The following is a 57,671-nucleotide window of genomic DNA, read 5'->3' as shown; positions in this document are numbered from 1 at the left end:
AAAGATGCCAACGCGGGCAGGAAAGTCAAGAGGCGACCCGCCCGAGAATCATCTCTCTCCGCCAAGTTTTATCAGCACCCTCGCACAGGAGCAGAACAATGGCCAAAAAGAAAATCAACTCCTTGGAGGGGCTCAAGGAACTGAAGTTCGGCAAGGAAGACAAGAAGCAGCCCAAGCATCAACGCGCCCTGCAGAAGGTCCGCGAGCGGCTGGGATTGTCCGACGATGCGGAAACGTCCGGCAAAGCCCCCGCAGAGGAGGCCCCGGTCCAGCAACAGGACGAGGAGAATCTTTTTTTCAGCGCCATGCAGGGCGTGGATCCCCTTCAGGAAAACGCAGGCAGACAGATCGCCCCGCTGCCCAAGCCTCCGGAGCCTCCGGCGTCCTCTCTCGACGAGGAGGCCAGGAATTACCTCGATCAGTTCGTGCGCGGCGAGGTGGACTTCGAGCTGGAATTCACCGAGGAGTATCTCTACGGCTTCGTGCGCGGGCTCGACTCCAAGACCTTCAACCAGCTCAAGGCAGGCACCCTGAGCACCGAGGGGCACCTCGACCTGCACGGCATGAACGCCGAGCAGGCCTATGAAGCCATGCTCTTCTTCCTCAAGGAGTCCTATCTCCAGGGACGGCGCTGCGTGCTGCTGGTCACGGGCCGGGGAATCAACTCTCCCGGCGGGCAGAGCGTCCTGCGCCGCTCCATGCAGACCTGGCTGACCCGCGAACCGCTCAAGCGCGTGGTGCTGGCCTTCTGCACGGCCCGGGCCGCGGACGGCGGCGCAGGAGCCATCTATGTGCTGCTCCGCAAGCAGAAGAAGTCCCAGGGCAAGGTTCAGTGGGATCGGAACAACTCTTTCGACGAGCCGGTCTGACCCGAAACCGCTGGAACGGGGGACGTCCTTCCGGAAATATGAAAAAACTTCCGGGAAATCGTTGACAACCATCCGGCCCGCAGGTAGTACACCCTTCGCTTCGACGGGATGTAGCGCAGTCTGGGAGCGCACCTGAATGGGGTTCAGGGGGTCGGAGGTTCAAATCCTCTCATCCCGACCACGAAGAAGATCAAGGGCTGATCGGCATCACGCTGACCAGCCCTTTTTCATTGCCCTCCCCTCATCCTCCGGCGTCCCCGTCGGCACCCTTTCCTTCAAAGCCAACGGCCGCTTCCGCTCTCGTCTTTCCAATCTCCCGATAACGCGGTACACTGGTTCCAGTTTCAATAAGCTGTTGAAAACAGGTGCCGTCCATGCCGGAAAAACAATGCGCGAACGAATCGCTCGAAGACGAGCTGAAGGCTGCCAAAGCCCGCCTTCTGGAACTTGAAGCCGCGCTGGCGGATACCCCCCCTCAAGATCCGTCGTCCCCCGCCCCTCCCGACACTGCCGGCAAGCGCGGGGACTACCTGCGCTGCCTGCTCCGTTCCATCCCTGATCTCGTCTGGCTCAAGGATTTGGACGGGGTCTACCTGATGTGCAACTCCTCCTTTGAAAGCTTCTACGGTGCCAGGGAATCCGAGATCGTCGGCAAGACGGACTACGATTTCGTGGATCACGACCTTGCGGACTTTTTCCGCCAGAACGACCGCAAGGCCATGGAATCGGACGCCCCTCGGACGAACGAAGAATGGCTGACCTTTTCGGACACGGGCTACCGCGGCCTTTTCGAAACCGTGAAAAGCCCCATGCGCGACACGCAGGGCAACCTGATAGGCATCCTCGGCATCGCCCGCGACATCACGGATCGCAAGCGGGCGGAGGAAGCCCTGGAACAGCGCATGGTCTCGCTGACCCTGCCGCTGGACAACGCCGAGGGCATCACATTCGAAGAATTGTTCAACATGGCGGACATCCAGCGACTCCAGGACGAATTCGCCGAAGCCATGGGAGTTGCTTCCCTGATTACCCGCCCGGACGGCAACCCATCACCAAGCCCAGCGGCTTCTGCACCTTCTGCCATCTGATCCGATCCACGGGGAAGGGCCTGGAGAACTGCTTCAAATCCGACGCCGAGATCGGTCGGTATTCCAAAAATGGTCCCAGGGCGCGCCCCTGCCTGAGCGGAGGGCTTTGGGACGCGGGCGCAGGCATCACCGTCGGAGGCAGACACATCGCCAGCTGGCTCGTAGGCCAAGTCCGGGACTCGAATCAGAGCGAGGCTTCCATCCGCAAGTACGCCCGTGAGATCGGAGCGGACGAGGAAGCCGTGGTGCAAGCCTTTCAAGATGTTCCGGCCATGTCCGAGGAAAAGTTCTCCATGGTGGCGCAGGTGCTTTTCACCCTGGCCAACCAGCTTTCCGAGACCGCCTACCAGAACGTGCAGCAGGCCCGCTTCATCTACGAGCGCCAGCAAGTGGAAAAAATGCTCATCGAGATGAAGGACAAGGCCGAAGCCGCCAACAAATCCAAATCGGAATTCCTGGCCAATATGAGCCATGAGATCCGGACTCCGCTGAACGGGGTGCTCGGAATGCTCCACCTGCTCAAGGAAACCAGCCCCACGAGCGAGCAACGGCACCTCCTCGACGCGGCCATGACCTCGGCCAAACGACTGACGCGGCTGCTCTCGGACATTCTCGACCTTTCCAAGGTCGAGGCGGGCAAGTTGCAGCTCGTGGATTCGCGCTTCAGCATCTCCAGTCTCAGAGATTCGATCCTGGATCTTTTCCAGTTCCCGGCCAGGGAAAACCATAACGAGCTGGATTTCCCGCTCCCGCAGGAGCTCCCGGAAACACTCGTAGGCGACGAAACCCGCTTGCGGCAGATTCTGTTCAATCTCGTCGGCAACGCCGTGAAATTCACGCAATCCGGGCGGGTCTCGATCGAGGTCGATGCGCTCGCACGCAGACCGGATTCCCGCGTGCAAATCCTCTTCACGGTCAGGGACACCGGCATAGGCATCACGGACGAACAATTGCAGCTCATTTTCGAGCCCTTTGTCCAGGCGGACGGCTCCCACACGAGAAGATTTCAAGGCGCCGGGCTGGGCTTGCCCATCGTCCGAAAGCTGGTGCAACTCATGGACGGCGAACTGGCCATCGACAACACCGAAGGTTCGGGAACCACCGCCTATCTGAGCCTGCCTTTCGGCATCGCGCACGAAGACATCGCGGATATTCCCAAACTCGACATGCGGAATCAACCTGACGGCCGCAAGTTTCGCGTGCTCATCGCCGAGGACGACCAGGTCAGCATGCTCTACGGCAAAAAGACCCTGCAACGGCTCGGCCACGAGGTCAGCACGGCGTCCAACGGCAAGGAAGCGCTCCAGCGCCTGGCCGAAAAAGACTTCGACCTGGTGCTCATGGACATTCAGATGCCGGTCATGAACGGAATGGAAGCGGCCGCTGCCATCCGCACTTCTGAAGAAATCGGCTCCAACGCCCGCATCCCGATCATTGCCATGACCGCCTACGCCATGACCGGAGACAAGGAATCATTCCTCTCCGCGGGGATGAACGGCTACATCGCCAAACCCATGGAAGCCTCCGAACTCCAGGCCGCTCTGGCCAAGGTCATGTCGGCTTCCAACTGAGCATTCCCGCTCCCGACGCCCTCCCCGATCGAGGCGGCAACATGCCGCCGTATTTGGAATTGACACCCTTGCCGGGCCGGTATAAAAGACTTCTCCCGCAACGGCACCAGCCCGAAGCGGACGTCACCGCCTTCATAGCTCAGTAGGTAGAGCGCGTCCTTGGTAAGGACGAGGTCAGCAGTTCAATTCTGCTTGAAGGCTCCAGAAAGCATGGGGACCGCTCGCCGGTCCCCTTTTTCGTTTCCGCCTATTCACCCCGTCGGGGGAACCCACCCCAACCATAGACTCTGTTGACAGAAGAAAAGTGCGCGGGTAACGTTTATGAATGGGAATCCCGATCAGTTCCGTTACAGGTTTCCACAAACCTCTCGCCTACGCGTTACTGCTCTGGGCAGTTCTGCTCTTCACTCCCGTTCCAATGCATGCCGAAACCCGTCACAACGTGCTGCTCATCAACAGCTACCACCAGGACTACATTTGGGTGCGGCGCCATAACGAGGCCTTGCGGCGCGGGCTTGCTCCGAACGTGGATCTGACCGTATTCGACATGGATACCAGACGGATCCCCGTCGAACAGCATCCTGAACGCATCCGCCTCGCCCTGGAGGCCTTTGCCGAGGTCAAGCCCGAACTTGTCATCCTCAGCGACGACAAAGCCCTCAAGTATCTCGGAGAGACAATCACCTCGCAAGGCACCCCGGTCGTCTACCTGGGAGTCAACGCCAATCCCAGAGAGTATTTTCCAAGCAATACAAAGCTCGCCACCGGGGTTCTGGAACGCCCCCTGCTCAAAAGATCCATCGCCTTCATCAAGGAGGTCATGGGGGACGACTTCAAACGCTGCCTCGTGCTCTTCGACGACAGCAACATTTCGCAGGTCGTATTCCATGAGGTGTTCAACGACAAAAACGAACATACGATTCTCGGCGTGCAGACGGACTTTCTTCTGACGAACGACTGGAACAGGTGGATCGAATCCGCCTCCAACGCCAAAAGCAACGGATACGACGCCGTCATTACGGGTATTTGTTACACCTTGCGAGAGAAGGACGGCGCAATTCTCGACGGCGACGAAGTAATACGCCGGACCGCGGCAGCCTGCGAGGTGCCGAATTTTGGTTTTTGGGAAAACAGCATCGGACCAAAGGGAGCGATTGGGGGACTCGTTTTCACTGCGGCACCCCAGGGGAGCTTGGCCGCCTCCATCGTCATGCGCATTCTGAACGGGACACCCGTCGCCTCAATTCCGCCCTGCACAGCCGAACATGGCGTATTTCTCTTCAGTCGATCAGGGCTCGACAAATGGGGCTTGAAGCTGACAAAACGCATCGCGGAAGAAGCCCGGTTTACAGATTGATATCCCTTTTATACCCCCCTATTCTCAGACCTTCGACGGATTGCGCGAACGGTTCCATGTGGAGTATCAGTCGGAGCAGGCTCGCGCCTCAGAGTCGGAGTTCGTCCCAAAAACAAGCTGGCGATCGCACCTTACCGAATAAATGATCAGATTAATTAAAAATCTCCCCATGCGGGCAAAACTCGGCATCGTGGTCGCCATCCTCATGCTGGCCTTCGCTGTGGGACTCGGCGTCCAATACGAAATCATGCGTTCCAACGTCGTGCAGGAAATCGACAATGAACTCCGCAGCTCCACGACCCTGGTTACGGGCATGGTGGAAGCCGCGGCCGACGCATCCATCCGCAACTACCTCCGGGCCGTGGCCGAATCGAACCTCCAGACGCTCACCCGCCTGCACGAACGCGAACTCCAGGGAGAATTGACGGAGCAGCAAGCCAAGCAGGACGCAAGGCGCATCCTCGTCGGCCAGCACATCGCCGATACGGGCTACATCTATTGCGTCAACTCCAATGGGCTCGTAACCGTGCACCCGAAACCGGGAGTGCAGGGTACGAACGTATCCGACGCCGAGTTCGTGCAGCGGCAGATGCAGCGCAAGGAAGGATATCTCGAATACAAGTGGAAGAACCCGGACGACCCGACTCCCCGGGACAAGGTTCTCTACATGGTCTATTTCGCGCCCTGGGACTGGATCATTTCCGTCACCTCCTACAAGAGCGAATTCGTCAAGCTCATCTCCGTGGAAGACTTCCGCGAGCGCATCGAATCCATCAAGCTGGGCGACAGCGGGTACGCCTTTGTCCTTGCCGAAAACGGAGACATCATCATCCACCCCTTCCTCAGCGGCAACATCTTCAACCTCGAGGACGCCAGCAAAGGGGAACTCTCCGCAGGCTTCCGGGCCAGCAACAGCGGAAAGCTGACCTACCTGTGGCAAAATCCAGGCGAAGAGGAACCCAGGGAGAAGGTGGTGATTTTCAACCGCATCCCCAGATACGGCTGGATCGTGGGCAGCTCCGGCTATCTCGACGAGTTCTACGCCCCGGTGAACCGCATCCGCACCCTGCTTTTCGTATCGCTCGCGGTCGCGCTGCTGCTTTCCCTGCCTCTTGTCCTGATCCTGAGCCGATCCATAACCCAGCCGCTCTCCCAATTGATAACCGCCCTGGCAACCTGCAACGCCGAAGAAGGGCGCATGGTCCGGGTCTCCTGGGACAGCAAGGACGAGATCGGAACGCTCGCCAAGCACTTCAACAGCTTCATGGATCGCATCGAGGCCGCCGCCCAGGAACTGAGCGCCGAGGTTCAGGAACGCAAAAACGCCGAAGAGCAATTGCTGCTCTTCAAGAAAATCTATGAGAACGCCATCGAAGGCATCTCCCTGACCACCCCGGACGGCGTCATCGTGGCGGTCAACCCGGCCTTCACGCACATCACGGGATATGAAGAACAGGAAGTGCTCGGCCATAAGCCCAGCGTGCTCAAATCCGATCGGCACGACCAATCCTTCTACGCACGCATGTGGGACAACCTTGAAAAGGAAGGCGCGTGGTCCGGAGAAGTGTGGAATCGGCGCAAGAACGGCGAAATATATCCGGAATGGCTGAGTCTCAACAGCATTCGCGACTCCGCTGGAGAAGTGACGCACTACATGGCCGTCTTCCACGACATTTCGGCCATGAAGATGCAGGAAGACCAGATCCGCTTCCTGGCCTACCACGACGCCCTGACCAGCCTGCCCAACCGCTCCCTGCTCATGGACCGGGTGGAAGTGGCCATCACCCATTGCAAGCGGCAGAACTCCCGTCTGGCCATCCTGTTCATCGATCTGGACAACTTCAAGAACGTCAACGACAGCCTCGGCCACGCCCTGGGCGACACCATGCTCGTGGAATTCGTGCGCCGCGTGCAGCAGGTGGTGCGCGACACGGACACTCTCGCCCGGCTCGGCGGCGATGAATTCGTGATCATGGCCCAGGACATTTCCAGCGAATCCTCAGTGATCTATCTGGCCGAGAGAATCATGTCCTGCCTGGAAACGCCCTTCAACCTCGAAGGCCGGGAATTCTACGCCACGGCAAGCATGGGCATCACCATCTTCCCCCATGACGGCTCCACCCCGGGAGAGCTGATCAAGAACGCCGACCTGGCCATGTATTGGGCCAAGGACGCCGGGAAAAACCGCTACCATCTCTACACGGGCGAGATGAACGAGCAGGTGACGCGACGGCTTCAGCTGGAGGCCGATCTCCGGCGCGCCATGGAGCGCGACGAAATCACCGTCTACTTCCAGCCCCGCATCGCGCTTCCGGACGAAAGCTGCGCCGGAGTCGAAGCCCTGGCGCGCTGGGTTCTGCCGAGCGGCGAAGTCATCCCCCCATCGGAGTTCATTCCCCTGGCCGAGGAAACCGGATTGATCGTTCCGCTTGGGCTGACCATCCTCGAGAAGGCCCTGCGAGCGGTTATGGAACTCCATTCCCAGGGCAGGCGTCTGGATCTATCCGTAAACCTTTCGCCCAAGCAGTTCATGCAGGCGGACCTGTTGGATCAGGTCGAAGCCATTCTCCAGCGGACGGGCTACCCGGCCCAATATCTGGAATTCGAGATCACCGAGACCGTGATCATGAAACACCTCGAAACCTCCCTGGGCAACCTGCACCGCCTTTCCCGACGCGGGATCCGTCTGGCCATCGACGATTTCGGCACGGGCTATTCCTCGCTCTACTATCTCAAGCGGCTGCCCATCGACGTGCTCAAGATCGACCGTTCCTTCATCCAGGACATCACGGTGGATCCGAACGACGCCAAGCTCGTGGAGACCATCATCCTCCTGGCCAAGAACTTCGGACTGACCCTGGTGGCCGAAGGCGTTGAAGACAAGGAGCAGCTGCAATTCCTGGAGCGCCTCGGCTGCGACCAGATCCAGGGCTATTATTTCAGCAAGCCCCTGACCTTTGACGACCTGCGCGGCTACCTCGGGCTGCCCGCCTGAAGCTCCCTGTCCGGCGCGGCGTCCGCTCCTCCCGCTTCGCTGCGGTCTTGCGGGCGCCGCGCCGACAAGCCGGACTCAAGACCTGAAATACGGCTCCAAACCGCCGAACACGGGGTGGCCGCCTTCGTGGCGGCGAACCTCGATGACGTCGTGCAGCTTCTCCACCTGCTTGACCACCTGATCCAGCCTCTCATCCTCGTTGACCATCAGCCAGGCGCGGCTGCTGCTCCCGTCTCCCGTGGGCATGCAGGCGATCCCTTCGACATTGTAGGCGCGGCGGGCGAACAACCCGCAAATGTGCGTCATCACGCCCGGATGGTTCCGCACCGCCAGTTCGAGCACGGCGCAACATTTGCCGCCGTCGGAAGACATTGTCTCATGCGCAGGCATCGGCATATTCCTCTCCTTTGAGCATTTCCTTGTTCGCCGCGCCCGGAGGCACGATGGGATAGACGTTCTGGGCGGCGTCCACCGTGGCGTGAATCAGACAGGGACCGGGATGGTCAAAGGCCCGCGCCATTTCTGCGGCGGGATCGGCGCTCGTGTCCAGGTTCACCGCCCGCATTCCGAATCCTTCGGCGATGCGCACGAAATCCACGCAACAGCCGTAGCTGGAGGCGAAAAGATTCCCCTCGTAGAACAACTCCTGCTGCTGCCGCACCAATCCGAGCGCGTTGTTGTTCATCAGCACGATCTTCACGTTGGCGTGCTGCTCCACGGCAGTGGCCATTTCCTGAATGTTCATGAGCAGACTGCCGTCACCGCTGAAACAGATCACGGGCAAATCGGGCCGGGCCATGGAAGCGCCGATGGCGGCGGGCAGGCCGAAGCCCATGGTCCCCAGGCCGCCGGAAGTCAGCCAGCGGCGGGGGGTGCGAAACGGATATGCCTGGGCCGTGCGCATCTGGTGCTGGCCCACGTCCGTGGCCACCACGGCCTCCGGTCCGGCCAGCCGGGCGGCCTCGAAGATCAGACCGTAAGCGGAGCGAACTTCCTTGGCGTCGCCCAGACGCATGGGCTGCTCCTGCTTGAGCGCCTGCACCCGATCCAGCCATTCCTGATTCGGACGATCCTCCACAAGGGGCAGGAGTCCCTGGAGCGCCTGCCCCACATCCCCCACAAGAGCTTGCTGCGCCGGACGAATCTTGCCAAGCTCGGCAGGATCGATGTCCATGTGCACGACCTTGGCTCCGGGACAGAACTGCTCGACCTTGCCCGTGGCGCGGTCGTCGAAGCGCACGCCGGCCGCGATGAGCAGGTCGCACTCCTCCAGCGCCAGATTGGCGCAGGGAGCGGCGTGCATGCCGAGCATGCCCAGGGACAGCGGGTGGTCGGAAGGAATTGCCCCCAGCCCCATCAGCGTCATGACCGTGGGTATTCCGCCTTTCTCCGCAAACGCGCGCGCCGCTCCGGCTGCCCCGGCCTGAATCACTCCTCCGCCGAGATAGAGCATGGGCCGTTTTGAGGAATTGATCATCTCCGCGGCACGGATCAGATCCCCGGCGGGCATGTCGCGCGGGGTCGCGGGGAGTCCGGGTTCGGGCCAGCTCGCAAAAGCGACTTCAGCGCACTGCACGTCCTTGGGAACGTCCACGAGCACGGGGCCGGGCCGTCCGGAAGCCGCGATGCGGAACGCTTCGGGAATCACCGTCAACAACTCCTCGACGGAGCGGACCAGAAAATTGTGCTTGGTGGCCGGGATGCTCATGCCGTAGATGTCCACCTCCTGAAAGGCGTCCGTCCCGATCATGGAGCGGGGAACCTGCCCTGTTATGCAGATCACGGGGACCGAGTCGAGCTTGGCGTCGGCCAGGGCCGTGAGCGTGTTGGTCGCGCCAGGGCCGGAAGTGGCGAAAAACACCTGGGGCTTGCCTGTGACGCGGGCCATGCCCTGGGCCATGAACCCCGCGCCCTGTTCGTGCCTCGCCAGGACATGGCGAATCACGGGACTGCGTGAAAGCGCGTCGTAGAGCGGCAGATTGGCCCCGCCGGGAATGCCGGGAATGGTCTGAATGCCCTGTCGTTCCAACAGGCGGATGAGGACTTCCGCGCCGGTCATGCGAAACATGTTCGCCTCCTTGGGTTGCCCCTGGGTGCGCTGGCCGGCTGGGATGGATTGCGCTTCGCGCTCATGAAAAATCCCCTGCCGGCTCGCGCCGGCAGGGGATTGTGGGTACAATGATTCTTACGATCCCGCTACGACGCGACAGCCTCGACTACGCGTACTACTACGCCGAGAACGGCGGAGATCGAAAGTAGCATGGTCAGTCTGTCGCGATGCATGATCCTGAATCCTTTGCTGAAGGTCGTTGCGAAAAAATTATGCCCATGCCTCGGCCTTGTCAACATGAAATCCGATTTTAAAGGCTCATGCGACCGATCAGTGATTTTTTCGTTCGATGAACGTCACAAAAGCGGAAAAGTCTGTTTTTTCCTGGACGAGACATTTCCACCTTCCTTATAATGACCCATTAACGAATCATTTTCGGGAGAAATTGGAAAACATGACTCGAATGCGGTTACTGCTGCTTCTTATGATTGCCCTTTCCGCCGCTGCCCAGCCTTGCGCCGCCCAGGAGCCCGCCGCCCTGCCCGTCGGCAAATACGACGTGATCGGCTGGAATCCGGACGAATCGACCCCGATGCCCTCCTATTCCGGCAATGCCACGATCTGGCGAGTCGGGAAAACCTACCTCTTTGAGGCGGACATGGACGGAGAGCGCTACACGGGAGTGGGCCTCTTCGACGAGACCAGCAAGACCCTCGCGCTCCAGTTCAACGGCACCGACGGAAACGGACTGACCCTGCTCCGCTTCACGGACGGCAAGTTCGAAGGCAATTGGGTCTTCGGAGAGAGGCCGTCCCTGGTCGGCCGGGAGATATGGACGCGGCGCGAATGATCGGCCCATAGGGCATCGGCCTTTTCTGGCGCTTCAGCGGGCGGACCGCTCCAGCACTTCGCGCAGCAGGATCAATTCCTTGGCCAAGGCCTTGAGGTGCTCGAACAGCGAATAGAGATTCGCCACGGCGTCCAGCGGGTATCCCTTCGGCGCGCCGTGATCCCGCAATTCCTGCAAATGTTCCTCGACTCGGTGCAGATATGGACGGATATCGGGGGCGCGGCCGGTTTCGGGCCTGCCGGAGAGATCCCCGGCAATATGGTCCAGCGTGTCGTTCATGGCTTTTGCCAACGCTTCCAGGTCGTCGCGTACCTCTTGATGATACCCGCCTGACGGCAAGGCCCTCGTCAGTCGGTCCAGTGCCCGCGCGTGCCCCACGAGCCGGTCCACGGCGTCCACAAAACGTGCGAGCAGCATGGCTCTGCGTCCGGTGAACGGGGACGCCTCGCGCCGGGCCTTGTCCAGCAGCTCTCTATTCCCTCGCGTCAAGGCCAGCAGCCCGTCCAGCTTCTTGCGCTCCACGGCCGGACCGCCGACAAGCAGATGCTCCAGTGCCGTGCGGTAGAGCGAAGCCGCTTCCAGCAATTGCAACGCAAGCTCGTTGCGCAGAATTCCCACGGCGTGCGCGGGCCAGAGAAGTCCGGAAACCAGCACTGCGGAAAAAACGCCCACCGCTATTTCCAGGAATCGGTCCGTGCCTACGGCCAGTGGAGTATGATGCGCCGAAGTGCCGAGAACGACGATGCAGACCGTGATGCCCGCGATGCGGAAGCTTTCCCGCAGCCCCGGCACGCTGGAGCAGGTCAGGATGACGACGAACAACCCCGCGGCCAGAAGGGCCGGAGAGGGGGGAGACATCCAGAGACAGGCGATGCCCACGCCCGCGCCGATGAAGGTTCCGGTCAGCCGCCAGAGCCCGGCCCGGATGGAGCCGCCGAGGTCGGCCTGCATGACGATGACTGCGGAGATGGCCGCCCAATAGCCATATTCCAGACCGATCCAGCTGGACACGAACAGCGAGAGATATGCGGCCAGCGCCGTCTTGAAGGCGTGGCGAAACATCTGCGGCTTGGGGAGCAGTTTCTCCAGGGCGATCACGCCGCCTCCTTGCCCGCTCCGAACGCGGCGAACAACCGCGCGGCCTCGAACTGGGCGTCGTGCCGGATTTCATTGATTTCGTCGAAGTTCTTCCAAAGCATATCCACAACTCCCCTGTCCAGCGCGGAAGCGGCAAGCCCCTCCAGCACGCCCAGAGCGTCGGCACGGTTCATGCCGTTTCTGTACGGCCTGTCTTCCGTCACGGCCGTAAACACGTCGGCGACGGCCACGATGCGGCTGCCCATGGAAAGATCCCATTTCCCCAGCCCGAACGGATAGCCTTTTCCATCCAGCCGTTCATGGTGCTCGCCCGCCCATTTCGCAACGGACTCCAGCCCCTGAAGATCAGCAAGCACCTGGTGGGTGTATAGGGCGTGATCGCGCATGAGTTCCCATTCGCGGTCATCCAGCGCGCCGGGCTTGTCCAAAACCTCGGCAGGCACGGCCAGCTTGCCGAGATCATGAAGGTTTCCCGCAATGTGCATGAAGAGTTGCTCCCTGTCGCCAAATCCGACCAGGCGCGCCAGCGCCACGGCCGTCGCGGCCACGCCGCTGGAATGGGTGGCAGTGAAGCGGCTGCGGAAGTCGATGATCTGGGAAAAGAGCCGCGAAAGATCCAAGACCTCCTCCACCCCCAGCCGCTCCTGCTCCAGCCGCTCCGGCGCGGGGGTGCAAAGCGCCTTGTTCGGCTGTTCCGCCCCCAGCCAGAAAGCGTCGCCGGGACGATGGTCCAGGAAGGCTTCCACGAGCCTGGGGTCGAGCGCCAGCCCGGACTGGGATTGAATGCGCGAGCGGATGTGCTCTATCTGGATGGACAAGGGGGCACCCCGCTCAATGAGCACATCGATGCGGTCCGCCAGCGAGAGGATGTTCGCTTCCGCGGGACTGTCAGGATTCCTGGCGAGCTCCCGGTAAGGGGTATGGTGCAGGCGGACATAGCGGGCCACCCGGCGCAGCCGCTGGTAAGGGCGAAGCAGCCGATACCCCGCTTCGGCATGGGCCATGCCGTCATGTTCGAATTGCAGGGCGTCCAGTCGGCTCTTCAGCGAAAGCGCGCCCGCGTCATGCAGCAGACCGGCGACAAGCAGGTCGCGCTGCACCTCCGCGGACAAGCCCACGTCTCCGGCCAATTGGGCCGCCAAATACCCCACACGCACGTGATGGTTGACCACGGCTCGGCTGATGAGATCCATGGCTCTCGAAAGACAGCGAATGAAATCTATATATGAAACGTCGTTCAGGGACGGCATGATCTGCTCCTGGGCTTCCGCGATTCCGGCGACGGGCGGCGGACGGCTTGCATATCCTCGGCCCGCGCCGTTGTCAAAACACCTTTCCCTGCGCCGCGCCTTGCGTGCACAGACCCCACCCTCCCCGCTGCCCCTTCCGCGGACATCGACAGCGCCGCCGGGGGCGAAATCATCCGCCCAAGATCATGCCGCCCGCTGGACAGGGTCTGCCGTTGCCGATATGTTCTACAAGACCAGTCCGGCATCATTTTCCCCGACGCTGCGAAGCTGTTTCGGAAAGAGGACACGGGGTGGAAACGTATTCGCAACACATGGGCGAGGGGACCGGCTGATGAAAGGATTGTTCCGCAACATCTTGAAGCTCGACAAGATCATCCTCCCTGCCACCGGCTTCTTGATCACGTTCCTTCTGCTCCTGCTCTACATTCAGCAACCACTGTTTCTGCGATTCATCAATTACAAAATATACGACGTTTTTCTCCGGGAACATGCCAGCACCCGCATCCATGAACTCCCCGTCATCGTCGACATAGACGAAAACAGCCTCAAGGAAATCGGCCAATGGCCCTGGCCGCGATATCGCATCGCCCTCCTGCTGGACAAGATCCATCAGGCGGGCGCGCTCGCCGTGGGCCTGGACATCCTCTTCGCCGAACCGGACCGGACCTCGCCCGCACTGATCATGGACGACATCACCCGGACCTTCGGAGAATATCTTCAAAAGCGGCCCGGCTTCACGGGCCTCCCGGACATCCTCGCCGACAACGACGCGCTCTTTGCCCAGACCCTGGCCACCGGCCCCTTCGTACTCGGCTACACCTTCCTGTTTCCCGAAGACGCCCTGCGCGGCATGAGCGGCATGCCAGCCGACTCCTGCCACCTGCACCCGACAAGCCTGGCGACCAAGAGCCTGACTCCCGGCCTTGCGATGGGCACGGACCAGCTTCTGGCCACGGCCAGCGGCGTCGTCTGTCCGCTGCCCGCTCTTGCCGAAGCCGCTCCCGCCTCCGGATTCTTCACCACGGACACCGATCCGGACGGCGTGATCCGCCAGGTGCCGCTGCTGATCAATTTCAACGGCCGGGTCTACCCCAGCCTGGCCCTGGCCACCCTGCTCCAGGCCCTGGGCAAGAAAACCGTGCTGCTCGGCTACTCGAAACGCGGCACGGAAGTGCTGCGCGCGGCAGGAACCGACATTCCGCTGAAAAGGGCAGGCAGCTTCCTGGTCAACTACAGAGGCAAGGAAGGCACCTACCCCTACATCAGCGCCGGAGACATCCTGCGCGACGTCCCCGCCGCGCTCGAAGCGCTGAAAGGGAAAATAGTCTTCATCGGCACCTCGGCCGCAGGGCTGCGCGACATCCGGACCACGCCCTTCTCCCAAAACTACCCCGGCGTGGAAACCCACGCCACCATCGTCGACAACATCCTCAGCCGGGATTTCATCCACATCCCGCCCTGGGCTCCGGGGCTGGAAGCACTGGCCCTGGTTATTGCCGGCATCCTGACCACGCTGCTGCTCACCTGGGCGCGGGCCGCATGGCTCGCCCTCCCCCTGTTCGGCTCAGCCGTAGGCATTTGGACAGGATCCTCGTATCTCTTCGGGCAGTCCAAATATTTCGTTTCCCCGCTCTACCCGCTTCTGGGGCTGGCTCTGACCTTCATGACCATGACGGCCATCAAGTTCTGGAAAGAGGAAAAGCAGAAGAAATTCATCCACGGCGCTTTCTCGCATTACCTGGCTCCCGCCGTCATCGACCAGATCGTCAGGTCGCCCGAATCCCTGACCCTGGAAGGACAGGAAAAAGAAGTCACCATTCTTTTTTCGGACGTCCGCAACTTCACGTCCCTGTCCGAGCGGCTCACGCCTACTCAGGTCACGGCCCTGCTCCACGACTACCTTACGCCCATGACCAGGATCATCACCAGCCGCAACGGAACCCTGGACAAATTCATCGGCGATGCGGTCATGGCCTTCTGGAACGCTCCGCTGGACGTCCCCGGCCACCAGCGCCTCGCACTGCTTTCGGCTCTGGACCAGCTCCAAAAGCTGGAGGAGCTGAACGCGCTGTTCCAGGAAAAATTCGGACTCACCATCCGCATCGGCATCGGCGTGCATTGCGGCGTCGTCCGCGTGGGCAACATGGGGTCCGCGGACCTTTTCGACTACACCCTCATCGGCGACAGCGTGAATCTGGCCTCCCGACTGGAAGGACTGACCAAGTACTATGGCCAGCCCCTGGTGGTCAGCGAGGCCATCGCCGAAGCCTGCGGCGACGAGTTCCGCTTTCAGGAGCTGGACAAAGTCCGCGTCAAGGGCAAGGTCAAGCCCATTACGATCTATACGGCCATGACGAGGGAGGACGCCGCGAAGCGCGCCGTCGAGCTGGAGAGATATGCCGAAGGCCTGGAGCGGTATCGGGCCTTGCGCTTCCAGGAAGCGGAGAACGTCTTTTCCGAATTGCGGGAGCACCATGCCGACCTGCTCCTGTACGCGCTCTATCAGGAACGCTGCCGCGACCTGCTCCGCGAGCCGCCCCGGGAAGACTGGGACGGGGTGTTCACCCACAAGTCCAAATAGCTCGGAGCGGAGAGGGACTAGCCCGACTGGGGCAGGAAGGTGCCTTCCCGCAGAAAGAGCTCGGCTTCCTCCGCAGGAACCGGCGGCGAATACAGGAAGCCCTGGCCCAGTTCGCAATTCAGCTCGCGCAGCAGAGCCGCCTGCTCCTCGAGCTCGATGCCCTCGGCCACGACCACCATGCGCAGGCTGTGCGCCAGCGTGATGATCGCCCGCACGATCTCGGCGTTCTCCGTGGAATCGAGAATGCGCCGGACGAAACTGAGGTCCACCTTGAGCTGGTCCAGCGGAAACTTCTGCAGATAGCTCATGGAAGAATAGCCCGTGCCGAAGTCGTCCATGGAGAGCTGAATGCCCTCCTCCTTGAAGCTCTGAAGACGCAGGAGCGAGGTTTCCACGTCGTCCATGACCGTGGATTCCGTGATTTCGAGCTTGAGGCAGCCGGGGTTCAGGCGGGATTTGCGCAGTGCTTCGATGACGTCGCCCACGAGATCGTTGTTTCGGAATTGTCGGGCAGAGATGTTCACGGAAAGCTGAAGATTCTTCGCTTCGGGAAACGTACGCGCCCAGCGGGCCATGGTCCGAGTGGATTCCTCCAGGATCTGTCGGCCCAGGTCGATGATCAGGCCGGTTTCCTCGGCAAGCGGGATGAACTCGCCCGGACTGACGATGCCGCGCTCGGGATGATTCCAGCGCGCCAGCGCCTCGAAGCCCACCAAACCGCCGCCGTTGAGCGAAACGATGGGCTGGTAGTAGACTCGAAACTCCTGCTGGAGCACGGCCTTGCGCAGATCGTTCTCAAGATGCATCAGGTCCACGGCCTGCTGGAGCATGCGGTCATTATAGATGTCGAAACGGTCCCGTCCCGACTCCTTGGCCCGATACATGGCGATGTTGGCCTTCTGGAGCAGGTCGCCGGAACGGTCTTCGGGCTGGGCGTCGAGAACGACGCCGATGCTGACCGTGGTCTGGACCCGGTGCCCTTCGAGCAGGAAGGGTTCACGCAATGAATCGAGCACGCGGCGGATCACGGTGAAGGCTTCCCGGGGAGCGTCCAGTTCCTCAAGCAGCAGGACGAATTCATCGCCGCCGAATCGGGCCACGGTGTCCATGCCGCGCACGCACTGCCGCAGCCGCTTGCTGACTTCCACGAGCAGGCCGTCGCCGAAAATATGGCCCAGGCTGTCGTTGACCACCTTGAAACGGTCGAGGTCGAGAAAGACAACGGCAAAATGATAGTCGGGATGTCGGCGGAAACGCTCCATGACCCTGGCGACGCGGTCCATGAGCAGATTGCGGTTGGCCAGATCGGTCAGGGGGTCGTGCAGGGCCTGATGCCGCAGCTGGATCTCCATCTTCTTGCGTTCCGTGATGTCGCGCAGGGAACAGCGCAGCCCCAGGGAGTGCCCGTTTTTCTTGCGGACATCGAACTTGACCTGGCTGATCCAGCGCTCCGCGCCGTCCTTGCGGCGGATGCGGAAGTCGAAGGAGTCCCCGTCCACGCGCATTTCGTCCGCCATGAAATGCCGCCAGGACTCGTAATCCTCCTCGACGATGATGCCGCGGAAGAAATCGCCTCCCGCGGCGACGTCCTCGGCGGAATACCCGCTGATGCGCTCGCAGGAGGGGCTCGTGTACAGGATGTCGCTTTCGGGAGAAAACCAGATTTCCCAGTCGTAGTTGTAGTCGGCGACGGTGCGGTAGCGCTCCTCGGATGCCTTCAGTTCCATGCGCTGGCAATACAGTTCCAGGAAGACGCGGACCTTGCTCTGAAGGATTTCCGGCTCCACCGGCTTGAAGAGATAGTCCACGGCGCCGAGTTCGTAGCCTTTGAAGACGTGCCTCTGTTCCTTGCTGATGGCGGTCACGAAGATGATCGGAATGTCCTCGGTCCCGTCGCGTGAACGGAGCTGCTCCGCCGTTTGGAACCCGTCGATTCCAGGCATCATCACGTCGAGCAGGACAAGCGCGAAATCGTGTTCCGCGACAAGGGCAAGGGCGTCCTCGCCGGAAAGGGCGAGATGAATCTCCGCACCGAGGTTGCGAAGCATCCCCTCCAAGACCTTCAGGTTTACGCGATCGTCATCTACGATGAGGATTTTAGCTTTTCCGTACATAATTCCGTCAGATGCCAGAGGTGATCGACTTCATTCCCGACACGACCGAGTCTCAAAGAATGGTAGCACAATAGGTGGTTTTGGCAAAGCAATCAACCAACCAATGGTCGTATTTTCTCCCTCTTCATTGACAGCCGCCGGAGGCGTCACTAGATGGGTTGCAACCGCCGCCGAGACTTGTCGGCAGCGCCATCCCGCCCGGATGCGGCGTATCTCCACTCCAGAGGACAGCAATGACCCACGAAAAATATGAATCCTTGAGACGGACGCTGAATGAATGCCACGAGTGGCCGTGCAATTTCGTATTCAAATTCATCGGCACCAGGGATAACGCCGAGCAGGCGGCAGCCCTTTTCCCGGACGAAGCCGTGTCGCTGCGCCCGTCGAGAACAGGAAAATATATCGGCGTCACAGCGGAAATCACCGTTGCCAGCGCCGAGGACGTTTTCGAAATCTACGCCAAGGCCAAGCTCATCGAAGGCTTGATCTGCCTGTAGACGGGACACCGCGTCCGGGGATTTTCCCGTGCGCCGCCGCGCGCTGAAGAAAGCGACGGAGAGAGGGCCCGAAGGCCCTCAGTCCATCATTCTGGAGGTAGGGAAAGGCTGGAGGTATTCTTAACTTAGCATCCTCCGTGCCAAAACAGCCTCAAAAGCTGAAACCGGCGTAAACAGCGGCAAAAAGGCCGTTCCGAAGAACGCCGCCGCTCTGCCCACCTTCGAGCGATCGACCTTTTCGTCCTTATTTTCTACATTTTTGCAATCCCTCTTCACAGTATTGTGCAGCCCCCCGCGTCTAAGCGCGCCTCAACCTTGACTTCCTGGGCCGCTTGCACCAATCTGTTCACCGCCTTTCGCGACGCTCCGCCGCAATCAACGCCTTTGGAGGATCTGCTTCACCATGAGCGATTATAAATCGACCCTGCTGCTGCCCAAGACCACCTTCCCCATGAAGGCCAACCTCCGCCAACGCGAGCCCGAAACCCTGGCCGCCTGGGAGGAAAACAACACCTACGGCAAGATGACCTCCGCCAACGACGGCGGGGAGCGCTTCGTGCTGCACGACGGTCCGCCATACGCCAACGGCCATATTCACATGGGCACGGCCATGAACAAGGTTCTCAAGGACATCGTGGTCAAGTCGCGAAACATGCAGGGCCTGAAGGCCGAGTACGTTCCCGGCTGGGACTGCCACGGCCTGCCTATTGAGCACAAGGTCGAGCAGGAACTGAAGAAGAAGGGAAAGACCGACCTGCCCACCACGGTCATTCGCCGCCTCTGCCGCGAATATGCGGCCAAGTGGCTGGATGTTCAGCGCAACGAGTTCAAGCGGCTCGGCGTGTTCGGCGTCTGGGACGACCCCTACATGACCATGAAGCCCGCCTACGAGGCGGCCACGGCCCGCGAGCTGGGCCGGTTCATGGCCGAGGGTTCCGTGGTGCGCGGCAAGAAGCCCGTGCACTGGTGCTGCGACTGCCGCACTGCCCTGGCCGAGGCCGAGGTGGAATACGAGGACCATACCTCGCCCTCCATCTACGTGCGCTTCCCCCTGACCGATCCCAAGGTCGCGGAGCTTTGCTCCGGCGCGACCCCCGAATCCGCTTACGTGGTCATCTGGACCACCACTCCCTGGACCATCCCGGACAACATGGCCGTGGCCGTGCACCCCGATTTCGAATACGTCTTCGTACGCGCCGCCGGAAGCGTCTACGTCCTTGCCGAGGAACTGCTCGAGGAATGTGCCGGGCTGTTCGGCTGGGAAGAGCACGAGATCCTGACCAGGATCAAAGGCTCCCAGCTGGAAGGCCTCGAAGCCCGGCACCCGATCTACGACCGTCCCTCGCCCATCGTCCTGGCGGACTACGTCACCCTGGACTCCGGTTCGGGCTGCGTCCATACCGCTCCCGGCCATGGGCGCGAAGACTTCGAAACCGGCCAGCGCTACGGGCTGGAAATCTATTCGCCCATGGACGACGGCGGCGTCTTCCGCAAAGAGGTGGAATTTTTCGCGGGAATGGACGTCTGGCAGGCCAACCCCGAAGTGATCAAAAAGCTTCAGGAACTCGGCAACCTGCTGGCCTCCAAGTCCATCAGCCACTCCTATCCGCACTGCTGGCGCTGCAAGAAGCCCGTCATCTTCCGGGCCACCACCCAGTGGTTCATCTCCATGGCGGCCAACGACCTGCGCAAGCGCTCCCTGGCGGCCATCCGCAACGACGTGCGCTGGATTCCCGCCTGGGGCGAGGAACGCATCCACGGCATGATCGAAAAACGCCCGGACTGGTGCATCTCGCGCCAGCGCAACTGGGGCGTGCCCATCGTGGCCCTGATCTGCGAGGAATGCGACGAGGCCTGGCACGATCCGGACTGGGTCTTCAAGATCGTGGACCGCTTCGCCGCGCATGAGCATGGCTGCGACTACTGGTTCGACGCGCCCATGGAGGAGATCCTCGAGGGCGTGCCCGCCTGCCCCAAATGCGGCGCCAGCAAATGGAAACGCGAATCCGACATCCTCGACGTCTGGTTCGACTCCGGCACCAGCTACGCCGCGGTCTGCGAGCAGCGCGAGGACGTGGGCTACCCCGCCGACCTCTACCTCGAAGGCTCCGACCAGCACCGCGGCTGGTTCCACAGCTCGCTGCTGGCCAGCATGGGCACGCGGGGCAAGCCGCCCTACAAGGCCGTGCTGACCCACGGCTACGTGGTCGACGGAGACGGGCGCAAGATGTCCAAGTCCATCGGCAACGTCATCGCCCCGCAGGAGATCATCGACAAATACGGCGCGGAAATCCTGCGCATGTGGGTCTCCGCCTCCAACTACCAGGAAGACGTCCGCATCTCCGACGAGACGCTGGACCGGCTGGTGGACGCCTATCGGCGCATCCGCAACACCTGCAAGTTCCTGCTTTCCGTGCTCTCGGACTTCTCTCCGGAAAAGGCCGTGCCCGTGAAGAAGCTCCTGCCGCCGGACCGCTTCCTGCTCGACGTCATGGCCCGCCGCCACGACGAGATGCAGCAGGCCTACACCGATTACGAATTCCACAAGGTCTACCACGGGCTGCACAATACCTGCGTGGTGGAGCTTTCCTCCTTCTGGCTGGACATCGTCAAGGACCGCCTCTACTGCGAGGGCGAGGACAGCCTGCCCCGCCGCAGCGCCCAGACCGTTGCCTGGCAGGCGCTCCTGACCTTGATCCGGAACATGGCGCCGATCCTCTCCTTCACCGCCGAGGAAACCTTCTCCCACCTCCCCGAAGCGCTCAAGCCGGCGCTGCCCACGGTCTTCGCCCTGCGCTTCGATCCGCTCCTGGCGGAAATCTCGGACCAGGAGCGCGCCCGCTGGGAACTGCTGCTCACGCTGCGCGGCGAGGTCACCAAGGCCATCGAGCCCAAGCGCAAGGACGGCCTCGTGGGCAAATCCCTGGACGCCAAGGTCACCCTGCACGGCCCCCGCGACCTGCTCGCGAAGCTGGACGGGCTGGACCTGCTGGAGTTCTTCATCGTTTCCGAAGCCGTGCTCGCCCCGGATTCCGACGCTCCGGCCGACGCCTACGCCTCCGAGGAGATCGAAGGACTGTCCATTGCCGTGGATCGGGCCGCCGGCGAGAAATGCCAGCGCTGCTGGCGCTACGACGCCAACCTGGGCACGCACCAGGATCACCCCGAGACCTGCCCGCGCTGCACGCGGGTGCTCACCGAGGCCTAAGTGAAGGCGCGTTTCCTCAAAGCGTTCGCCTGGGCCGCCCTGATCCTGGTTCCGGACCAGATCACCAAATGGATCGTGCAGGACGCGTTCACGCTCTGGGAAAGCCGGGAAGTGATTCCCGGCTTCTTCAACCTGACCCTGGTCCACAACATGGGCGCGGCCTTCGGGTTCCTGAACACCAGCGATATCGACTGGCAGACCCCATTCTTTGTGGGAGTCACGTTCCTCGCCGTGGCGTTCATCCTTTACATGATCAAGGAGGAAGGCCAGGACGGATTGATGAACTGCGGACTGGGCCTGGTCCTTGGCGGCGCCCTGGGCAACCTCGTGGATCGGCTCAGCCATCGCTACGTCATCGACTTCCTGGATTTCCACCTTGGCGGCTGGCACTGGCCCGCCTTCAACGTGGCCGACTGCGGCATCACCGTGGGCGCCTGCGCCATCATTCTGTCTTACTGGAACAAGCAGAACGATGTATCCGACGCTGATTGATTTCGGCCCGCTCGCGGTCCACACCTACGGCCTGTTCGTGGCCATGGCCTTTCTCGCGGCCATTTGGTGGGCATCCCGCGAAGCCCGCCTCGCGGGCCTCGACGCTGAAATCGTACCGGACGTGGCCCTGCTGATCCTCATTTCGGCCGTTGTCGGCGCGCGGCTGCTCTGGGTGCTTCTCGACCTGCCCCACTACCTGGAGCATCCCCTCGAAGCGCTGATGTTCTGGAAAGGCGGGCTGGTCTTTTCCGGCGGGCTGGTCCTGGCCGTGCTCCTCGGCTGGTGGGCCATGCGCCGCAAGCGCCAGCCCATTCTGCGCTGGTGCGACGCCTCGGCCCCGGCCATCGCCCTGGGCCAGGCCATCGGCCGTCTCGGCTGCCTGGGCGCGGGCTGCTGCTACGGCCGCCCTGCGGACCTGCCCTGGAGCGTCACCTTCCGCAGCCCGCAGGCCCTGGCTCCGCTGGACATTCCCCTGCACCCGACCCAGCTCTATCATTCCCTGGCCTCGCTGCTCTGCTTTGCGCTGCTTGTGGCCGCGCGGGGCAGGCTCCCGCGTGCGGGCCAGCGCATGGGCCTGTATCTGACCGTATTTCCGCTGCTTCGCTTTATCATCGAATTCGACAGAGACGACTACCGCGGCTTTGCCGGACCGTTCAGCGTCACCCAGATCATGGCCATGGCCTTTTTCTGCGTCGGCGTCTGGCTGCTCGCCCGCAACCCCAAGGGAGAAAAGGCATGACATCCGAAATGACCAGCCAGCAATGGCTCATCCTCTTCGGCGTGGTGGGGGCTTTCGCCGCGCTGAGCATCTACTCCATATGGGACGCCTTCCACAGGAATTTCAAGACCACGGGAGAAAAGATGGCCTGGGTCCAGCTCGCGGTCCTGGTTCCCTTTTTGGGTGGACTCGCGTATCTCTTCTTTGGAAAACGCAGAGGAGAAAAAAACCGATGAAACGATCCGCACTCGCCTTTGTCGTCTTGCTCGTCGCCAGCCTGGCGATGCTTTCGGGCTGCGCCACCAAATCCCAGGTGGAGACGCTTGAAATGCAGGCCCGGCGGGATCGCGAGGAGTCGCGTAAGATATTCAAGCAGATGGAGGAGGAACTCCAAAGCCGCATCGAGCAGACCAGCAATCCGGTCCGCGAAAAGCAGGCCGACATCTGGGTCGAAATCAACGCCCTGCGGGCCGACATGTCCGCCATGCAGGGACAGCTGGACGACATCAACCAGCGCCTGGACCAGCTTTCCGGTTCCGGGGACGCGGCTTCGTCGCTTCCCTCCCTCGCCCTGGACATGAAGGCCGTCAAGTTCGCCCTTGAGCACCAGATGGCCATTGATCTCGAAAAAATCCGCCAGCAGCTCGCGCCCCAGGGCTCGGCTCCGCTCGCGGCAGCCGCCAACGCCGCAGGCATTGCGGGCGGCGAATCCGGCCTGACCCCGGCGGAAAAAGCCGAACAGGCCGTCACCCAGGCCGACCAGGCCCAGAATGCGCCCGCAGCGCCGAACAACGGCGTCGCGTCGGCGGCACCCGACCAGACCCGGCAGGCCGACGCGCTTGACCCGGCCCAGGCCCTCTACGACAAGGCCTACGCCGCCTTCGGCGAACGCAAGTATGAGGATGCCCGGCGTCTCTGGGCCGAGTTCGTGACCACCTTCCCGGACCACTTCCTGGTGTCCAACGCCGTCTTCTGGCAGGGGGAGTGCTACTACCAGCTTGAAGATTATAAACGCGCCGTTCTGGCCTACCAGGACGTGATCAAGAAGTTCCCGAAGAGCTCCAAGTTCAAGTATTCCCTGCTCAAGCAAGGCATTTCCTTCTACAAGATGGGCCGCGAGGATCTCGGCAAGGTGGTTCTGCAGGATCTCATCGACAAGTACCCCTCGACCCCGGAGGCGGCGCGCGCCCGGCAATACATGCAGGGCGGATGAGGCCGACGGCCTTGCGTCGGCCGCGAGGCCGTGACATAAGAAAATAGGGATTCAATCCAATGAAAGAAGTCATCAAGGGTTTTCGAAAAATAGTGTACCTCTCGTTTCCGCCCGAGGTGTCCGGCAGGCCCGTGGTCTGCAACCTTGCGCGCCGGTTCGACCTGAGCTTCAACATCCTCAAGGCCGAAATCAGCCCCCGCCAGGACGGCGCCATGACCCTGGAAATCAGCGGTCTGGAGGAGGATTTCGAGAAAGGCATCAACTATCTCAAGGAAAACGGGGTGCGCATCACCCCGGTCGCCCAGAAGATTTTCCGCGACGACGACGCCTGCATGCATTGCGGCCTGTGCACGGCCATGTGCGCTACCGGTGCCCTCTATCTCGACAAGGCCACCCGCCGCATCTGTTTCGACGTGGACAAGTGCTCGGCCTGCGGCATGTGCACCAGGGTCTGCCCGGTGCGCGCCATGACCGTGGACCTGGACGACAACGGAGGTATGGAGTAGTCCGCGCATGGCTGACCGGCCCGCATACTCGCGCGTCAACGTTCGCTTGCGCGCCCACGCGCGCCGATCGGATGATCCGGCAAAACCGGCGATTTTTCGCTGGACCGACAGGCCCGCCGCAGCCATGACGGAGACGGAGCTCGCCGAAGCCCAAGTCCCGCAGCCGCTGGCGCGGTTTCTCATGGCGCTGGACAGCAAGCTGGACATGCTCATCGGGATGCAGGGGGGAGCGTCCGTACGCGAAGATTATCCCTTGCGCCTTGAAGTCAGGGATATTTCAGGTTCGGGCCTCGGATTTCAGGCCGCGGATCATTTCAACGAGGGGGAAGTCCTGGAAATCGTGCTGGTTTTGTCCGACGCCCCGCCGCGCTATGTCGCGGCGACGGGCAAGGTCGTTGGGAGCGGCCCGGACGGCATCGCGCGATTCGAATTCACCACCATCCGCGAGGATGACCGCGAAACCGTGGTGCAGTTCGTTTTCCAGGAGGAACGGGAGCAGATTCGGCGCAGCAAGCTGAGTTGAGCCGCGTGAATCTGGGATTTGCAACCCGGCGGCCCCTGCCGCCCGGAGACATCGACCATGACGCCCGAACAACAGCTTGACAAGATGACGCGCGTGCTGCTCGACGGACTGGTGAGCGACCTCACCGAAGCCATCGCGCCCACGGTCATCGACGCCGTGACCAACGCCCTGCGCAACGAACTGAACAGCAAGCTCTCCAAGGAATTGATGGACGGCGAACTCTACCGCCGCCTCAACGCCGACATGCAGAGCGGACTCAAAGACATCTACGCCGAGATCAAGACGGCCAAGGGCGGAAGCGATGTTCGGCAGATCGTTGCCGAGGACAATCCCACGGAGCTCTTCAACAAGGCTTCGGACCAGCTCGACGCGGTTCTCCAGACAACGGAAAAAGCCGCTGTGGAGATCATCGAGATCGTCGAAAAGCTTCAGGAAATGCAAGGGGTGGTGGACAAGATCGTCAAGGGCTTCGAGTCCGGCGGCGTGACCCGTCACGACCGCGAGCAGCTCAAGGAGATCAACGGCAACCTCGGCAACGACCTCTCCCAGATCATGGTCACCATGAGCTTTCAGGATCTCACGGGCCAGCGCATCAAGATCATCATCGACTCCCTGAAGAAGATCGAACACATCGTCCAGCACCTGATCGTCTCCACGGGCCTGATGATCAAGACCCGCGAGGAAGCGCCGGAAAAGGATCTCGAACAGATCGAGCAGGAGGTCAAATCCAAGACCACCCAGCTCCACGGCCCCAGCCTGGAAGTGGACCAGGCCAACGTGGACGATCTCCTGGCCCAGTTCGGCCTTTAGCCCCTTGCCGATACGCAGCCAAAGGGCCGCCCTTCTCCTCGCGGGAAGGGCGGCCCTTTGCTGCCGGGACATTGCCCGGCAAAGCGATGTCGGGCGTTAAAAGAGAAATATTCCGGCCAGTCCCAGTAGGCTGAGAAATCCGAGCGAGTCCGTAATGGCCGTAAGGAAGATGGAGGAAGCCTGAGCCGGGTCGCGTCCGATTTCGCGCAGGACCAGGGGAATGGCCGCCCCGGCGAATGCGCCGATGCTGATGTCGATGGCCAGTGCTCCGGTCATGACGTTGGAGAGCATCAGGTTCCGCGTCAGGGCCAACACCGCGCCCCAGACCAGCAGACAGATGAAGCAGCCGTTGATCATGCCGATGCGCATTTCGCGCAGCACGGCCAGCCAGGAGCGCTTGCGGTCGAACTTCTCCACGGCCAACTGCCGGATCATCACGGCCAGGGCCTGTTGTCCGGTATTGCCCGCCTGGTTGGCGACGATGGGCATGAGCACGGCCAGAATGGCCATCTGGGCGATGGAGCCTTCGAAGAGATGGACCACGAAGGCGGAGACGGCGGAGTTGACCACGTTGAGAATCAGCCAGGGCAGGCGTTTCTTCACGGAATAGGAGACGGGCGAGTCGATGGTCTCGTCCGCGCCCGCGCCCACCATGGCCTGCATGTCTTCCGAGGCTTCCTGCTGGATGATGTCGATGACGTCGTCGACCGTGACCACGCCGAGCATGCGGTTGCCGAAATCCACCACGGGAATGGCCAGCAGGTTGTAGTGGCCGATGAGCCGGGCCACTTCCTCGCGGTCGGTGTCGTAGGTCACGGAGACGAGATTCTGGCTTTTGACCAGCTCGCGCAGGAGCTTGCCGTGCCGCGCAACGAGCATGTCGCGCAGGGAGACCACGCCCGTGAGCCGCCCGGCCTCGTCCACGAGGTAGGCGTAATACGGGATCTCCTTGTCCTCGACCTCGTCGCGCATCTTGGTGATGGCCTGGTCCACGGTCAGAGCCTGATCGAGGATGACCACCTCGGTATTCATGGCGCCGCCGGCGGAATCCGGATGGAAGGTCAGCAGATTGCGGAGTTCCGCCCGTTCCTTGGCCTTGACGCGGCGCAAAAGAGCCTTACGATGTTCCTCGTCAAGGCTTTCCAGGATGTCCGTGGCGTCGTCCGGAGCCATCTGCTCCAGAATTTTCGCGGCGAACCCGTGGTTCAGGTTTTGAAACAGGGATTGCTGGTCGTGGCGGTCCATCTCCGCGATGGATTCCGCGGCATCCTTGATGGGCAGCTGCTTGACGAATTTGACCTGCTCGTCGATGTCCAGCCGCTCGATATGCTCCGCAGCGTCCGCCGGGTGGGTATCCTCATCCATGCCCTCGACGCCTCCGGCGTCGGGACCGAGGTACTCCACCTGTTCGGGAATCTCCTTCCGGAGTTCCTCGGAGTCGTGCGGGGCCTTGTTCGAGCTCATGGGCGGTCTCTAGCCTAATTGACCAGCAACGTCAAAGGGAAGCATATTGTCCACGGCTGCTCGAAGCCCCGCAAGCGCCGTGGCTGCTGGCCTTGACGAAACGCCTCCCCCCGGCGTAGGGACCGTGATCCGACAAACTTTCAACCCGCCGAAAGCTCATGGAAACAAACCTGTTCGATACGTTTTTCCAGAATGAAGCCCGCATGTTCCTGCTGGCCGCCATACGGATCGCCTTTTCCGAGGACGGACCGGACCTTACCTCCGTGGGAGTGTTCGAACCTTCGGACATGGCCCAGGCCCACATCGTGGCCAAGCAATCCACCATCGTCGCGGGGCTGCCCATCCTGCCCATGGTGCTCGAATTCGGCGAAGGCGAATGCCAGATCCACCTGAACGTGGACGACGGAGACCGCGTTTCTCCGGGCACCCTGGTGGCGGCCATGCAAGGCCCGGCCGTCAAGCTGCTCAAGGCGGAGCGCGTGATGCTCAATTTCCTTTGCCACCTCTCCGGCGTCTCCGAACTGACCTCCCGGTACGTGGAGGCGCTGAAGGGCACCAAGACCCGGCTGCTGGACACCCGCAAGACCCTGCCCTGCCTGCGCTACCCGGAGAAATACGCCGTGCTCTGCGGCGGCGGCACGAACCACCGCCTGAACCTCGCGGAAATGTGCATGCTCAAGGACAACCACATCGACCGCGCCGGAGGCATCGCCCTGGCCGTTGAAAAGCTGCGCAAGAACACCGACCCCTGCCCGCCCATCGAGGTGGAATGCCGCACCCAGGCCGAGGTGGACGAAGCCGTGGGCTGCGGGGTGGACCGGATCATGCTCGACAACATGGGCCCGGACGAGATACGCAAGGCCCTGGCCGGCATTCCCGACACCATTGAAACCGAGATTTCCGGCGGCGTCAGCCTGGACACCATCCACGAACTGGCCCAGCTCGGCCCGGATTTCATCTCCGTGGGCCGACTGACCCACTCCGCCCCGGCCTCGGATTTCAGCATGCGCATCGAACGGATCTAGATGAAACCCATGACCGCATATCAAGACGCCATACAACGCATCGCCGAGCAGAAGCGCCGCCTCGGCGGGCGGCTGTCCATCCTGGCCCACCACTACCAGTCCGACGAGATCGTCGCGCAGGCGGACATCACCGGGGACTCCCTGGAGCTGGCCCGGCGCATCGACACGCTCGACGCCGAGCTGATCGTCTTCTGCGGCGTCTACTTCATGGCCGAATCCGCAGCCATTCTGCGCAGGCCCGACCAGAAGATCTTCACCCCGGAGCCGGAAGCCACCTGCCCCATGGCGGACATGGCCGACGCCGAATCCGTGCGCCGCACCCTGGCCGCGCTGGGCAAGGGCCGCACCATAGTGCCCCTGACCTACGTGAACTCCTCCGCCGCGGTAAAGGCGGTGGTGGGCGAAGCGGGCGGCTCGGTCTGCACCTCGGCCAACGCCTCGACCATGTTGCGCTGGGCTCTGGACAGGGGCGACGCCGTGCTTTTCCTGCCGGACCGCCACCTGGGCTGGAACACGGCGGACAAGCTCGGCCTCTCCGAACGCGAACGCCTGCTCATCGACCCGGCCTTCCCGGATGCGGATGCGGCGGCAAAGGCGCGGCTCCTGCTCTGGCCCGGCCACTGCCCCGTGCACGACGCCTACGGCGCGGAGCTGGTGGAAAAGGCCCGGCGCGAACATCCGGGCTGCCTCGTGGCAGTGCACCCGGAAAGTCCGCCCGCCGTGGTCGCCGCCGCGGACGCGGACGGTTCCACCTCGTTCCTGATCCGCTGGTGCGAACAGGCCCCGGAGGGTTCCACCCTGGTCATCGGCACCGAGGCCAGCCTTGTCGACCGGCTCGCGGCGCGCTACAAAGGCGGCAAGACCATCCTGCATCTGGACATGGGCTGGTGCGAGGACATGCGCAAGACCACGCCCGACACGCTGGCCGACCTGCTCGAACGCATCGACTCGGCCCGTCCCGAGGACGTTGCCGAGGCAATCAGGATTCCCGCGCGTCTGGCCCTCGAAAAAATGCTCCAGGCCTGTTCCTGAACATCGCGGCACCGCGCAGACTTCCCAAGAGGACAACGTGAACGGGTATCGCTTCAAGACCGACGTTCTGATCATCGGCTCCGGCATCGCCGGAAGCATCGCCGCGCTGACCCTGGCGGAGTCCGGTCAGGAAGTGACCCTGATCACCGCGGGCGAGCAGCTCGCCTCCGGCAACACCCGGCTGGCCCAGGGCGGCATCGTCTACACGGGCCGGGACGATGATCCCAAGATTCTCGAACGGGACATCCTCACCGCCGGATGGAAGCAGAACTTCACCCGCGCCGTGCGCTACCTCTGCCGCAAGGGGCCGGAAGTCCTGCGCGAAACCCTGATCGAAAAATACGGCGTGCATTTCGACGAACGTCAGCCCGGCGACTGGTACCTGACCCGCGAGGGCGGCCACAGCGTGGCGCGCATTCTCTGCTGCGCCGACCATACGGGCCGCAACATCATCGCCACCCTGCACGAGGCGCTGGAAAAGCACCCGAACATCCGCACCCTGACCAAGCGCACCGCCGTGGACCTTCTGACCACCCACCACCACGCCTGCGGCCTGGAATACAAGTACAGCCTGGACAACCACTGCGTCGGGGCCTACGTCTTCAACGGCGAATCCGGGCAGGTGGAAACCATCCTGGCGGACTACACCCTCCTGGCCACCGGGGGCGTGGGCCAGATCTTCCTGCACACCACGAACACCCGCGTATCCATCGGCTCCGGCCTGTCCATGGCGTTTCGCGCGGGCGCGCGCATCTTCAATGCGGAATACATCCAATTCCACCCCACGGCCCTGTTCGCGGGCTCCAAGAAAAAAGACCGCCGCCCCCTGATTTCCGAAGCGGTTCGCGGCGAGGGGGCCAAGCTGGTCAACTCGGCGGGCGAGGCTTTCATGCCCCGCTACGACTCCCGCGCCGACCTCGCCCCGCGCGACATCGTGACCAGGGCGATCATGGACGAGCTTCTGCGCACGGGCGAAGACTGCGTCTACCTGGACGCGGCAGGCCATGTGGACAAGAACCTGCGCGAACGCTTCCCCACGATACACGCCAGTTGCCTGGACGCGGGCGTGGACATGGACAACGAGCCCATCCCCGTCGTGCCCGTGGCGCATTATTTCTGCGGCGGCGTGCTCGCGGACAACCGCAGCCGCACCACCCTGGAACGGCTTTACGCAGCCGGAGAATGCTCCTGCACCGGGGTGCACGGCGCAAACCGCCTGGCTTCCACCTCGCTGCTGGAAGGCCTTGTCTGGGGCCACAGCGCGGCCAAGGACATTCAGGCCCGCTTCAACCGCAGCTCCCATCTTTCGCGCAAGCTCATGGATTCCATTCCGGACTGGGAAAGCCCAGGCGACATCCAGAACGAGGATCCGGCCCTCATCGCCCAGGACTGGGCCACCATCCGCCACACCATGTGGAACTACGTGGGCATCGCCCGCACCACGGACCGGCTCAACCGCGCCTTTGCGGACCTGCGCAAGCTCTCCAAAAACCTGCACGACTTCTACAAGCGCACGCCCATCAGCAAGCCGCTCATCGACCTCTTCCACGGCTGCCAGGCCGCCTACAGCATCACGGCCGCGGCCCTGCGCAACAAAAAGAGCAAGGGCTGCCACTACCGGGTGGACTGATCCCCGATCGAATGCCGCCTTCCCGCTTTCCTTGACTCTCCTGGAATGCTAAGAAGCCTCCTAATTGCAAGGAGGTTCCCATGCGCTTCCGGCTCCCCATTTTCCGACTGCTTTCCGTCCTGCTTCTTCTCGCGGCAACGTCTCCGGCTCCCGCCTCGGCAGATTATGAAGCGGGGCTCAAGGCGGCTTCGCAACGGGACTACCAAACGGCGCGCGCCGAATTTCTCGCCGCCGCCGAACAGGCCGACCCGCAAGCCCAGTACGCCCTCGGCATGCTCCACTACCAGGGCAAGGGAGTGGAACAGGACGAACGCGCCGCGCTCGAATGGTTCCTGAAAGCACGGGACAACGGCCACCCCAAGGCCGGGGAAATGGTGGACCTGCTCACTTCCAGACTGGCGAACGCCCCTGCGGAACCGGACGTCTCCAAGCCTGATGCGGACTCCGACGGGACAGTGGCCCAAAACGCGGCTGCCCCGGATTCCCTCCCGGTCTTCGACCCCGCAGCTCCCCTGCCCGACGCCTTGCTCCACCCCCGGCCCGCCCCCGAAGAACTGCGCAACGATGTCTACATGGCAAGACTCCAGGCTTCCCCCGAAGGCTGCCAAGCATATTCCGAACTCGACCAGGAATACGGCAAGCGGGATATCGTGACCTACCGCCTGAACGGCGTCCCCTTCAGCGGCACGGCCTGTGATGCGGACGAGGCGGGACGCCTGCGGCTGGTGGTCGAGGTGCAGGAAGGCCGAAAGAACGGTCGGGAACTGCGCTACGACCGCAGCAAGGGCTACCTGCGGTCGATTCTCGAATACCGCGACGGCCTGTGCGAGGGCTGGGCCGAGTTCTACCCGGACGGCGCCCCGAATTCCCTGAAGCAATTCACGGCCGGCCTTCCGAACGGCTCGAACTACAGCTGGTACGAAGGCGGCGAGCCCTTTATTTGGCAGACCTTTCGGGAGGGAAAGGAGCACGGCTTTTTCGTCAGCTTTTACCGCTCCGGCGGCGTGGAAGATCTCTACGAATACAAGATGGGCAAGCGGGACGGGAAGCTGCGCAGATACTTCGAAGACGGCAAGCTCAAGGCCAGCCAGGATTTGAAGGACGGCAAATGCGTCACCCCTCTGCTGACCTACGACGCCGCGGGCGAGGTCATCAAGGAAAAGGAGTGTCCGCAGCGTTGAGCGTCTGTCGGCATCCGCCCTCCGAAGCGCCCTGTTTCCCGGAGGGCGCTTTTTTTCGGGCTACTTGCGCCAGAATTCGGGCACGAACAGGATGACCACCGTGTAGATTTCCAGCCTGCCCAGCAGCATGCAGAACACGAGCACCCACTTGGCAAGGTCCGGAAGCGTGGAATAGTTGTCCGTGGGGCCGACAACGCCCACGCCCGGACCGATGTTCCCGATGCAGGCCAGGGAGGCGGCGAAGCTGCTCATGAGATCCACGCCCGAAGCCGCCACCACCAGGGCCGAAAGCACGAAAAGCGCAAGCCAGAGCACGAAGAACGCCCAAATGCCGGAAAGCACGCCCATGGGCACGGCCTTTCCGCTGACCTTGACCTGGGTCACGCTGCGCGGATGAATCAGCTGGATCAGTTCCTTGTAGGAATGCTTGATCAGAAGCTGGATGCGCATGACCTTCATGCCGCCTCCGGTGGATCCGGCGCACCCCCCGATGAACATGCAGAGCAGGAGCAAGCCCTGGCAAAGCGAGGGCCAGAGTTCGTAGTCCGCGGTGGCGAAGCCCGTGGTGGTCAGGATCGAGGCCACCTGAAACGCGGAATACCGCAGCGAGGCTTCCACGTCGCCGTAGTTTTCGTGCAGCACGGCAATGGCGATGATGATCGTGAAGAAGGCGAAGAGCCCCAGGAAGAAACGCAGCTCCGAATCCTTGAGCACGTCGCGGATGCGGCCCTTGAGCGCCAGGAAATGCAGGGAAAAATTGATGCCCGCGATGAGCATGAAGATGGTGATGACCCAATCGATGTAGGCCGACTCGTAGGACGCCACCGAAGTGTTCCTGGTGGAGAACCCGCCCGTGGCCATGGTGCCGAAGGTATGGCAGAGCGCGTCGAAGAGGTCCATTCCTCCGAGCATGAGCAGCAGGGTCTCCAGGCCGGAAAAGAGCACGTAGACCTTCCAGAGCAGCAGCGCCGTATCCTTGATGCGCGGCTTGAGCTTGTCCGGCACCGGGCCGGGCACCTCGGCCTTGTAGAGCTGCATGCCGCCGATGCCGAGGAAGGGCAGAATGGCGAGGGAGAGCACGATGATGCCCATGCCGCCGAGCCAGTGGGTCAGGCTGCGCCAGAAGAGCAGCCCCCGCGCGACGCCTTCGATGTCCACGAGCACGCTGGAGCCCGTGGTGGTGAAGCCGGAGAGCGACTCGAACACGCAGTCCACCACGGAGCCGGAAAAAACGCCGCCGAGCCAGAACGGCAACGCGCCGAAAAGTCCGGCAGCGAGCCAGCCTATGCCCACGATGGCCATGCCTTCGCGGTGGCTCAGACCGCGTTCGGCCTCCGGATCGCGAAAAAGGAGAAAGGTCGCCGCGCCCACGGCAACGGTTATGAGCATGGACCAGAGCAGGGGAAACACGCCCGCATCGCCGTAGTAGAGCGAAAAGCCCAAAGGCCAGAGCATGGTCAGGCCCACGCAGAAGACCAGGGCTCCGATGACGTGCAGGACGTATTTCAAACGCATCTAGAAGAACTCCACGGTCACGTCCAGGGCCTTTTCCACCTTGGTGATGTTCTGCCGGGTGGAGATGATCACCAGTCGGTCGTTGGGCTGGATCACGGTATCGCCGCGAGGGATGACCACTTCGTCGCCGCGCTGGAAGCAAAGGATCAGCGCGCCCTTGGGGAACTTGATGTCCTTCAGCGGCTTGCCCACCACGGAGGAATTCTCCTGGGCGATGGCTTCCAGCGCTTCGGCGTCCTCGCCCTTGATGGACGCGGTGGACATGACCTGTCCGCGCCGGATGAAATGCAGAATGGAATTGATGGCTGAGAGCCGGGGGCAGACCAGATGGTCGATGCCGATGGGCTCGATCAGCGGCATGTACGCGAAATTGTTGATGCGCGTGATGGTTTCGCGCGCGCCGAGATTTTTGGCCAGCAGACAGGCCAGGATGTTGGTCTCCTCGTCTCCGGTCACGGAGATGACCAGGTCCAGCTCGCCCACGTTCTCCTCGCGCAGCAGATCCTGGTCGCGGGCGTCGCCCTGGAGCACGATGGGCCGGTTGAGCTGCTCGGCGAGGAAGCCGCAACGCTGAGGGTCCGCGTCCAGCAGCCGGGTATGATAGAATTTGTTGTCCAGCGACTTGGCCAGCTTGAAGCCGATGTTGCCGCCGCCCACGATGAACACGGTCTTGATGGGCTCGGACCGGATTCCGATACGCTCCAGAATCTCGTCCTGGTCCTTGATGTCGCAGGCGAAATACACGGTGTCCCGGCGCTGGATTTCGTCCTCGCCCGTGGGGATGACCAGCTTGTCGTCCCGCACCAGCGCGGCGATGACCACGCCCACGTCGCCCGTCACGTCCCGCAGATTCATCAGCCGCTTGCCGATCACGGGGCTGCCCTCGGGCAGACGCACGCCGATGAGCCGAATCTTGCCGCCCGCGAATTCGTTGATCTCCACGGCGCCCGGAACGCTCATGAGCCGGAGGATGGAATCCACCACTTCCTGGTCCGGGTTGATGATCCGGCGGATTCGCGGTTCCCCCTCGGTGATCAGGTGCTTGTACTGAGTGTAGTCTTCGTCGCGCAGCCGAGCCAGCAGCGTAATGTTCTTGGCGAGCTTGCCCGCGAAAACGCAGGCCATGATGTTGATTTCGTCGGAGTCCGTGACGGCGAGCAGGATGTCCCCGCCAGCCACGCCCGCCTCTTCCAGCACGCGCGGGCTGCATCCCGAACCTTCGAAAGTCTGCACGTCCGTCGTTTCCGAAACCCGCTTCAACGCCGCGGGGTTCTTGTCGATGACGATGACTTCCTTGTTCTCCACAGCGAGCCTGCGGGCAATATGAAAACCGACTTCCCCGGCTCCGACGATGATGATGCGCAACGCGTTCCCCCTCCACGTCTTTTCGGCGATTCTTGAGATGTGCTTTGTAACCGCCTTTGATCGACGGCGCAACAGGCGAAAAGAGCAACCGAAGGTTTCGCTTTTTGACTTAAGTCAAAAAATAATCACAAATTTACTGATAATCGTGCATAGACTCAGGGGAGAAACCCAAAAAAGGCCGGAGCAAGCATGAAAAGGAAGTATCTCGCGCCGATTCTCTGGACCGCATTCGGTCTGCTGATCGCCTTCCCAGTATTCAGCATGACCTACTACACCATGGTCCGGACCTCGACGCCGGAATTCTGCGCCAGCTGCCATGAGATTCAGCCCGCCTATCAGGCCTGGCGAACGTCAACCCACGTGAACAACCCGCAGGGGCTTGTGGCCGACTGCATGGATTGCCACCTGCCCGCTCCGCACGACACCTTCAATTTCTTCTTCGCCAAGACCTGGCACGGCCTCAAGGACGTGGCCATGCATGTGGCCACGGGCGGAGACGACTACGTGCGCAAGGAGCAGCGCGAGGGGGCCTACCGGGACATCAAGAACGCCCAGTGCCTGAAGTGCCACCGGAACCTGCTCGCCATGCCCGATCAGCGGGGAGCCATGCTCGCGCACCGCACGGTTCTCTATCCCATGCCCGGCTACGAGAAGAAGTGCACGGACTGCCATCGAAACCTCGTGCACGTCGACCGCCCCTATTACGGGTATAAGCAGAATCTGCCGCCCTACCGCGCCACAGGCCTCCAGGCCCTCGTGCGGTTCGATCCCGACGAAGAATGAACACGTTTCAACATTGCAGAGCGAGGAGGAAGGGACACATGAGGAAACACTGTAGTGCGGCATGTCTGCTGGCTTTTCTGGCGGCTGTGCTGCTTCCCGCGGCAGCCGGAGCGCAGCAGCAGCAGAACATGCCCAAGCCCAAGGAATACCGGATCGAGCGCGGCATGCCGCCTCAGGCCGTGGCCTGCATCGAGTGCCACAAGCAGGATAACCCCGGAATCTTCTCGGACTGGGCCATGAGCCGACATGCCTCGGCCAACGTCACCTGTCTGGACTGCCATCAGGCCCAGCCCGGCGACAAGGACATCAGCCAGGAACATTTCAAGCAGTATGAACGTTCGGACACCAAGTGGGGCAAGGGCGAATACAAGATCGCCATCGCGGGCGTGGTCACCCCCAAGGACTGCTCCCGCTGCCACCCGGACGAAGCCATGCAGTACAGCAAGTCCAAGCATGCCAATACCATGGAAATCATCTGGAAGATCGACCCCTGGCTGAACAACGGCATGAACAACGCGGTCGAGCGCGCTTCGGGCTGCTACGTCTGCCACGGCACGGTGCTCAAGCAGGACGAGAACGGCAAGCTCGACCCGCTGACCTGGCCCAACGTGGGCGTGGGCCGCGTGAACATGGACGGCAGCCTGGGCTCCTGCACCAGTTGCCATACGCGCCACCGCTTCTCCGTGATGGAAGCCCGCAAGCCCGAAGCCTGCGGCCAGTGCCACCTCGGCCCGGACCATCCGCAGATCGAAATCTACATGGAATCCAAGCACGGCGACATCTACACCGCGTTCGGCGACCAGTACAACTGGGACGCCGCTCCCGGCGCCTGGACGCCCGGCGTGGACTACCGCGCCCCGACCTGCGCCTCCTGCCACATGTCCGGTTCCGGATCGGTGATGACCTCCCACGACGTCACCGAACGCCTCTCCTGGGAACTTCAGGCCCCGCTGACCATCCGCCCGCAGGACTTCGCAGCCTTCCCGGCCAAGAACGACTGGCAGAAGGAACGGGGCAAGATGCAGGACATCTGCAACCAGTGTCACTCCAAGACCTGGACGGAAAGCCACTACGCCAAGCTGGATCAGGCTGTGGAGAACTACAACGAAGTCTACTTCAAGCCCGCCAAGGCCATGCTCGACAAGCTCTACGAGACCGGAGTGCTGGACAAGAGCAAGTTCTTCGACGAGGAGCTTGAGGTCCAATACTACGAGCTCTGGCACCACGAGGGCCGCCGCGCACGCATGGGCACGGCCATGATGGCCCCGGACTACGCCTGGTGGCACGGCTTCTACGAATGCAAGCACCGCTACAACAACTTCATGGAAGTTGCCGTGGAAGTGCTCAAGTCGGGCAAGCCCGTGCACAAGGCCGACCCGTATCCGGGTTCCGGCGGCGACACGACCAAGCCCGTGCAGATCTTCGGCCCCAAGGCGCAATAGCCCGCCGGACATCGACACGAAACGCAAAAAAGGCGGCTCCGCTCCATGAGCGGGGCCGCCTTGGCTTTTCCGTCCAGCAGGAGCATGGCTTTCCGGCTCCTGAGGGCGAAGAGGTCCGCAGCTCTTAAAGCAATGCCGCCTTGACCGCCTCGATGCCGTGCTTCTCCAAAAAGAGCGCGGTGCGATGCCGTTTGGGAGCGTGCTCGGCATAGTAGTCCAGGAAACGTCCGGCCAAGTCCACGGCCTGCTCCCGCGTCAGCTCTTCCGCAAGCAGGTCGCCGATGCGCGGCCGCCCGGCGGAAGATCCGCCCACCATCACGCTCCAGCCGTTCTTGCGTCCGACAAAACCCACGTCGCGCACCCAGGATTCCCCGCAGCACATGGGGCAGCCGGACACGCCCATCTTGACCTTCGCGGGCAGCTCCCTGCCCACATAGAGCTTTTCCAGTTCCAGCCCCAGGCCGAGGGAATCGCGCTGGCCCAGGCGGCAGACGGCCGTGCCCGGACAAGCCTGGACATAATGCACGCAGAGGCCCGTGGCCTCGCCCACCTCCATGCTCAGCTCGGCCCAGAGCGAATCCACGTCCTCCTTCTCGATGCCCACCAGGGCCATGCGCTGGCCCGAGGTGATCTTGAGAATAGGTACGGAATACTTGCGCGCCACCCGCGCGATGGCCTCCAGATGGTCCGGGGTCATCAGTCCGGCAGGCGTGCGGGGCACGATGGCGTAGGTTTTCTTGTCGCGCTGCAAAATCGCGCCTTTGGGATTGTCCTGGTTCATATTCATCTCCTCCTTGCTGAAATTCGGTTGCCCAGGATACCCGCCCCCAGGAAGCGAGGCAACGCCGGAAATGAAAAAGCCGCCCCGAAAGGCGGCTCGAACGTCCATCAGACAGCCTCGGTCCGGCCCGCTCAGATGGGCGGAGCGATGACCACGAGCACGCGCATCCGCGTGGCCGCGCGCACGCCGTGGGGTTCGGCGATGTCCGAGATGAGCACATCCCCGGCCTTGGCGGGCATGGAAGCGCCGTCCTTGGCCAGGAATTCGCCCTCCCCCTCGAGCACGGCGAGCACCAGCTCTCCTTCGATGTCGTGGGAGTGCACCGGCAATTCCTGACCGGGTTCGAAGTTGAAGTTCACCACCTTGGTATACGGCGAAGCATGGGCATGGAAAACGGAGAATGTCGTATCCTTGAACCCGTTTTCCGCGTGCAAATCGATCTTTCTCATAAGTCAACCACCCTTTGGGGCTTTCGCCCCGGCATGGACCGAAACCCGTCTATGGGGTCACGGTCTCGCGCGCCAGCACGCGGCCCTCGCGAGCCACGATCACGCGCTGAAAAGACATCTTTCTGCCGCTGCGTCGCACGGCCTCGGCCGTGATTCGTCCCATGTTGGCGCAGCAGGGTACTTCCATCTCCAGAACGGTCACGGACCGAAGCTCGTTTTCGCGGAACACGGCGGCCAGCCGCTCGATGTACATTTCCGCGTCGTCGAACTTGGGGCAGCCCATGAGCACCTTGCGTCCCGGAAGCCAGGTGGAATGGTAGTCCGGCAGGGACACGGCCACGCAATCCGCCGTGAGCAGCAGGTTCGCGCCCTTGAGGAACGGCGCATCCGCGGGAACGAGCCGGATCTGGATGGGCCAGTGGCTCAGAGCCGAAACCGCGTCCGTTGCGCCGGTCCGTCCCGTGGGGACGTTGGCCTGGTCGCAAGGGCTGAGCGACATCAGCCTGGCCGAAGGGCAGCCTCCCGGACGCGGCGCATGGGCAGCGGCCGGTTCGGCCTGCTTCGCCTTTTCAGCGGCCAGCAATTGCTCCACGGCCTGCTCGTCGAACTCGTCCGCTTCGCGCACCTCGATGGTAAGCGCGCCCTTCGGGCAGTGGCCGAGGCAGGCGCCCAGCCCATCGCAATATTTATCCGCGACGATGCGCGCCTTGCCGTCCACGACGCGGATGGCTCCTTCGGCGCAGTTCGGCACGCAAAGGCCGCAGCCGTCGCACAGTTCTTCATCTATCCTGACGATTTCTCGCTTGGCGATCATAATTCATCTCCTGGTTGTATCCCGAATCTCGCAGCCCCACCCTGCCCCAGCCGGGCCGAAGTGTATTTGACCCAAATCAAAGATGGGAATAATTCCCACTTTGTCAAACCCGGGCCACTCCGAGGAACACGGCATGCAGCGTGACCACGAGCGCGAGAAACGTCAGCCGGGCCGTGTCCGCACGCAATCCCGGAAAACGGTATCCCATGGCTCCGTGCGCGCAGACTCCCACGCAGTCGCCGCAGAGCGTGCACGACAATCCGGGACGCCCCGCCTCGATGTCTTCCGGCAGAAGCGCGCCGTAGCGGCAAGCCGTGGCGCAGACGCCGCAGCGCGTGCACTGGCCGTTCATGCGCACCCGCCAGGGCAGCAGCCGTCCGAGCAGATTGCCGACAAGCCCTATGGGACAATAGGCCGAACAGTGCACCATGCTTCCGCTCCTGCGCGAGAGCAGCCCCATGGCGGCCACGCCTCCAAGACCGAACGCGGCAGCCGCCCAGACCGCCGTCAGGCCGGGAACGCCCGCCAACCGCAATCCCAGCGCGACAGCCACCGTCAAGACAAGGGTCGCTGCACGGGCAAGGAAGGTGATGCGCAGCCCCAGGAACCTGCGGTCGAGAAATCCGGATACGGGACGCTTGGGGCCGAGCCGGGAAGCGGCATCGTCCCACGCGCCCACGTAGCAGAGATGGCTGCACCAGGCAGGCCCCACCAGGAGCACGGTGGAAAGATACAGGATGAGCATGAACCAGCCGCCCGCCCGGAAAATCGGGCCGCCCACGATGAGCGCGGGCACGGGCAGGTGCAGGGTTCCGGTCATGAGCATCCGGTCCAGTCCGAGCAGTCCCAGACCCAGTTGCAGGAAAAAGACAACGCTGAACAGGCCCCAAATGCGGGGGCGAATCTTGCGGGCGGCGCGGGGCGCGATCATGCGTCCGGCTACCCATTGGGCGTAAAGCGCCAGCGCGAAGATCTCAAGTCCTCCCCATCCCGGCAGATAGCGCTCCAGCAGCAGGATCGGGAACGGCGTCTTGATCTCGCTGACGAACAGCAGCGCCGCCACGAGCAGGAATATCGCGGCGCGGAAAAATCCGTACTCGGCATCGCCCGAATACCGCCGACGTCCGGGAGCGGCCAGCAACACGGCCAAGGCGCACAAATTCAGAAGGCAGACTCCGCTCATGATCGCGGCCAGCCGGAACCAGGGCAGGCCCGCGTCCAGCCGGAACCGAATCAGATCCGCCGCCGTCTGGGTCCAGACGACCGCCCCGACCGCCAGAACGGCAAGGAGCGCCCAGCGCACCCAGGATGCGCCGCGTCCCGGTTCGCCCTTCCGCCCCCCCTCCGATCTCCAGGCCAGAACCAGAAGCCCAAGACAGGCGGCGGACACCCCGGGCCGTCCCAGGCGCAGTGCATGGGCTCCGAGCAGGATCAGAGCCAAAGAGGCCAGGACAGGCGCCAGCCTATTCATATCCGCACTCCCGAAGAGAGCGGCTCCAGGCCCGTTTCATCGAGCAGCACGCCAAAGCGCAGGCCCCTGCGCCAGTTGTCCATGTACAGCCGCAAGGCCCGCTCGACCACTTCCAGCGCCTCCTCGTCGGAATGCAGCCCCGGCAATTCCCGGCCCAGGGCGGGACGCCTGCCGAGCCGTCCGCCCACCACGATGCGCCAGCCCTCTTCCGCCGCACGCATCGCTCCCGTGGGGCAGACGCGCACGCAGTGTCCGCAGCGAAGACAGAGTCCCGGATCAATCTCCGGGAGCATCTGCGCCCCTTCCAGGCCCATTTCAGAGGCCGTGCGCATGAGGATGGCGCTGTCCGGGCAGGACTGCCCGCAAATCCCGCATGAGGAGCAACGCTCCGGGTCAAGGACGGGCCGCATGGAACGGATCAGGCCGATATCCTGGATATGCGGCCGGGAGCAGCCGTTCGGGCAACCGGACACGGCGACCCGGAAGGCATGGTGGTAATGGTGCTTTCCGGCATAGCTTTCCTCCAGGAATTCAGGCCAGCCGGACTCGCAGATCACGCCTTCCAGCCGAGGCTCGAACTCCGGCGCAACCGGCAGCAGGTGGGGGCACTGGCCGGAACGCGCTCCCCGGCAGGTATCGAACAGGTATGCCGGAACTATCTTCATATGCACTCCAGGGCTTGAACGAAGGGCCGATCCAAAGGCCAGGATCCTCGCCACAAATACGCAACGCGCCACAACAGCACGCCTTTTTCAGCACTATCGCCGATTACTTTGACACCTGCCCTGACTTGGGTCAAAGATCGTTTTGAAAAAATGTGAGAGGATCGAGGCATGAACGAAATGATGGATGCGCTCAAGGCGGTAACGCTTTTCAACGGTCTGCCTCCGGAACAGATCAAGGCTCTCGCCGGCATCGCCCTGCCGCGCGTCATGGAAAAAAAAGAAGAGATATTCCAGGCCGGGGACGAGGCCAACGGCTTCTACGTGGTCATGGAAGGCCGGGTCAAAGTCTACCGATCCGCCATATCGGGCAAGGAGCAGATCATCCACGTCTGGGGTCCGGGCGACGCCCTCGGCGAAGTGCCCATGTTTCAGGGCAGCACCTTCCCGGCCAGCGCGCAGGCCCTGGAACGGACCAGGCTGCTCTTCTTCCGGCGCGACGCCTTTCGGTCGCTGATCCTCAAGGAGCCGGACCTGGGCATGAACATGATCGCCCTGCTCGCGGGGCGTCTGCGCATTCTGGTCAGCCAGGTCGCCGCCCTGAGCCTCAAGGAGGTTCCGCAGCGGCTGGCCGCCTATCTCCTGCTCCTGGCCGACACCCAGGAGACGGACACCCTGCGGCTGGACATGGCCAAGGGGCAGATCGCGTCCTATCTCGGCACCATCCAGGAAACCCTGTCGCGCACGCTCAAGAAGATGGCCGAGCAGGAAATCATCCAGGTTCACGGGCGCGAAATCACCTTGCTGAACATGGATGTGCTCGAATCCCTGGCCGCCGGTCTCGAACAGCTCTGAGACGTTTTCCACGCAACGCAAAAAGCCCGCCGCGCGGAGCGCGGCGGGCGATGCGAACTGAATTCCGCAGAACAGAACCCGAACTAGTCGAGCTTGTTCACGGCCTGCTGAAGGCGGGCGATGCGACGGGAAGCATTGCGCCAGTGAACGACCTTCTTGGTGGAAGCCTTGTCCAGCATGGACGCGGCGTTCTGCAGAGCGGCGGCAGCCTGCTCCTTGTCGTTCTGTTCGAGGGCCTGGCGCACGGCCTTGACCACGTTCTTGATGCGGGTCTTGGTGGCGCGGTTGCGATCGCGGCGCTTCAGGCTCTGGCGATGCCTCTTGATGGCGGACTTGTGGTTGGCCAAGAGTATTCTCTCCTGCTTTTTCGTTGCTGTAAATCTTATGTTACGTGCGACGTGCGCACACTGCTACTCGCTGAACTGAAAGTGGTCCTTTATACGCTCTTTTCAGCGGTGTCAACCCGCGAGCCGGACCTTCGCATGATTTTCTAGACTTGCAAGGCGCTGAAATCCGCCAGCCTGCCGAGACGATCCACCAGGGACTTGAGCAGGTTCAGACGATTGCGCCGCACGGCCTGGTCGTCGCAGATGACCATGACGCCGTCGAAGAAAGCGTCCACAGAGGGACGCAGCTCCCGCAGCAATCCGAGCAGTCCCGCGAAATCATCGGCGGCCCACAGTTCCTCGAAACGGCTTTCGGATTTTTCCAGCCGTTCGGCCAGGGCTTTTTCCTGCTCCTCGGCAAAGAGCGCGGCATCGTAGCGTCCCGTCAGCTCCTGCCCGGCTTCCTCGCCCTGCTTGCGGATGATGTTGGCCGCACGCTTGAAGGTCAGCACGGCCTGCTCGAAATCCGGCTCCTTGCTGAAGGCTTCCAGGGCGGCGACGCGCAGTTCCAGGGTCCGGATGTCGTCGAATCCAGCGCCCAGGGCCGCGTCCACAACGAGCACGCTCATGCCGCGCCCCGCGAACAGCGCGCGCAGACGCTGGCCGAAGAAGTCCACCAGCTTGTCCAGGGCCTCGCCGACGGGAAGCTTCCACTTCACGTCGGTGTAGCCTTCCAGGGCCCAGCCCAGCAGCTCGCGCACGTCCAGGGCCAGGCCATGTTCCATGATGATCCGGCAGATGCCGAGGGCGCAACGCCGAAGCGCATACGGATCGTTGGCTCCGGTGGGAATCTTGCCCAGGCCGAAGCAGCCCGCCAGGGTGTCGGCCTTGTCCGCCATGGACAGCACCGCGCCCGCGAGACTCGACGGGACCGGAGAATCCGGACCGGCGGGCAGATACTGCTCCTTGAGGGCCTCGGACACGAGGGAGCCCATTCCGGCCCGCTCGGCGTAGATGCCGCCCATGACGCCCTGAAGCGTGTCGAACTCGTTGACCATCTCGGACACGAGGTCCGCCTTGGCCATGCGCCCGGCTTTGGCGAAATCCGCGATCTCGCCGGGCAGGATGTTCCTGGAGACGCTGAGCGCCTCGCCGATCCGGCGGCAAAGACGTTCCAGACGGCGGGACTTGTCGCCCATGCTGCCCAGAGGGCCGAGAAAGACGACGCTTTCCAGCTTGTCCAGCCAGACCTGGAAATCCGTGCCGGTATCCGCCTCCCAGAAGAAGCGGGCGTCCTCCAGCCGGGCCTTGAGTACGCGCTCCCAGCCCTTCTTGACCAGAGCCGGATCCGAAGGCTCGATGTTCAGGGTGGTCAGGAAATGGGGCAGAAGCGTGCCGTCCTTGCCGCGCACGCCGAAGCTCTTCTGATGGCTCTGCATGGAGGTCAGCAGCACCTCGGCGGGCAGTTCGAGATAGATCGGATCGATGTCGCCGAGCACGGGCACGGGAAGTTCCACGAGGTTGGACACCTCCTGAAGCAGCCCGTCGTTCCAGACGACCTCTCCGCCCTTCGCCTCGGCCAGGGCCGCGCCGCGCTCGCGCACGACCTGCATGCGCCGGGCCGGATCAAGCATGACCCTGCCCTGCTCCTCGGCCACGCGGACATAGTCCGCAGCAGCGGCGACCTCGAACGGGCCGGGGCCCATGACGCGATGGCCGTGGGTCGTACGGCCGGAAACAAGGTCGTTGACGCCGAATTCCACCACCTGCTCGCCCAGCAGGGCCAGAAGCCAGCGCACGGGACGCCCGAACGTGAAATCGTAGTCTCCCCAGTGCATCTTCTTCGGGAACGTGAGTCTTTTCACGGCGTCGAGACAGATTCCGGGCAGCACGTCCATGGCCTTGCCGCCGCCCAGGGACTTCCGCGCCGCGAGGTAGTCGCCCTTGGGAGTGCTCACGGTGTAGAGGTCGGCGGGCTCGACGCCCTGGGTCTTGGCGAAGCCCAGGCCGGCCTTGGTCAGCTCGCCGTCCTTGTAGGCGATGCTCGCCGGAGGCCCGGTGACCTCCTCCTCCTGACGGCGCTGCTCCGCAGCGATCCCTTCGACCAGCGCCGCCACGCGGCGCGGAGTGGCGAACGTGCGGATTTCGCCGCGCTCGACCATGCCCTGATCCAGCAGAGCGGCCAGATTCTCCCGAAGCTCCTCGGCCAGTTTGGGCACGAAGCGCGCGGGCATCTCCTCGGTGCCGATTTCCAATATGAAGTCAGCCATCGTAATGCATCCTCGCTAGACGTTGGTCGGGGTCGTGAGCATGGGGTAGCCCATCTCCTCGCGCTGCGCCGCGTAGAGCGCGGCGATGGAGGAGGCCAGATTGCGCACCCGGCCGATGTATCCGGTGCGCTCGGTGATGGAAATGGCTCCCCGCGCGTCCAGCAGGTTGAACGTGTGCGAGCATTTCAAACAGTAGTCGTAGGCGGGCCAGGGCAGCCCCTCGCCGCAGAGACGCAGGCACTCGGCCTCGAACTTGTTGAAAAGATCGAGAAGCATGGCCGCGTCCGACAGCTCGAAATTGTACTTGGACTGCTCCACCTCGTTGCGGTGGTAGATCTGGCCGTAGCTGACCTTGCCGTTCCAGGAAAGATCGTAGACCGATTCCTTTTCCTGGAGATACATGCACAGGCGCTCCAGGCCGTAGGTGATCTCCACGCTCACGGGCCTCAGATCGATGCCGCCCACCTGCTGGAAATAGGTGAACTGGGTCACTTCCATGCCGTTGAGCCAGACTTCCCAGCCCAGACCCCAGGCGCCCAGGGTCGGCGATTCCCAGTCGTCCTCCACGAAACGGATGTCGTGGGCGGCGGGGTCGATGCCGAGGGCCTTGAGGCTCTTCAGGTAAAGATCCTGCACGTCGTCCGGCGACGGCTTGAGGATGACCTGGAACTGGTAATAGTGTTGCAGGCGGTTGGGGTTCTCGCCGTAGCGGCCGTCCGTGGGCCGCCGCGAAGGCTCGACATAGGCCGTGTTCCAGGGTTCCGGCCCGATGACGCGGAAAAACGTCGAGGGGTTGAAGGTGCCCGCCCCGCATTCCACGTCCATGGGCTGCACGAGCACGCAGCCGTACTCGGACCAGTATTTCTGCAAGGTCAAGATCACGTCTTGAAAGTTCATCGACTTCTCCACACTAGACGTTCCGAAAAAAACCGCCCTCCCACTCCAGGCCGAGGTGGTAGGCCATGAAGCGTTCCACGGCCAGGGAAAATTCCTGCCGGACCGTGGGCGGAACGGTCAGGCGCGGCCACTCGCCAGGCGGGTGGGTCATTATCCAGTCCAGGGCGCGCAGCGATCCGGACGACATGGGCAGCCCCGATTCCGCGCCGTTATCGACAAGACACGACGGGCACAGAACCTGCCCTTTTTCCACGAAAAATCGAGGACTGTCAAAGTCTCCCACAAGGCTCCCGCACTCTCCGCAGGAGAGGAAATCAGGCCGATACCCTTGGGAAAATCCCAACCGGGCTCGGAACAGAAGCGGCAGGCTTTCAGGCTGGGGCACTTCCCGCTCAAGCAGGGAGAGCAGGGAGAGCAGAAGTTCGTAGCTCTCCTCCGCCCCTTCCGAAGCCACCTGAACCGCTTCCACGAACTTGAGACAGTTCACGGCCACGCCCAGGTTGCGTTGATTGCGGCGCAGAACGGGGTGGCCGTGCAGCAGCGTCCCCTCGTCAAGGTTCAGGTACCGCCCACGGCGATCCGAACCGAATTTGAAAAGCACGAGGTTCAGCGGATCAAGACAGCCAGGAAAACGACGGCGGCTTTTCATGCCTCCGAAAGCGAACGCAGTCAACACCCCTCGGGTGGGGGTGAGCATGCGCACCCAGGCGTCCGTCTCCCGAAACCGGCCCACCCGGAGCACCAGGGCCTTTTCGGTAAAATCCAACAATGCAGCACCTCCGCCGCCCCGGCCTCGGCCGCAAGAGGGCAACCGAAACGGAAGCCCTCAAGGGAACGGGGTCAGGGCAGGACCACGTCCACCACGCCCGAACCGCTGGCGGGCCGGGGCTTGCCGTCCAGCTCAAGGCTGACGGTCTCCAGGCGGCCGAAACGGAATGTGCGCGAGCCCGTAAATTCGTAGCGCAGGCTCTGCCCGGGTCGAACCGTGAACTCGTCGAGCCAAGGGGTGTCCCCGGACTCCTGCTCCTTGCGGAAAACGCCCATCCAACAACCATCCTTGTCGGTAACCGTGACCACGAGCACGTGCTCCTTGGTCGCGGGCTGCACCTGGGCGGCCGCGTCCTCGGCCCCGGCGCTTTCCGCGGGCGTGTCCACGACTCCGGCGGAAGCCTCCACATTGCCTGCGGGGACTTCGGCAACGGCTTCCTCCGGAGCCTGCTCCACGACGGCAGGCGCTTCGGCGGGTTCAGCCGCCTCGGTCGGAGCGACCGCTTCCTCCATGCGGGCTTTCTGCTCATGCCCGGATTGGGCCATGTACCAGATCAGCCCGGCCAGCACGCCCACAAGCAGGAGCACGATGATCATGGCTCCCCAGGGCCTCGTCCCGGTGGAAAGAGCCTTTCCCGAAGGATCCTTGAGATCCTTGAGGCTGATGCCCACGTTGTCGCGCTTGTCCTCGGGCAATTCGTCCGGGCAATATTCGCGCTCCAGGACGCGGACGCACTCCAGGGGGTCGAGTCCGAGCAGCTTGGCGTAATTCCTGACAAAGCCCTTGGCGTATACAGGGTGAGGGAAATGTTCCATTTCCCCGTTCTCAAATGCCACCAGAATCCGGCGGCTGATCTTCGTAGCTTCCGTAACGTCGGCGAGGGAAAGCTTCCGAGCTTCCCGCTCCTGACGCATCTGCGCTCCGAGCTGAATCAGATCCATGCGTGCTCCCTTTCTCCAGTCTGAAACGGGTTCACTTGTACTCAATGACGGCCCGCTCGCGTAACAATCCCATAAAGTCTTCGAACAGCTCGTCGAACTTCTGCTTGCGCAATTCCTCGTAAATGGCGTCATGCGTGGCCTGGTCCATGTCCGCCACGGCTTCGCCTTCGCCCTCGTCGGTGATCTTGAGCAGCACATACTTTCCGTCCGCCTGGAAGGGGTCGCTCATTTCCCCCTTTTCCACGCCGTCCAGGGCGTTGCGCCAGGCTTCGGCCAGGTCGTTGAAGGAGAATCTGCCGAGGTCGCCTCCGGCGCCGACGGCCGGTCCCACCGAATAGGTGTCCGCAGCCTCGGCGAAGGACATCCCATCGTGGATCGCGTCCACGATCTTGTCCATGGATTCCTTGTCCGGAGCCATGATCACGCTGAGGACGATCTGGCGAAGCGTATCCCCGGCCTTGGCGCCATTGCGTTTCTTGAACTCGTCCATGATCTCCTTGTCGGTGATCACGATGCGGTTGGAAACGTTGCTCTGCACCATGCGGCGCTTGGTCAGGTCTTCCTTGATCGTCTCGCGCAGCTCATCCTCGGTCATGTTGTTCTTGGCCAGAAACTGCTGGAATTTCTCGGCGTCCATGTTCTGCTGGCGCTTGATGTTTTCCAGGAACGCGTCCACTTCCTTGTCGCTGATATTGATGCCCATGCGCTGGGCCTCCTGGCTGACGATGACCTCGTCCACCATCTGTCCGAGGAGCTTCTCTTTCAGCGCGGCCACCTGCTCCTGCATTTCGGGGTGTTTGAGCTGCTCGCCGTACTGGCTCTTGAGCCGTTGATAAATCGAGGCCCAGCGCTGATCGTAATCATAGCTCGTGATGACCTCGCCGTTGACCACGGCCTTGATGGATTGGACTTCCGCGGCATGGGCGGCCAGGGGCATCAGCAACAGGAGCAGGGCCAGCAGCGGCCGGATATTCTTCATCGCTTTTTCGCCTCCCTTGGCTGGGCGGGGCTTGCCGCGCTCGGCGGCGTTGGTCAAGCGGAACTCCCCGGCGGAGTTCCCTATCTATTGGGCTTGGCCCTCCGCAGGGACCGCGTTTTCGGAGTTGTCGCCCTCCTGTTCCAGGGGGGTGTCGTCCGGGCCGAGAGGAGCCATGCCTTCCTGAAGGGCATTCTTCCCGGCATCTTCCTGGCCCATCCGGCTCTCAAGGTTCGCCTGGTCTTCCTGGGCGGCGGGATCGCCCGCTTCCGCGGCGGCTTCTCCCTCAGGGCGCGGCAACAAATGCTCGCTCACCTGCACGTCTGCGGAGTTCCATGCGTTCGAGAGCCAGGTTTCGAAGGCGTCCCGCATCTTGTGCTCCAGCAAGGCCTGCTCCACCAGCGGATACGCCTGGGTGGGGTCGAGCTGCTTCGCCGGCAGACGCTCCAGCAGGACCAAGGCCTCATAGCCGAACTTTTCTTCCATGATCGGGCTGGATTCTCCGGGAGGCAGCTCCTGGAGCGCCTCCAGCCAGGAAGAGGAAAGCTGTCCCTGCCGGACCGTGATCTCGTGCACGGCCACCTTCTCGTCGGCCCGCATGGCTTCGGGATCCCTCGTGTCGCGGTAGACCTTGAGCGCCTCGGCCAGGGGAGCCTTGTCCGACGAGCGGACCACGAGGATCCGCAGCGTTTCAGGAATCCGGAAATCCTTGATGTGCTGCTTGTAGTAGTCTTCCGCCTCGCGGTAGTCGATCTTGATCTGAGGACGCAGCACGAGCCGCTGGAATTTTTCCAGAGCCTTGTTGTAGCGAAGGCGCTCGCGCCAGGAGGCCAGGTCGATGTACTCTTCGACGAGCACCTGGTCAAACGAGTCGTCCGGATAGTCCGCCCTGACCTTGCGCTCCTCCTCGGCCACTTCTTCGTCCGTCACGCCGAGGCCGCGCGCGTCCAGCTCCTGCGAAACCATCTCCATGACGATGAGGTCGCCGAGGATCTGGCCGTATTCGCCGCGCAGGACTTCCACCGTCGGCACGAAGGCCCCGGTTCCGTCCATGTGCAGCAGGTCGTGCTGAAACTCCAGTTGCGAAAGATAGATGGGCTTTCCGTTCACACGGGCGACAATGCCCATGTCGTCGGCCTCCGTGGAGCAGGCGGCAAGAGCCAGGGCGGCAAGACAGGTCCACAAGAGCAGGCAGGAGATTCTCATTCAGCTTCCGTCCGTTATGCTTCCGCCCCCGGCGACTCCGCCGCCAGGGATTCCAGTTCATTGCCAAGATATTCAAGCCCGCGCGCCGTATCGAGCGTATCGGGCCAGCGCAGTTCCAGCCTCCCCGGCGGGAGCAGCCGCGCAGTTCCGGTCCGGTCCGCGACCCAGTCGATGAGCCGTTCCGGGGAAACCGCGCTGACGGTTCCTCCCCATGTGAGCACGGCCCGGCCCGCATACAGCTCGGCTCGTTCCACCTGGAGCCGCGCCAGCACTTCCTTCAACGACAGCACGGCCAGGAAGTTGACCAGCTCCGGCGGCAACGGCCCGAAACGGTCGCGCAATTCGGCCTCGATTTCCTTCCGGGCCATCTCCCCGCTGGCCGAGGACAAGGCCCGGTAATAACCGAGCCGCTCCTTGGAGTCCGGGACGTATTCGCCGGGGATGTGCGCCCGGAAGACGAAGCTGAGTTCCGGCTCGGTCCGGGCGGGCAAGGCCTCGCCGCGCACCTTGCGAACCTCTTCCTCAAGCATTTCGAGAAAAAGGTCCAGGCCGACCTTGGCGATGTTCCCGGATTGGACCTCGCCGAGGATATTCCCGGCTCCGCGCAAGCGCAAGTCTTCCATGGCCACTTTGAAACCCGCACCCAGATAATCCATATCCAGGATGATGCGCAACCGCCTGCGGGAGGTCTCGGGCAGCGATTCCAGGGAGGAGACCACGAAATAGGCGTATGCCTGCCGCTCGCTGCGCCCGACCCGGCCCCGCAGCTGGTAGAGCTGTCCCAGGCCGAACATCTGGGCCTGATCCACGATCAGCGTGTTCACGTTGGGAAAATCCAGGCCGGATTCGATGATGGCCGTGGCCACGAGCACGTCCAGTTCCTTGTGCCAGAAACGGTGCATGGTTTCTTCGAGCGTGCGCTCCGGCATCTGGCCGTGGGCCATGCCGATCTTCGCCTCCGGCGCGAGCTTTTGGACAAAGTCCACCACCTGTTCCAACCCCTGGACCCGGTTGTGGACCCAGAAGACCTGACCGCCACGATCCATTTCCCGCTTCAGGGCCGCCGCGAGCATGGCCTCGTCGCGCTCCACGAGCGCGGTTTCCACAGGCTTGCGGTCCTGGGGCGGAGTCTCGATGACCGAGAGGCCGCGCAGTCCGGAGAGAGACAATTGCAGCGTGCGCGGAATGGGCGTCGCCGTGAGGGTCAGCACGTCGATGTGCTTGCGGTAATGCTTGAGGCGTTCCTTGTGCTTGACGCCGAAACGCTGCTCCTCGTCCAGGATCATCAGCCCCAGATTGGGCAGCTCCACGTCCTTGGAGAGCATCCGGTGCGTGCCGATGAGCACGTCCACCTCGCCGCGGGCCGCTGCCGCGACCACGGTCTTCTGGCGTTTGGGCGGCACGAAGCGGGAGAGCAGCCCCACATGCACCCCGAACGGTTCCATGCGGCTGATGAAGGTCTGGTAGTGCTGCTCCGCGAGGACTGTCGTGGGACAGAGCAGCGCCACCTGTCGCCCTTCGAGCACCGTGCGGAACGCGGCGCGCAGGGCCACCTCGGTCTTGCCGAAGCCCACGTCGCCGCAGACGAGGCGGTCCATCGGCTCCGGGCGCTCCATGTCCGCGAAGACCTCGCGCACGGCCTTGTCCTGGTCCGGCGTGGCGTCGAAGCCGAAGCCGGATTCGAATTCGTGATACATCTCGCCCAACTCGCCGTAGTCGTAGCCTTTGGTCACGCGGCGGATGGCATACATCTCCACGAGATCCTGGGCGATCTTCTCCAAAACCTTGCGCACCCGCGCCGTGGTCTTGGACCAGCGGGAGCCGCCGAGCCGGTCCAGGGCGTGCACGCCCCCTTCCGGTCCCTTGAAGCGCTGCACCAGCTTGATGCGGTCCACAGGGAGGTAGAGCTTGTCGTCGGCGTCGAAATGCAGCAGCAAGTAATCGTTTTCCACATCCCCGGTGCGCATGTGCAGCAGACCGCCGAAGCGCGCAAGGCCGTAGTCCCGGTGCACGAGCAGGTCGCCCTCGAGCAGGTCGTCGTAACGGTCCAGGCCTTGGAACTTCTTGCCCGGCTCGCGCGTGCGCGTCTCGGAGCGGGGCTGGAGCACGTCCTCGCCCAGCACGCGCATGCCCAGCCAGGCCAGCTCGAAGCCCTTGGACAGCGGGGACACCAGCGCGAAAAGCCCCCGGCGGTCCGGGGCATATTCCGTCGCAATGGTGAGGTTTTCCCCTTCGAGCAGGCTCAGGAACTTGCCGCGGGAACGCTCGGTCCGAAAGCAGAGCAGGGTCTGGCCGTCCTGGCGGTTCCATTCGCGCAGGGCCGCAACCAGGGCCGCCCAGGGCCGCTGCGCCTGATCCGGTCGCCAGAAGAGGTCGGAAAATTCGGAATAACGGGTTTCGACGAGGTCCAGACCGCTCTTCTCCACGCCGAGGGTCAAGTCCTCGAAAACGAGCTGACGCCGCCCGATCCAGGCGTTGCGGGCCGCGTCGGTCCCCCTGCAAAGCGCGTCCAGGGGCCAGCGGCGCCCTTCTTCGCGCTTCTGCCGATCCACGAAGTCACGCCAGGCTTCGGCCGCGTCCTCGACGCGCTGGCGCAGGTTTTCGGCGGAACTGAGCACGCAGACCATGTCCGGCGGGAAAAAGGCTTCCAGGGGCGCGGCCTCGCGGTCGTAGACGCCCGGCAAAATCCAGGGCTCGGCGCTTTCCAGCTGCATACCGAGATGCAGCTCGGTGTCGGCGGAGATCTCGCCCGTGCGGCGCAGCTCGTCCCAGCGCGCTCTGGCCCTCTCGGGCCGATCGCCGCTGAGGGGCGCGGGGGTCACGGGCAGCAGGGTGATTTCCTTCAGCTCCTGCCGGGAACGCTGCGAGGCGAGGTCGAAAAGCCGGATCTGTTCCAGATTGTCGCCGAAGAATTCCAGGCGCAGGGGTTGCGCGTAGCCGGGGGCGCAGATGTCGAAGATGTCGCCGCGCATGGCCACCTCGCCCGGTTCGGCCACCACCTTGCGCCTTTTGTAGCCCCACTCCACGGCCTGATCCAGGAGCATTTCCGGAGAAAGTTCATCCCCCTGCGTCAGCGTCAGAAAACTGCTGCGAACGGTTTCCACCGAGGGCCAGAACGGCACGAGATTGTCCGCCGTGAGCAGCAGCCCCTTGGGCTTGGCCCCGTGGACGAGGCCGTGCAACGCGGCCATGCGACCGCTCCAGGCCGCGGCGTCGGGCAGACCCGGCCGCTGCGTGCCCAGCTCGACCCAGGGCCGGTCCCAGACCGGAAGCCCGTCGTCCATGCCGGAAAGCAGCCGCAGCAGAGCCGCGATTTCCCGGAACTCCGCGGCTCCGGGCGCGATCAGGGCCACGTTGCGCCCGGCGCGCAGGAGCGCGTCCGCAGCCACGGCCTGGCTCGCGGGACCGCTCTTGAAGACCCGCAGGTGCTCGCCCCGGTCCTGTATGAAGCTCTCCAGAAGCGGCGGGAGGGTGTATCTGCTCATGAATTTCCGTCCAGCAATGCGGAGGCGGTGAAATGTTCCTGCTCAAAAAAGCCGACCGGACGCCATTTCCAGGAGAGAATCCGGCTCGCGGCGATTGCGGCGTAAAGGACGACGCCGGGAAGAAGCGGGGAATCCCGCGACGTTCAGCGGGGGAAAAGCAGCTCGACCACGTCAAAAAGCCGCCCGCCGTCGGCAACGACGGAGAACGGCGCCGCATCCGGCGACACGCGCTCAACCGACCTTGGTCAGGGCGTCCTTTTCCTGGCCGGAAAGCAGTCGGTCCAGGTCGAGCATGATCAGCAGCCGATCATCAAGCTTGCCGACGCCGTCGATATAATCCGATTCGAGCCCGGACACCACGGCCGGAGGAGCCTCGATGGTCCCCGCTGGAATGCGGAGCACTTCGGAAACCGAATCGACCATGAACCCGACGATGACCATGCCGGTTTCGATGACGATGATCCTGCTGTGCTTGTCGCTGTCGCGCGCGGCCATGCCGAACCGTCTGCGCAGGTCCACGATGGGGATGACCTTGCCGCGCAGGTTGATGACCCCTTCGACGAAATCCGGCGCCTTGGGCACCTTGGTGATGGCCATGGTCCGTATGATTTCCTGTACGGCGAGGATGTCCACGCCGAACTCCTCTTCCCCGATGCGGAAAGTCACAAGCTGGATGAGTTCGTCGTCCTGTCGGACCTGATAGTCTTCCATGCCCCGTCGTTCCTTGAAAAACCGTTTCCGAACCGTGGCTTCGCCAGAGTTCGATCAATGGCAATATGCCGCCAGTTTGTCAACCGCGAGTGAATCAGTTGCCGCGCATGCCCTGGATGACGCGGCGCAGATCCTCGGCCAGCCGCGCGAGCCGCTCGATGGCCTGGCGCGAGTCCTGGACATGCAGGGCCGTCTCGTCGCAGACGTTGTCGATGCCGTTCACGGACCGGCTGATCTCCTCGCTGGTGGCCGCCTGCTGCTCCGCGGCGGTGGCGATGGCGCGGATCTGGCCGGAGTTGCTGTCGATGACCCGGACGATTTCCTGCAAGGCCGTTCCCGCAAGGGACGCCTGCTCCGTGGACGAATGCACGGCGGTGACGGCGGCGTCCGTGGCGGCCACGCTCTGCTCGGCGCCTTTCTGGATGCTCACGATGGCCCGGCCCACCTGCTTGGTGGCGTCCATCGTCTTCTCGGCCAGCTTGCGCACCTCGTCCGCGACCACGGCGAATCCTCGCCCGGCGTCGCCTGCGCGCGCCGCCTCGATGGCCGCGTTCAGGGCCAGGAGGTTGGTCTGGTCCGCGATGTCCTCGATGACGTTCATGACGGTGCCGATGCCGGCGGCCTCGGAATTCAGCGCGCGCATGGCCGTGCGCAGCGTTTCGGCGTGTCCCTGCACCGCGCGGATGGATTCGATCACGCTTTCCACGGTCCGCTCGCCCTGCTCGGCCTTGACGATGGCGTCCTGGGCTTCGCGCGCCGCCTGCCCCGCATTCCGCGCGACCTCGGACACCGAGGCGTTCATCTGCTCCATGGCGGTGACGGATTCCACGGTCCGGCTCTTCTGGTTCGAGGAACCGCTGGCCACGTCCTCGATCTGGGCCTCCAGGCGGGAGGCCGCCTCGGCCACGTCGTCGGCGATGCCTTCGGCCCTGGCGGCCACCTCGCTCATGGTCTCGACCTGGCGGCGCACCTGTCTCTCGTTCTCCTTCACGCTCGTCAGGTCGGTAACCAGGGTGAAGGAGCCCATCAAAGCCCCCTCCAGATCGTACAAGGGCGCGCCGTCGAGCCGCACGAAACGATGGGAGCCTTTGTCGGTCCGCATCTCGCGCTCGACGTTGACCAGCGCGGTGCGTTCGGCCTGGACGCGCTCGGCCAGAATTTCGCCGTCCACGCATTTATAGAAAAATTCCTCGATGCGCTGGCCCAGACAGCCGGCGGGCTCTCCCTCGCGTTCCAGCAGATCGAGCATGGCCTGGTTCACGAAGGTCAGGCTAAGATTCGTATCGACCACGAAGCAGGGAGAGGTCATGCCGTCGAGCAGCCCCTGCGCGAACCCGAATCGCTTCAGGGTCGCGAGCATGGCCCGGATGTCATGGGCAAGCTCGGCAAGCTCGCCGCTGAAGCGGGAGTCCAGCGTCGCGCCGAAGTCCTCCTGCGCGATGCTGCGCGTGAATCCGCGAATCTTCGCAATGGGACGGACCACGCTGCGGCCGATCAGGGCCACCATCGCGAAGGCGAGGACGAGCGTTCCGCCGCACGTGCCCACGATGATCCAAAGGGTCGTCCGGTAGTGGTCCAGGCGACGCTGGAGCAGCGCGTCCAGCTCGGCCGACGATGTTTCGGACAGTTCCCGCGCCGTGCGGCGAAGCTGGAGCGCGGACTGGAGAAAGACCGGCGGCTTGACGAGGGTCCAGCGGGCGGAATCCGCAAGCATGTTCACATATTCGAGAAAATCGCGGGCAGAGGCTTCATAGCGTCGCAGCAGAGGGGACAGATTCTCCTGGAGGCTGGGGCTGACCCCGTAATAGAATTCATCCTCTTCCAGGGCGTTGCGCCCGGCCGCGATCACGTCCGCATACCCAACGCGGCGCAGCTCCGCGCCGAGCAGCAGGAATTCCTGACGCGCCATCTCGGAAATCTCGCCCGCGTCCTGGGCCGTTTCGTAATAGGAAATCACGTCCGAGATGAGCGCCTGGGTCCGGGGCAGCAGTTCGATCACCGCGCGCACCAGGGCCGTGGAATCCTGGTCCGGATCCAGGCCGAGGCTGGACGTGCCGCCCACCAGCTCGATGAGGCCGAGCAGATCGCTGACCAGGGCCGCGTGCTTGCCCATGAATTTGCCGGGCGAGGCTCCCTTCCACTGCTTGAGTTCGTCCCAGCGCTTTTTGAGCTGGTCCACGGCCAGACGCTGTCTGCCCCGCCGTTCCAGTCCTGCGGAATCGACCTCCAAGGCATGGGCCGAGGCCGCATGCAGCGCTTCCAGTTCTTCGAAACGGGCGTCCATGCCTTTTTCCAGGGCGAGCAGCTTGGCCTCGTCCACGTCGCCCGAAAAAGACTGGACCACCAGCCGCTCGTGCTCCGTCACCTGCTGAAGCAGCGAAGACAACGGACGGATGTAGGCATTGCCGCGCATCTCCAGGCGGGCCAGGCTGATGTTCTCGTAGCTCGCGCTGAAGACGAAATAGGACAACAGGGCTATGGGCAGCACGAACACCAGGCTGGAAATCGTCAGCTTGGCGGTGATGCTCAACCCCCGGAACAGCGAAAAAAAGGACCGCCCGAACATGACTCCCCCTTGGCTCGCGCCGTTCCCCCGCGGGGAGCGGCTCGAATAAATAACGACACGGGTTTGGCGTTATTACAAATCGTAAAGGATGACAACAACCTCGGCCCCCACGCCGCTCCGGCCCACAAATTGACGCAACAGGGCAAAACGTCTACGGTGCGTCGAAATTTCGCATTGAAGGCCCCCTTCTCACCACCCTTTATCTCCGCGAGGAGCCATGGCGCGCTATACTCTCTTGCCTGACGACATCTCGCTCGAAGAACAAATCAAGACCCTGGCCGACGACGAGCTGCTGGATTTCTGGGAAGAGACGCAGCAGCTGGGACGCCTCTCCGGGAGCGAGGAACCGCCGGAGAGCATGGAATACGGTCCGGAATTCGAACGCCTCATTCTTCTGGAACTGCAAATGCGTTCCTGCCGACGCGTCGGAGTCCCCAAGTAGCTGCGACGCCCCTGCAACGGAAAAGGCCCCGCGATTGTGCATCGCGGGGCCTTTTTCATTGCCGATCCGAAGCTCGCGCCGCTCAGGCGTTCACGGGCGTCCGCCCGATGCTGAAGTAGGCGAACCCGTTCTGCCCCATGAACTGCGGGGAGTAGAGGTTGCGGCCGTCGAACAGCAGGGGCGCGGAGAGGGACTTGCGGATGCGTTCGAAGTCCGGGTTGCGGAACTGGTTCCAGTCCGTGACCACGGCCAGGGCGTCCGCGCCGTCCAGCGCCTGGTACTGGCTCTCCACGATTTCCACCAGCTCGTTCCCCTTGAGCACCTCGCGCGCGCGCGCGCCGGCCACGGGGTCGAAGGCGCGCACGCGCATGCCCCTGGCCGTGAGCACCCGGATCAGCTCCAGGGCGGGCGCCTCGCGGATGTCGTCGGTATTGGCCTTGAAGGCGATGCCCCACATGGCCAGGGTCTTGCCGTTGACTCCGCCCTGCGGCGCGAAATACGCCTCGATCTTTTCGGCGAGCACCAGCTTCTGGCGGTTGTTGACCTCGTCCACGGCCGCGATCAGGCTCGGCTCGTAGCCGTTGTCGCGCGCCGTGTCGATGAGCGCCTTGACGTCCTTGGGAAAGCAGGAGCCGCCGTAGCCCACGCCGGGATAGATGAAATGGTAGCCGATGCGGTGGTCCGAGCCAATGCCCAGGCGCACTTCGCTGACGTCCGCGCCGACGCGCTCGCAGATGCCGGACATCTCGTTGATGAAGCTGATCTTGGTGGCCAGCATGCAGTTGGCCGCATACTTGGTCATTTCCGCGCTGCGCGTCTTCAT

At 62.9% G+C, this 57,671-nt stretch carries 47 protein-coding genes, 2 tRNA genes and 1 pseudogene (1 of these 50 only partly in view); 26 read left to right on the top strand and 24 right to left on the bottom strand.

Translation table 11 applies throughout. The features are described 5' to 3' along the window. Positions 1-98 precede the first annotated feature (98 nt). From G452_RS0113625 to G452_RS0113595, 7 genes and pseudogenes are all read left to right on the top strand, one after another. Entirely contained in the window at positions 99-869 is a 771-nt protein-coding gene (locus G452_RS0113625; RefSeq protein WP_022662813.1) for a Smr/MutS family protein, read from the top strand. A gap of 104 nt (positions 870-973) precedes the next feature. Next, a tRNA-Pro gene (locus G452_RS0113620) sits at positions 974-1,050 on the top strand. 193 nt (positions 1,051-1,243) lie between these two features. Then, a pseudogene (locus tag G452_RS21970) lies at positions 1,244-3,070 on the top strand (PAS domain-containing protein). Positions 3,071-3,123: 53 nt separating this feature from the next. Then, a complete protein-coding gene (locus G452_RS21965; protein ID WP_407636019.1) occupies positions 3,124-3,528 on the top strand; it encodes a response regulator in 405 nt (134 codons plus the stop codon). Positions 3,529-3,656: 128 nt separating this feature from the next. Then, positions 3,657-3,732: transfer RNA gene (locus G452_RS0113605), tRNA-Thr, on the top strand. Between the two features lie 121 nt (positions 3,733-3,853). Next, a complete protein-coding gene (locus G452_RS0113600) occupies positions 3,854-4,885 on the top strand; it encodes an ABC transporter substrate-binding protein (protein ID WP_022662810.1) in 1,032 nt (343 codons plus the stop codon). A 169-nt stretch (positions 4,886-5,054) separates the two neighbouring features. Continuing rightward, the gene (locus tag G452_RS0113595) at positions 5,055-7,880 is read left to right on the top strand and encodes an EAL domain-containing protein (protein ID WP_051142058.1); all 2,826 of its coding nucleotides are present in this window, start codon (positions 5,055-5,057) and stop codon (positions 7,878-7,880) included. 75 nt (positions 7,881-7,955) lie between these two features. On the opposite strand, the gene ilvN is transcribed toward G452_RS0113595, so the two are convergent. Together ilvN and ilvB are read right to left on the bottom strand one after the other, a co-directional pair. Next, positions 7,956-8,276: an acetolactate synthase small subunit gene (gene ilvN, locus G452_RS0113590; RefSeq protein ID WP_268744045.1), complete on the bottom strand. Its 321-nt coding sequence runs from the start codon at positions 8,274-8,276 to the stop codon at positions 7,956-7,958. Further along, positions 8,257-9,948 (bottom strand): acetolactate synthase large subunit, encoded by a 1,692-nt coding sequence (gene ilvB, locus G452_RS0113585; protein ID WP_022662808.1) that lies wholly within the window; start codon positions 9,946-9,948, stop codon positions 8,257-8,259. The genes ilvN and ilvB overlap by 20 nt, the downstream gene beginning before the upstream one ends. A gap of 445 nt (positions 9,949-10,393) precedes the next feature. Here ilvB and G452_RS0113580 point away from each other — a divergent pair, with 445 nt between their 5' ends. Next, complete coding sequence (locus G452_RS0113580; protein WP_155887726.1) at positions 10,394-10,780, top strand: hypothetical protein; 387 nt, start codon at positions 10,394-10,396, stop codon at positions 10,778-10,780. A gap of 33 nt (positions 10,781-10,813) precedes the next feature. Here the strand turns inward: G452_RS0113580 and G452_RS20755 are convergent, their stop codons facing one another. Together G452_RS20755 and G452_RS0113570 are read right to left on the bottom strand one after the other, a co-directional pair. Further along, on the bottom strand, positions 10,814-11,878 hold the full coding sequence (locus G452_RS20755; RefSeq protein ID WP_022662806.1) for an FUSC family protein: 1,065 nt from the start codon (positions 11,876-11,878) through the stop codon (positions 10,814-10,816). Continuing rightward, positions 11,875-13,071 (bottom strand): HD domain-containing phosphohydrolase, encoded by a 1,197-nt coding sequence (locus tag G452_RS0113570; RefSeq protein ID WP_162141310.1) that lies wholly within the window; start codon positions 13,069-13,071, stop codon positions 11,875-11,877. The genes G452_RS20755 and G452_RS0113570 overlap by 4 nt, the downstream gene beginning before the upstream one ends. A 388-nt stretch (positions 13,072-13,459) precedes the next feature. Here G452_RS0113570 and G452_RS0113565 point away from each other — a divergent pair, with 388 nt between their 5' ends. Next, positions 13,460-15,709: a CHASE2 domain-containing protein gene (locus G452_RS0113565; protein ID WP_022662804.1), complete on the top strand. Its 2,250-nt coding sequence runs from the start codon at positions 13,460-13,462 to the stop codon at positions 15,707-15,709. A 17-nt stretch (positions 15,710-15,726) separates the two neighbouring features. On the opposite strand, the gene G452_RS0113560 is transcribed toward G452_RS0113565, so the two are convergent. Then, the gene (locus tag G452_RS0113560; RefSeq protein ID WP_022662803.1) at positions 15,727-17,823 is read right to left on the bottom strand and encodes a putative bifunctional diguanylate cyclase/phosphodiesterase; all 2,097 of its coding nucleotides are present in this window, start codon (positions 17,821-17,823) and stop codon (positions 15,727-15,729) included. 233 nt (positions 17,824-18,056) lie between these two features. Here G452_RS0113560 and G452_RS0113555 point away from each other — a divergent pair, with 233 nt between their 5' ends. The 9 genes from G452_RS0113555 (at position 18,057) to G452_RS0113515 (ending at position 25,790) form a co-directional block, all read left to right on the top strand. Beyond that, positions 18,057-18,320, top strand: coding sequence for a DUF493 domain-containing protein (locus G452_RS0113555; RefSeq protein WP_022662802.1), 264 nt, complete (start codon positions 18,057-18,059; stop codon positions 18,318-18,320). A 403-nt stretch (positions 18,321-18,723) separates the two neighbouring features. Next, the gene (gene ileS / locus G452_RS0113550) at positions 18,724-21,528 is read left to right on the top strand and encodes an isoleucine--tRNA ligase (RefSeq protein ID WP_022662801.1); all 2,805 of its coding nucleotides are present in this window, start codon (positions 18,724-18,726) and stop codon (positions 21,526-21,528) included. Then, positions 21,529-22,020, top strand: a complete 492-nt coding sequence (lspA, locus tag G452_RS0113545) for a signal peptidase II (protein WP_022662800.1) — start codon at positions 21,529-21,531, stop codon at positions 22,018-22,020. Then, positions 22,001-22,759, top strand: coding sequence for a prolipoprotein diacylglyceryl transferase (gene lgt / locus G452_RS0113540; protein WP_022662799.1), 759 nt, complete (start codon positions 22,001-22,003; stop codon positions 22,757-22,759). Before lspA ends, lgt begins: the two co-directional genes overlap by 20 nt. Further along, the gene (locus G452_RS0113535) at positions 22,756-22,974 is read left to right on the top strand and encodes a PLD nuclease N-terminal domain-containing protein (RefSeq protein ID WP_022662798.1); all 219 of its coding nucleotides are present in this window, start codon (positions 22,756-22,758) and stop codon (positions 22,972-22,974) included. Before lgt ends, G452_RS0113535 begins: the two co-directional genes overlap by 4 nt. After that, complete coding sequence (gene ybgF, locus G452_RS19585; RefSeq protein WP_022662797.1) at positions 22,971-23,951, top strand: tol-pal system protein YbgF; 981 nt, start codon at positions 22,971-22,973, stop codon at positions 23,949-23,951. The genes G452_RS0113535 and ybgF overlap by 4 nt, the downstream gene beginning before the upstream one ends. 59 nt (positions 23,952-24,010) lie before the next feature. Continuing rightward, positions 24,011-24,457, top strand: coding sequence for an NIL domain-containing protein (locus G452_RS0113525; RefSeq protein WP_022662796.1), 447 nt, complete (start codon positions 24,011-24,013; stop codon positions 24,455-24,457). A gap of 124 nt (positions 24,458-24,581) precedes the next feature. Beyond that, complete coding sequence (locus G452_RS0113520) at positions 24,582-24,980, top strand: PilZ domain-containing protein (RefSeq protein WP_162141309.1); 399 nt, start codon at positions 24,582-24,584, stop codon at positions 24,978-24,980. A gap of 57 nt (positions 24,981-25,037) precedes the next feature. Then, positions 25,038-25,790: a protein phosphatase CheZ gene (locus tag G452_RS0113515; RefSeq protein ID WP_022662794.1), complete on the top strand. Its 753-nt coding sequence runs from the start codon at positions 25,038-25,040 to the stop codon at positions 25,788-25,790. A gap of 96 nt (positions 25,791-25,886) precedes the next feature. On the opposite strand, the gene mgtE is transcribed toward G452_RS0113515, so the two are convergent. Then, entirely contained in the window at positions 25,887-27,254 is a 1,368-nt protein-coding gene (gene mgtE / locus G452_RS0113510; RefSeq protein WP_022662792.1) for a magnesium transporter, read from the bottom strand. Positions 27,255-27,412: 158 nt separating this feature from the next. Here mgtE and nadC point away from each other — a divergent pair, with 158 nt between their 5' ends. The 4 genes from nadC to G452_RS19580 all read left to right on the top strand — a co-directional run bounded on the left by nadC (position 27,413) and on the right by G452_RS19580 (position 32,122). Next, the gene (gene nadC / locus G452_RS0113505) at positions 27,413-28,279 is read left to right on the top strand and encodes a carboxylating nicotinate-nucleotide diphosphorylase (RefSeq protein ID WP_022662791.1); all 867 of its coding nucleotides are present in this window, start codon (positions 27,413-27,415) and stop codon (positions 28,277-28,279) included. 9 nt (positions 28,280-28,288) lie between these two features. Continuing rightward, positions 28,289-29,311: a quinolinate synthase NadA gene (nadA, locus tag G452_RS0113500; RefSeq protein ID WP_027189259.1), complete on the top strand. Its 1,023-nt coding sequence runs from the start codon at positions 28,289-28,291 to the stop codon at positions 29,309-29,311. Positions 29,312-29,348: 37 nt separating this feature from the next. Then, entirely contained in the window at positions 29,349-30,941 is a 1,593-nt protein-coding gene (gene nadB, locus G452_RS0113495; protein ID WP_022662789.1) for an L-aspartate oxidase, read from the top strand. Between the two features lie 80 nt (positions 30,942-31,021). Then, entirely contained in the window at positions 31,022-32,122 is a 1,101-nt protein-coding gene (locus tag G452_RS19580) for an SEL1-like repeat protein (RefSeq protein WP_022662788.1), read from the top strand. A 60-nt stretch (positions 32,123-32,182) separates the two neighbouring features. On the opposite strand, the gene G452_RS0113485 is transcribed toward G452_RS19580, so the two are convergent. After that, positions 32,183-33,637, bottom strand: coding sequence for a TrkH family potassium uptake protein (locus G452_RS0113485; protein WP_022662787.1), 1,455 nt, complete (start codon positions 33,635-33,637; stop codon positions 32,183-32,185). Further along, on the bottom strand, positions 33,638-35,002 hold the full coding sequence (gene trkA, locus G452_RS0113480; RefSeq protein ID WP_022662785.1) for a Trk system potassium transporter TrkA: 1,365 nt from the start codon (positions 35,000-35,002) through the stop codon (positions 33,638-33,640). Positions 35,003-35,191: 189 nt separating this feature from the next. Between trkA and G452_RS0113475 the strand changes: the two genes are divergently transcribed. After that, positions 35,192-35,785, top strand: coding sequence for a cytochrome c3 family protein (locus tag G452_RS0113475; protein ID WP_022662784.1), 594 nt, complete (start codon positions 35,192-35,194; stop codon positions 35,783-35,785). Positions 35,786-35,823: 38 nt separating this feature from the next. After that, positions 35,824-37,227, top strand: coding sequence for a multiheme c-type cytochrome (locus tag G452_RS0113470; RefSeq protein ID WP_027189258.1), 1,404 nt, complete (start codon positions 35,824-35,826; stop codon positions 37,225-37,227). 124 nt (positions 37,228-37,351) lie between these two features. Here the strand turns inward: G452_RS0113470 and G452_RS0113465 are convergent, their stop codons facing one another. The 5 genes from G452_RS0113465 to G452_RS0113445 all read right to left on the bottom strand — a co-directional run bounded on the left by G452_RS0113465 (position 37,352) and on the right by G452_RS0113445 (position 41,407). Next, positions 37,352-38,008 carry a nitrite/sulfite reductase domain-containing protein gene (locus tag G452_RS0113465; protein WP_022662782.1) on the bottom strand — a complete coding sequence of 219 codons (657 nt, stop codon included), beginning with the start codon at positions 38,006-38,008 and terminating at the stop codon, positions 37,352-37,354. A 131-nt stretch (positions 38,009-38,139) separates the two neighbouring features. After that, positions 38,140-38,457 carry a cupin domain-containing protein gene (locus G452_RS0113460; protein WP_022662781.1) on the bottom strand — a complete coding sequence of 106 codons (318 nt, stop codon included), beginning with the start codon at positions 38,455-38,457 and terminating at the stop codon, positions 38,140-38,142. Positions 38,458-38,506: 49 nt separating this feature from the next. After that, positions 38,507-39,271 (bottom strand): ATP-binding protein, encoded by a 765-nt coding sequence (locus G452_RS0113455; RefSeq protein ID WP_022662780.1) that lies wholly within the window; start codon positions 39,269-39,271, stop codon positions 38,507-38,509. A 103-nt stretch (positions 39,272-39,374) separates the two neighbouring features. After that, positions 39,375-40,742: a 4Fe-4S binding protein gene (locus G452_RS0113450; protein WP_022662779.1), complete on the bottom strand. Its 1,368-nt coding sequence runs from the start codon at positions 40,740-40,742 to the stop codon at positions 39,375-39,377. Then, a complete protein-coding gene (locus G452_RS0113445) occupies positions 40,739-41,407 on the bottom strand; it encodes a 4Fe-4S binding protein (protein ID WP_022662778.1) in 669 nt (222 codons plus the stop codon). The genes G452_RS0113450 and G452_RS0113445 overlap by 4 nt, the downstream gene beginning before the upstream one ends. A 168-nt stretch (positions 41,408-41,575) precedes the next feature. Here G452_RS0113445 and G452_RS0113440 point away from each other — a divergent pair, with 168 nt between their 5' ends. Beyond that, positions 41,576-42,259 carry a Crp/Fnr family transcriptional regulator gene (locus G452_RS0113440; RefSeq protein WP_022662777.1) on the top strand — a complete coding sequence of 228 codons (684 nt, stop codon included), beginning with the start codon at positions 41,576-41,578 and terminating at the stop codon, positions 42,257-42,259. An 83-nt stretch (positions 42,260-42,342) separates the two neighbouring features. Here the strand turns inward: G452_RS0113440 and rpsT are convergent, their stop codons facing one another. From rpsT to G452_RS20745, 10 genes are all read right to left on the bottom strand, one after another. Further along, positions 42,343-42,606, bottom strand: a complete 264-nt coding sequence (rpsT, locus tag G452_RS0113435) for a 30S ribosomal protein S20 (protein ID WP_022662776.1) — start codon at positions 42,604-42,606, stop codon at positions 42,343-42,345. 143 nt (positions 42,607-42,749) lie between these two features. Next, positions 42,750-44,855: a glycine--tRNA ligase subunit beta gene (gene glyS / locus G452_RS0113430; protein ID WP_022662775.1), complete on the bottom strand. Its 2,106-nt coding sequence runs from the start codon at positions 44,853-44,855 to the stop codon at positions 42,750-42,752. A 15-nt stretch (positions 44,856-44,870) separates the two neighbouring features. Then, a complete protein-coding gene (gene glyQ, locus G452_RS0113425; RefSeq protein WP_022662774.1) occupies positions 44,871-45,752 on the bottom strand; it encodes a glycine--tRNA ligase subunit alpha in 882 nt (293 codons plus the stop codon). 13 nt (positions 45,753-45,765) lie between these two features. After that, on the bottom strand, positions 45,766-46,518 hold the full coding sequence (gene recO / locus G452_RS0113420; RefSeq protein WP_027189255.1) for a DNA repair protein RecO: 753 nt from the start codon (positions 46,516-46,518) through the stop codon (positions 45,766-45,768). 74 nt (positions 46,519-46,592) lie between these two features. Next, on the bottom strand, positions 46,593-47,462 hold the full coding sequence (locus G452_RS20750; RefSeq protein ID WP_022662772.1) for a helix-turn-helix domain-containing protein: 870 nt from the start codon (positions 47,460-47,462) through the stop codon (positions 46,593-46,595). Positions 47,463-47,493: 31 nt separating this feature from the next. After that, on the bottom strand, positions 47,494-48,498 hold the full coding sequence (locus G452_RS0113410) for a SurA N-terminal domain-containing protein (protein ID WP_022662771.1): 1,005 nt from the start codon (positions 48,496-48,498) through the stop codon (positions 47,494-47,496). A gap of 27 nt (positions 48,499-48,525) precedes the next feature. Further along, on the bottom strand, positions 48,526-49,644 hold the full coding sequence (locus tag G452_RS19570; RefSeq protein ID WP_022662770.1) for a peptidylprolyl isomerase: 1,119 nt from the start codon (positions 49,642-49,644) through the stop codon (positions 48,526-48,528). A 14-nt stretch (positions 49,645-49,658) separates the two neighbouring features. Further along, positions 49,659-53,129 carry a transcription-repair coupling factor gene (mfd, locus tag G452_RS0113400; protein WP_022662769.1) on the bottom strand — a complete coding sequence of 1,157 codons (3,471 nt, stop codon included), beginning with the start codon at positions 53,127-53,129 and terminating at the stop codon, positions 49,659-49,661. 231 nt (positions 53,130-53,360) lie between these two features. Beyond that, entirely contained in the window at positions 53,361-53,840 is a 480-nt protein-coding gene (locus G452_RS0113390) for a chemotaxis protein CheW (protein WP_022662768.1), read from the bottom strand. 94 nt (positions 53,841-53,934) lie between these two features. Then, on the bottom strand, positions 53,935-56,406 hold the full coding sequence (locus tag G452_RS20745; RefSeq protein WP_022662767.1) for a methyl-accepting chemotaxis protein: 2,472 nt from the start codon (positions 56,404-56,406) through the stop codon (positions 53,935-53,937). 217 nt (positions 56,407-56,623) lie between these two features. Here G452_RS20745 and G452_RS0113380 point away from each other — a divergent pair, with 217 nt between their 5' ends. Next, positions 56,624-56,848, top strand: a complete 225-nt coding sequence (locus tag G452_RS0113380) for a hypothetical protein (RefSeq protein WP_022662766.1) — start codon at positions 56,624-56,626, stop codon at positions 56,846-56,848. An 82-nt stretch (positions 56,849-56,930) separates the two neighbouring features. Here G452_RS0113380 and G452_RS0113375 read toward each other — a convergent pair whose 3' ends face one another. Continuing rightward, on the bottom strand, positions 56,931-57,671 hold the 3' portion of the coding sequence (locus G452_RS0113375; RefSeq protein WP_022662765.1) for a UDP-glucose dehydrogenase family protein. The gene runs 600 nt beyond the window's last position; the window shows 741 of its 1,341 coding nt (coding positions 601-1,341); the start codon falls outside the window, past its right edge — the gene reads right to left on this strand; its stop codon occupies positions 56,931-56,933.

Origin of the sequence: Paucidesulfovibrio longus DSM 6739 (assembly GCF_000420485.1) — a bacterium.
Classification (GTDB): Bacteria; Desulfobacterota; Desulfovibrionia; order Desulfovibrionales; family Desulfovibrionaceae; genus Paucidesulfovibrio; species Paucidesulfovibrio longus.
This window is presented reverse-complemented; position numbering and strand designations above follow the sequence as displayed.

Excerpts from the sequence above, each read along its gene's own strand:
- G452_RS0113625 (WP_022662813.1), top strand. The coding sequence starts at position 99 with ATGGCCAAAAAGAAAATCAACTCCTTGGAGGGGCTCAAGGAACTGAAG.
- G452_RS21965 (WP_407636019.1), top strand. The coding sequence starts at position 3,124 with ATGCGGAATCAACCTGACGGCCGCAAGTTTCGCGTGCTCATCGCCGAG.
- G452_RS0113600 (WP_022662810.1), top strand. The coding sequence starts at position 3,854 with ATGGGAATCCCGATCAGTTCCGTTACAGGTTTCCACAAACCTCTCGCC.
- G452_RS0113595 (WP_051142058.1), top strand. The coding sequence starts at position 5,055 with ATGCGGGCAAAACTCGGCATCGTGGTCGCCATCCTCATGCTGGCCTTC.
- ilvN (WP_268744045.1), bottom strand. The coding sequence starts at position 8,276 with ATGCCGATGCCTGCGCATGAGACAATGTCTTCCGACGGCGGCAAATGT.
- ilvB (WP_022662808.1), bottom strand. The coding sequence starts at position 9,948 with ATGTTTCGCATGACCGGCGCGGAAGTCCTCATCCGCCTGTTGGAACGA.
- G452_RS0113580 (WP_155887726.1), top strand. The coding sequence starts at position 10,394 with ATGCGGTTACTGCTGCTTCTTATGATTGCCCTTTCCGCCGCTGCCCAG.
- G452_RS0113570 (WP_162141310.1), bottom strand. The coding sequence starts at position 13,071 with ATGGATCTCATCAGCCGAGCCGTGGTCAACCATCACGTGCGTGTGGGG.
- G452_RS0113565 (WP_022662804.1), top strand. The coding sequence starts at position 13,460 with ATGAAAGGATTGTTCCGCAACATCTTGAAGCTCGACAAGATCATCCTC.
- G452_RS0113560 (WP_022662803.1), bottom strand. The coding sequence starts at position 17,823 with ATGTACGGAAAAGCTAAAATCCTCATCGTAGATGACGATCGCGTAAAC.
- G452_RS0113555 (WP_022662802.1), top strand. The coding sequence starts at position 18,057 with ATGACCCACGAAAAATATGAATCCTTGAGACGGACGCTGAATGAATGC.
- ileS (WP_022662801.1), top strand. The coding sequence starts at position 18,724 with ATGAGCGATTATAAATCGACCCTGCTGCTGCCCAAGACCACCTTCCCC.
- lgt (WP_022662799.1), top strand. The coding sequence starts at position 22,001 with ATGTATCCGACGCTGATTGATTTCGGCCCGCTCGCGGTCCACACCTAC.
- G452_RS0113535 (WP_022662798.1), top strand. The coding sequence starts at position 22,756 with ATGACATCCGAAATGACCAGCCAGCAATGGCTCATCCTCTTCGGCGTG.
- ybgF (WP_022662797.1), top strand. The coding sequence starts at position 22,971 with ATGAAACGATCCGCACTCGCCTTTGTCGTCTTGCTCGTCGCCAGCCTG.
- G452_RS0113525 (WP_022662796.1), top strand. The coding sequence starts at position 24,011 with ATGAAAGAAGTCATCAAGGGTTTTCGAAAAATAGTGTACCTCTCGTTT.
- G452_RS0113520 (WP_162141309.1), top strand. The coding sequence starts at position 24,582 with ATGACGGAGACGGAGCTCGCCGAAGCCCAAGTCCCGCAGCCGCTGGCG.
- G452_RS0113515 (WP_022662794.1), top strand. The coding sequence starts at position 25,038 with ATGACGCCCGAACAACAGCTTGACAAGATGACGCGCGTGCTGCTCGAC.
- mgtE (WP_022662792.1), bottom strand. The coding sequence starts at position 27,254 with ATGAGCTCGAACAAGGCCCCGCACGACTCCGAGGAACTCCGGAAGGAG.
- nadC (WP_022662791.1), top strand. The coding sequence starts at position 27,413 with ATGGAAACAAACCTGTTCGATACGTTTTTCCAGAATGAAGCCCGCATG.
- nadA (WP_027189259.1), top strand. The coding sequence starts at position 28,289 with ATGACCGCATATCAAGACGCCATACAACGCATCGCCGAGCAGAAGCGC.
- G452_RS19580 (WP_022662788.1), top strand. The coding sequence starts at position 31,022 with ATGCGCTTCCGGCTCCCCATTTTCCGACTGCTTTCCGTCCTGCTTCTT.
- G452_RS0113485 (WP_022662787.1), bottom strand. The coding sequence starts at position 33,637 with ATGCGTTTGAAATACGTCCTGCACGTCATCGGAGCCCTGGTCTTCTGC.
- G452_RS0113475 (WP_022662784.1), top strand. The coding sequence starts at position 35,192 with ATGAAAAGGAAGTATCTCGCGCCGATTCTCTGGACCGCATTCGGTCTG.
- G452_RS0113470 (WP_027189258.1), top strand. The coding sequence starts at position 35,824 with ATGAGGAAACACTGTAGTGCGGCATGTCTGCTGGCTTTTCTGGCGGCT.
- G452_RS0113465 (WP_022662782.1), bottom strand. The coding sequence starts at position 38,008 with ATGAACCAGGACAATCCCAAAGGCGCGATTTTGCAGCGCGACAAGAAA.
- G452_RS0113460 (WP_022662781.1), bottom strand. The coding sequence starts at position 38,457 with ATGAGAAAGATCGATTTGCACGCGGAAAACGGGTTCAAGGATACGACA.
- G452_RS0113455 (WP_022662780.1), bottom strand. The coding sequence starts at position 39,271 with ATGATCGCCAAGCGAGAAATCGTCAGGATAGATGAAGAACTGTGCGAC.
- G452_RS0113450 (WP_022662779.1), bottom strand. The coding sequence starts at position 40,742 with ATGAATAGGCTGGCGCCTGTCCTGGCCTCTTTGGCTCTGATCCTGCTC.
- G452_RS0113445 (WP_022662778.1), bottom strand. The coding sequence starts at position 41,407 with ATGAAGATAGTTCCGGCATACCTGTTCGATACCTGCCGGGGAGCGCGT.
- G452_RS0113440 (WP_022662777.1), top strand. The coding sequence starts at position 41,576 with ATGAACGAAATGATGGATGCGCTCAAGGCGGTAACGCTTTTCAACGGT.
- glyS (WP_022662775.1), bottom strand. The coding sequence starts at position 44,855 with ATGGCTGACTTCATATTGGAAATCGGCACCGAGGAGATGCCCGCGCGC.
- glyQ (WP_022662774.1), bottom strand. The coding sequence starts at position 45,752 with ATGAACTTTCAAGACGTGATCTTGACCTTGCAGAAATACTGGTCCGAG.
- G452_RS20750 (WP_022662772.1), bottom strand. The coding sequence starts at position 47,462 with ATGGATCTGATTCAGCTCGGAGCGCAGATGCGTCAGGAGCGGGAAGCT.
- G452_RS19570 (WP_022662770.1), bottom strand. The coding sequence starts at position 49,644 with ATGAGAATCTCCTGCCTGCTCTTGTGGACCTGTCTTGCCGCCCTGGCT.
- mfd (WP_022662769.1), bottom strand. The coding sequence starts at position 53,129 with ATGAGCAGATACACCCTCCCGCCGCTTCTGGAGAGCTTCATACAGGAC.
- G452_RS0113390 (WP_022662768.1), bottom strand. The coding sequence starts at position 53,840 with ATGGAAGACTATCAGGTCCGACAGGACGACGAACTCATCCAGCTTGTG.
- G452_RS20745 (WP_022662767.1), bottom strand. The coding sequence starts at position 56,406 with ATGTTCGGGCGGTCCTTTTTTTCGCTGTTCCGGGGGTTGAGCATCACC.
- G452_RS0113380 (WP_022662766.1), top strand. The coding sequence starts at position 56,624 with ATGGCGCGCTATACTCTCTTGCCTGACGACATCTCGCTCGAAGAACAA.